Origin of the sequence: Paenarthrobacter sp. NPDC089307 (assembly GCF_040685055.1) — a bacterium.
Lineage (GTDB): Bacteria > Actinomycetota > Actinomycetes > Actinomycetales > Micrococcaceae > Arthrobacter.
Genome location: NZ_JBFBHE010000005.1, coordinates 170309 through 227979, shown reverse-complemented (window position 1 = coordinate 227979; position 57671 = coordinate 170309). Strand labels below are relative to the sequence as shown.

The 57671-nt window shown below is 63.2% G+C and carries 52 protein-coding genes (2 of these 52 running past the window's edge); 20 read left to right on the top strand and 32 right to left on the bottom strand.

Annotated elements, in window-relative coordinates; all coding sequences use genetic code 11:
* From AB0N72_RS13890 to AB0N72_RS13880, 3 genes are all read left to right on the top strand, one after another.
* Positions 1–1334: the 3' portion of a M23 family metallopeptidase gene (locus tag AB0N72_RS13890; protein WP_363930954.1), read on the top strand. It extends 196 nt beyond the left edge of the window; 1334 of the gene's 1530 nt are visible here — the last part of the coding sequence; the start codon falls outside the window, past its left edge; it ends in the stop codon at positions 1332–1334.
* A 98-nt stretch (positions 1335–1432) separates the two neighbouring features.
* Positions 1433–1915, top strand: coding sequence for a glutathione peroxidase (locus AB0N72_RS13885; RefSeq protein ID WP_363930953.1), 483 nt, complete (start codon positions 1433–1435; stop codon positions 1913–1915).
* Between the two features lie 140 nt (positions 1916–2055).
* Positions 2056–3021, top strand: a complete 966-nt coding sequence (locus AB0N72_RS13880; protein WP_363930952.1) for a phosphodiesterase — start codon at positions 2056–2058, stop codon at positions 3019–3021.
* Here AB0N72_RS13880 and AB0N72_RS13875 read toward each other — a convergent pair.
* Both AB0N72_RS13875 and AB0N72_RS13870 read right to left on the bottom strand, forming a co-directional pair.
* The gene (locus AB0N72_RS13875) at positions 2999–4564 is read right to left on the bottom strand and encodes a stealth family protein (RefSeq protein WP_363931244.1); all 1566 of its coding nucleotides are present in this window, start codon (positions 4562–4564) and stop codon (positions 2999–3001) included. The genes AB0N72_RS13880 and AB0N72_RS13875 overlap by 23 nt on opposite strands.
* Before the next feature lie 78 nt (positions 4565–4642).
* Complete coding sequence (locus AB0N72_RS13870; RefSeq protein WP_363930951.1) at positions 4643–5563, bottom strand: hypothetical protein; 921 nt, start codon at positions 5561–5563, stop codon at positions 4643–4645.
* A gap of 146 nt (positions 5564–5709) precedes the next feature.
* Here AB0N72_RS13870 and AB0N72_RS13865 point away from each other — a divergent pair, with 146 nt between their 5' ends.
* Together AB0N72_RS13865 and AB0N72_RS13860 are read left to right on the top strand one after the other, a co-directional pair.
* Complete coding sequence (locus AB0N72_RS13865) at positions 5710–6009, top strand: type II toxin-antitoxin system VapB family antitoxin (protein WP_018778077.1); 300 nt, start codon at positions 5710–5712, stop codon at positions 6007–6009.
* Positions 6010–6067: 58 nt separating this feature from the next.
* A complete protein-coding gene (locus AB0N72_RS13860; protein WP_363930950.1) occupies positions 6068–6715 on the top strand; it encodes a LytR C-terminal domain-containing protein in 648 nt (215 codons plus the stop codon).
* Positions 6716–6748: 33 nt separating this feature from the next.
* Here AB0N72_RS13860 and AB0N72_RS13855 read toward each other — a convergent pair whose 3' ends face one another.
* A complete protein-coding gene (locus AB0N72_RS13855) occupies positions 6749–7444 on the bottom strand; it encodes a TetR/AcrR family transcriptional regulator (protein WP_363930949.1) in 696 nt (231 codons plus the stop codon).
* A 114-nt stretch (positions 7445–7558) separates the two neighbouring features.
* On the opposite strand from AB0N72_RS13855, the gene AB0N72_RS13850 reads away from it, so the two are divergent.
* The 5 genes from AB0N72_RS13850 to AB0N72_RS13830 all read left to right on the top strand — a co-directional run bounded on the left by AB0N72_RS13850 (position 7559) and on the right by AB0N72_RS13830 (position 13548).
* Entirely contained in the window at positions 7559–8557 is a 999-nt protein-coding gene (locus tag AB0N72_RS13850; RefSeq protein WP_363930948.1) for a LacI family DNA-binding transcriptional regulator, read from the top strand.
* Positions 8558–8740: 183 nt separating this feature from the next.
* Positions 8741–10075, top strand: a complete 1335-nt coding sequence (locus tag AB0N72_RS13845; protein WP_363930947.1) for an extracellular solute-binding protein — start codon at positions 8741–8743, stop codon at positions 10073–10075.
* Positions 10076–10110: 35 nt separating this feature from the next.
* Positions 10111–11058 carry a sugar ABC transporter permease gene (locus AB0N72_RS13840; RefSeq protein WP_363930946.1) on the top strand — a complete coding sequence of 316 codons (948 nt, stop codon included), beginning with the start codon at positions 10111–10113 and terminating at the stop codon, positions 11056–11058.
* Positions 11059–11060: 2 nt separating this feature from the next.
* A complete protein-coding gene (locus tag AB0N72_RS13835) occupies positions 11061–11960 on the top strand; it encodes a carbohydrate ABC transporter permease (protein ID WP_363930945.1) in 900 nt (299 codons plus the stop codon).
* Between the two features lie 49 nt (positions 11961–12009).
* Complete coding sequence (locus AB0N72_RS13830; RefSeq protein ID WP_363930944.1) at positions 12010–13548, top strand: alpha-N-arabinofuranosidase; 1539 nt, start codon at positions 12010–12012, stop codon at positions 13546–13548.
* Between the two features lie 83 nt (positions 13549–13631).
* Here AB0N72_RS13830 and AB0N72_RS13825 read toward each other — a convergent pair whose 3' ends face one another.
* Positions 13632–14330: a DsbA family oxidoreductase gene (locus tag AB0N72_RS13825; RefSeq protein WP_363931243.1), complete on the bottom strand. Its 699-nt coding sequence runs from the start codon at positions 14328–14330 to the stop codon at positions 13632–13634.
* A gap of 129 nt (positions 14331–14459) precedes the next feature.
* On the opposite strand from AB0N72_RS13825, the gene AB0N72_RS13820 reads away from it, so the two are divergent.
* Together AB0N72_RS13820 and AB0N72_RS13815 are read left to right on the top strand one after the other, a co-directional pair.
* Complete coding sequence (locus tag AB0N72_RS13820) at positions 14460–15533, top strand: glycosyltransferase family 4 protein (RefSeq protein WP_363930943.1); 1074 nt, start codon at positions 14460–14462, stop codon at positions 15531–15533.
* Between the two features lie 52 nt (positions 15534–15585).
* Positions 15586–17721 (top strand): glycogen debranching N-terminal domain-containing protein, encoded by a 2136-nt coding sequence (locus tag AB0N72_RS13815; RefSeq protein ID WP_363930942.1) that lies wholly within the window; start codon positions 15586–15588, stop codon positions 17719–17721.
* Here AB0N72_RS13815 and AB0N72_RS13810 read toward each other — a convergent pair.
* From AB0N72_RS13810 to AB0N72_RS13775, 8 genes are all read right to left on the bottom strand, one after another.
* Positions 17718–18248 carry a GNAT family N-acetyltransferase gene (locus AB0N72_RS13810; protein ID WP_363930941.1) on the bottom strand — a complete coding sequence of 177 codons (531 nt, stop codon included), beginning with the start codon at positions 18246–18248 and terminating at the stop codon, positions 17718–17720. The two genes, AB0N72_RS13815 and AB0N72_RS13810, sit on opposite strands and share 4 nt — an antisense overlap.
* A gap of 81 nt (positions 18249–18329) precedes the next feature.
* Entirely contained in the window at positions 18330–19664 is a 1335-nt protein-coding gene (locus AB0N72_RS13805) for a NosD domain-containing protein (RefSeq protein ID WP_363930940.1), read from the bottom strand.
* A gap of 29 nt (positions 19665–19693) precedes the next feature.
* Entirely contained in the window at positions 19694–20650 is a 957-nt protein-coding gene (locus AB0N72_RS13800) for a carbohydrate kinase (protein ID WP_363930939.1), read from the bottom strand.
* 10 nt (positions 20651–20660) lie between these two features.
* Entirely contained in the window at positions 20661–22217 is a 1557-nt protein-coding gene (locus tag AB0N72_RS13795) for a glycoside hydrolase family 32 protein (protein WP_363930938.1), read from the bottom strand.
* A gap of 39 nt (positions 22218–22256) precedes the next feature.
* Positions 22257–23297 (bottom strand): LacI family DNA-binding transcriptional regulator, encoded by a 1041-nt coding sequence (locus AB0N72_RS13790; protein ID WP_363930937.1) that lies wholly within the window; start codon positions 23295–23297, stop codon positions 22257–22259.
* Between the two features lie 85 nt (positions 23298–23382).
* Entirely contained in the window at positions 23383–24312 is a 930-nt protein-coding gene (locus AB0N72_RS13785; protein ID WP_363930936.1) for a carbohydrate ABC transporter permease, read from the bottom strand.
* On the bottom strand, positions 24312–25199 hold the full coding sequence (locus AB0N72_RS13780) for a sugar ABC transporter permease (RefSeq protein ID WP_363930935.1): 888 nt from the start codon (positions 25197–25199) through the stop codon (positions 24312–24314). The genes AB0N72_RS13785 and AB0N72_RS13780 overlap by 1 nt, the downstream gene beginning before the upstream one ends.
* A 70-nt stretch (positions 25200–25269) precedes the next feature.
* Complete coding sequence (locus tag AB0N72_RS13775) at positions 25270–26556, bottom strand: sugar ABC transporter substrate-binding protein (RefSeq protein WP_363930934.1); 1287 nt, start codon at positions 26554–26556, stop codon at positions 25270–25272.
* 338 nt (positions 26557–26894) lie between these two features.
* Here AB0N72_RS13775 and AB0N72_RS13770 point away from each other — a divergent pair, with 338 nt between their 5' ends.
* A complete protein-coding gene (locus AB0N72_RS13770; RefSeq protein WP_363930933.1) occupies positions 26895–28223 on the top strand; it encodes a NosD domain-containing protein in 1329 nt (442 codons plus the stop codon).
* A gap of 122 nt (positions 28224–28345) precedes the next feature.
* Here the strand turns inward: AB0N72_RS13770 and AB0N72_RS13765 are convergent, their stop codons facing one another.
* From AB0N72_RS13765 to AB0N72_RS13750, 4 genes are read right to left on the bottom strand one after another with little or no spacing between them, the layout of a single operon-like run.
* Positions 28346–28738 (bottom strand): universal stress protein, encoded by a 393-nt coding sequence (locus tag AB0N72_RS13765; RefSeq protein ID WP_363930932.1) that lies wholly within the window; start codon positions 28736–28738, stop codon positions 28346–28348.
* Positions 28735–30348 carry a tripartite tricarboxylate transporter permease gene (locus AB0N72_RS13760; RefSeq protein WP_363930931.1) on the bottom strand — a complete coding sequence of 538 codons (1614 nt, stop codon included), beginning with the start codon at positions 30346–30348 and terminating at the stop codon, positions 28735–28737. Before AB0N72_RS13760 ends, AB0N72_RS13765 begins: the two co-directional genes overlap by 4 nt.
* Positions 30348–30851: a tripartite tricarboxylate transporter TctB family protein gene (locus tag AB0N72_RS13755; RefSeq protein WP_363930930.1), complete on the bottom strand. Its 504-nt coding sequence runs from the start codon at positions 30849–30851 to the stop codon at positions 30348–30350. Before AB0N72_RS13755 ends, AB0N72_RS13760 begins: the two co-directional genes overlap by 1 nt.
* The gene (locus AB0N72_RS13750; protein ID WP_363930929.1) at positions 30848–31858 is read right to left on the bottom strand and encodes a tripartite tricarboxylate transporter substrate-binding protein; all 1011 of its coding nucleotides are present in this window, start codon (positions 31856–31858) and stop codon (positions 30848–30850) included. The genes AB0N72_RS13755 and AB0N72_RS13750 overlap by 4 nt, the downstream gene beginning before the upstream one ends.
* Positions 31859–32117: 259 nt before the next feature.
* On the opposite strand from AB0N72_RS13750, the gene AB0N72_RS13745 reads away from it, so the two are divergent.
* The 3 genes from AB0N72_RS13745 to AB0N72_RS13735 all read left to right on the top strand — a co-directional run bounded on the left by AB0N72_RS13745 (position 32118) and on the right by AB0N72_RS13735 (position 35003).
* Positions 32118–33713, top strand: a complete 1596-nt coding sequence (locus AB0N72_RS13745) for a sensor histidine kinase (RefSeq protein ID WP_363931242.1) — start codon at positions 32118–32120, stop codon at positions 33711–33713.
* On the top strand, positions 33710–34378 hold the full coding sequence (locus tag AB0N72_RS13740; protein ID WP_363930928.1) for a response regulator: 669 nt from the start codon (positions 33710–33712) through the stop codon (positions 34376–34378). Before AB0N72_RS13745 ends, AB0N72_RS13740 begins: the two co-directional genes overlap by 4 nt.
* 130 nt (positions 34379–34508) lie before the next feature.
* The gene (locus AB0N72_RS13735; protein WP_363930927.1) at positions 34509–35003 is read left to right on the top strand and encodes a hypothetical protein; all 495 of its coding nucleotides are present in this window, start codon (positions 34509–34511) and stop codon (positions 35001–35003) included.
* 271 nt (positions 35004–35274) lie between these two features.
* On the opposite strand, the gene AB0N72_RS13730 is transcribed toward AB0N72_RS13735, so the two are convergent.
* From AB0N72_RS13730 to AB0N72_RS13685, 10 genes are all read right to left on the bottom strand, one after another.
* Positions 35275–35751 (bottom strand): heme-degrading domain-containing protein, encoded by a 477-nt coding sequence (locus AB0N72_RS13730; RefSeq protein WP_363930926.1) that lies wholly within the window; start codon positions 35749–35751, stop codon positions 35275–35277.
* Complete coding sequence (locus tag AB0N72_RS13725) at positions 35744–36775, bottom strand: Gfo/Idh/MocA family oxidoreductase (RefSeq protein ID WP_363930925.1); 1032 nt, start codon at positions 36773–36775, stop codon at positions 35744–35746. The genes AB0N72_RS13730 and AB0N72_RS13725 overlap by 8 nt, the downstream gene beginning before the upstream one ends.
* Before the next feature lie 4 nt (positions 36776–36779).
* Complete coding sequence (locus AB0N72_RS13720) at positions 36780–37664, bottom strand: biopolymer transporter Tol (RefSeq protein ID WP_363930924.1); 885 nt, start codon at positions 37662–37664, stop codon at positions 36780–36782.
* A gap of 107 nt (positions 37665–37771) precedes the next feature.
* The gene (locus AB0N72_RS13715; protein ID WP_363930923.1) at positions 37772–38770 is read right to left on the bottom strand and encodes a sugar phosphate isomerase/epimerase family protein; all 999 of its coding nucleotides are present in this window, start codon (positions 38768–38770) and stop codon (positions 37772–37774) included.
* 1 nt (position 38771) lies between these two features.
* Positions 38772–39980 (bottom strand): Gfo/Idh/MocA family oxidoreductase, encoded by a 1209-nt coding sequence (locus tag AB0N72_RS13710; protein ID WP_363930922.1) that lies wholly within the window; start codon positions 39978–39980, stop codon positions 38772–38774.
* 62 nt (positions 39981–40042) lie between these two features.
* Positions 40043–40882: a carbohydrate ABC transporter permease gene (locus AB0N72_RS13705; protein WP_363930921.1), complete on the bottom strand. Its 840-nt coding sequence runs from the start codon at positions 40880–40882 to the stop codon at positions 40043–40045.
* On the bottom strand, positions 40875–41882 hold the full coding sequence (locus AB0N72_RS13700) for a sugar ABC transporter permease (RefSeq protein ID WP_363930920.1): 1008 nt from the start codon (positions 41880–41882) through the stop codon (positions 40875–40877). The genes AB0N72_RS13705 and AB0N72_RS13700 overlap by 8 nt, the downstream gene beginning before the upstream one ends.
* A 62-nt stretch (positions 41883–41944) precedes the next feature.
* Complete coding sequence (locus AB0N72_RS13695; protein WP_363930919.1) at positions 41945–43270, bottom strand: sugar ABC transporter substrate-binding protein; 1326 nt, start codon at positions 43268–43270, stop codon at positions 41945–41947.
* A 65-nt stretch (positions 43271–43335) separates the two neighbouring features.
* Entirely contained in the window at positions 43336–44478 is a 1143-nt protein-coding gene (locus tag AB0N72_RS13690) for a Gfo/Idh/MocA family oxidoreductase (RefSeq protein ID WP_363930918.1), read from the bottom strand.
* Positions 44475–45215, bottom strand: a complete 741-nt coding sequence (locus AB0N72_RS13685; RefSeq protein WP_363930917.1) for a sugar phosphate isomerase/epimerase — start codon at positions 45213–45215, stop codon at positions 44475–44477. Before AB0N72_RS13685 ends, AB0N72_RS13690 begins: the two co-directional genes overlap by 4 nt.
* Positions 45216–45397: 182 nt before the next feature.
* Between AB0N72_RS13685 and AB0N72_RS13680 the strand changes: the two genes are divergently transcribed.
* A complete protein-coding gene (locus tag AB0N72_RS13680; RefSeq protein ID WP_363930916.1) occupies positions 45398–46615 on the top strand; it encodes an ROK family transcriptional regulator in 1218 nt (405 codons plus the stop codon).
* 85 nt (positions 46616–46700) lie between these two features.
* On the top strand, positions 46701–47894 hold the full coding sequence (locus AB0N72_RS13675; protein WP_363930915.1) for an MFS transporter: 1194 nt from the start codon (positions 46701–46703) through the stop codon (positions 47892–47894).
* Positions 47895–48162: 268 nt separating this feature from the next.
* On the opposite strand, the gene aceB is transcribed toward AB0N72_RS13675, so the two are convergent.
* Together aceB and aceA are read right to left on the bottom strand one after the other, a co-directional pair.
* The gene (aceB, locus tag AB0N72_RS13670; protein ID WP_363930914.1) at positions 48163–49815 is read right to left on the bottom strand and encodes a malate synthase A; all 1653 of its coding nucleotides are present in this window, start codon (positions 49813–49815) and stop codon (positions 48163–48165) included.
* A gap of 244 nt (positions 49816–50059) precedes the next feature.
* Positions 50060–51376 carry an isocitrate lyase gene (gene aceA, locus AB0N72_RS13665; RefSeq protein WP_363930913.1) on the bottom strand — a complete coding sequence of 439 codons (1317 nt, stop codon included), beginning with the start codon at positions 51374–51376 and terminating at the stop codon, positions 50060–50062.
* A 155-nt stretch (positions 51377–51531) separates the two neighbouring features.
* Here aceA and AB0N72_RS13660 point away from each other — a divergent pair, with 155 nt between their 5' ends.
* Positions 51532–53046 (top strand): helix-turn-helix domain-containing protein, encoded by a 1515-nt coding sequence (locus AB0N72_RS13660; protein ID WP_363930912.1) that lies wholly within the window; start codon positions 51532–51534, stop codon positions 53044–53046.
* 383 nt (positions 53047–53429) lie between these two features.
* On the opposite strand, the gene AB0N72_RS13655 is transcribed toward AB0N72_RS13660, so the two are convergent.
* Positions 53430–54044: a TetR/AcrR family transcriptional regulator gene (locus AB0N72_RS13655; RefSeq protein ID WP_363930911.1), complete on the bottom strand. Its 615-nt coding sequence runs from the start codon at positions 54042–54044 to the stop codon at positions 53430–53432.
* Between the two features lie 304 nt (positions 54045–54348).
* On the opposite strand from AB0N72_RS13655, the gene AB0N72_RS13650 reads away from it, so the two are divergent.
* Positions 54349–55278 (top strand): cytochrome b/b6 domain-containing protein, encoded by a 930-nt coding sequence (locus tag AB0N72_RS13650; RefSeq protein ID WP_363930910.1) that lies wholly within the window; start codon positions 54349–54351, stop codon positions 55276–55278.
* Positions 55279–55354: 76 nt separating this feature from the next.
* Here AB0N72_RS13650 and AB0N72_RS13645 read toward each other — a convergent pair whose 3' ends face one another.
* The 3 genes in view from AB0N72_RS13645 to AB0N72_RS13635 are tightly spaced (at most 43 nt apart) and all read right to left on the bottom strand, a layout consistent with a single transcriptional unit that may run on beyond the window.
* Positions 55355–56191, bottom strand: coding sequence for a hydroxymethylpyrimidine/phosphomethylpyrimidine kinase (locus AB0N72_RS13645; protein WP_363930909.1), 837 nt, complete (start codon positions 56189–56191; stop codon positions 55355–55357).
* A 43-nt stretch (positions 56192–56234) separates the two neighbouring features.
* Positions 56235–57212 carry a TAXI family TRAP transporter solute-binding subunit gene (locus tag AB0N72_RS13640; RefSeq protein WP_363930908.1) on the bottom strand — a complete coding sequence of 326 codons (978 nt, stop codon included), beginning with the start codon at positions 57210–57212 and terminating at the stop codon, positions 56235–56237.
* Positions 57205–57671 carry the final stretch of a HAMP domain-containing sensor histidine kinase gene (locus AB0N72_RS13635; RefSeq protein WP_363930907.1) on the bottom strand. The gene runs 949 nt beyond the window's last position, so 467 of the gene's 1416 nt are visible here — the last part of the coding sequence; its start codon lies beyond the right edge, outside the window; it ends in the stop codon at positions 57205–57207. Before AB0N72_RS13635 ends, AB0N72_RS13640 begins: the two co-directional genes overlap by 8 nt.

Below are 57671 nucleotides of genomic sequence, written 5' to 3'. Positions count from 1 at the left end.
TCACGCCTCCCGAGGCTGAAACCATGGTCATCGACCCTACCCAGGCAGCCCCTGAACAAACGCCGGGAACGCCCATGGTCTACTTTGACCGTGCGATGGTCCGGACGGTGGGCAAAGACGGCTCCACAGGCCTGACGGTAGCCTCGGCTGGCATGTCCCGGCCCCCGGCGGGCAGCTTGTATGCGCCCCTTGAGGTGCTCAATCCCAGTTCCCCTTACGGGTACCGCTACAGCCCCCTGACGGGACTGGCCGGAGAGTTCCACTGGGGACAGGACTACGCTGCCGCCTGCGGAACGCGGGTCTACGCAGCCGACGCCGGCGTGGTCCGCGCTGTCGGCTGGCACATCTGGGGCGGCGGAAACCGTGTGGAGATCGAACACGGCAACGGCCTGGTCACCACCTACAACCACCTGCAGGACATCGGCGTGACGCAGGGCCAGTCGGTCCGCGTCGGCGAGGTCATCGCCGAGGTCGGTACCACTGGCTGGTCCACCGGCTGCCACCTCCACTTCGAAACCATCGTGAACGGGCTCCACACCAATCCCAACGGCTGGACGTACCTGCCCATCAAGCAAGTCGACCCACTGCAGCCCATGACGTTCGTGAACTACCAGCCGGGAGTTGGCACCGGAAGTTCCGCGCCGCAGTGGGCAGTCCCCGTGGCCGACGGCACCAACCGCGCCGTCATCGGCGGCGAGCATGAGGAACCCGTGGCTCCACCCGTCGTGGTCCCGCCGGTCACCTCGGTGAACACGCCGGGCCCCGTTGTCCCCGCGCCGTCGCAAACCACGACGCCGGTTCCGTCACCGTCCGTAACGTCGACACCGACGGTCACGCCGACGCCGACAGTCACGCCGACGCCGACGGTCACGCCGACGCCGACGGTCACCCCGACGCCGACGGTCACCCCGACGCCGACGACAACGACCACGGCTCCAGTCGCCCCGACTGAGCAGGCGCCAACTGTCCAGACACCAACAGAACAGACGCCAACTGTCCAGACACCAACGGTGCAGTCGGCCGTCGCGCCGCCACCCGCCGTCGTCGAGCCTCTCGCACCTGTACCGCCCGCACCGGCACCTCCCGCTCCCGCGCCGGTAGTCGTGGAGCCTGCTCCGGTGGTGGCCCCCGTAGTTCCAGCGGTGACGCAGACCGTGGCGCCCGCTCCGACGCCCGTGGCTCCGGCACCCGCACCAACACCGGTGGCCGTCCTCCCGTCGGCACTGCCGGTTGTCACGCTTCCGCCCGGCTACGTCCTGATCGCACCGGACCTGGTCCAGAGGCCGGACGGCGTGATCGTGCCGTTGTCCACGCTCATCCTTCCTGCGCCCTAAAACGCCACAAAGCCCGGGAATTTTCGCGGCCTCAGGCCAGCTCCCGTAAGCTCGATGGCGGCGATCCCGCCAGCCGACGACGTCAGGAAGCGAATCCCATGACCAGCCTCTACAGCATTCCCCTCACCTTCAACGATGGCACCGAAGCGGACTTCGGCCGGTTCGAGGGGAAGGCGGTGCTGGTGGTCAACGTCGCTTCGGAATGTGGCTACACCCGCCAGTACGCCGGCCTGGAAGAGCTGTACGGCAAATACCGCGGTCAAGGACTCGAGATCCTCGGCGTGCCCTGCAACCAGTTCGGTGGACAGGAGCCAGGCGCCGATGCGGAAATCGCAGAGTTCTGCGAGCGGAATTTCGGCGTAACCTTCCCGTTGACCAGCAAGGCGAACGTCCTGGGCAAGGAGCAGCACCCGCTCTTCGCTGAGCTCACCCGGGACGACGACGGGCAGCCGGTCAAGGTGAAGTGGAACTTCGAAAAGTTCGTCATCAACCGCGAGGGCGAACTTGTAGGACGGTTCCCATCCGCAGTGGAGCCTGACTCCGAAGACCTTTTGAAAGCAGTGGAAGAAGCATTGGCCTAAGCCGGAAAACCTGAAGGGAGGAAAGTAATTTTCCAACATTCCGCCGGAAATTAGCCAGTTGTTGGCTTGTTGTCTGGTTGGATTGGCCCTACTGGATTGACACGGGAGACGCCGTCTCCCACCAAACGCTAAGGCAAGCTATGGAGCTCATCGAGGCAGAGTACCCCAAACCAGGTCATGTGCTGTTGCACTTGAGCGATCTTCACCTGGTGGGTGGTCCAGGCACGCTCCACGGCTCTGTTGACAGCGCAGCCAGGCTCCAGGAGATCTGCCGGCAGATCGTTGGCTCCCGGATCAAGCCCGAGGCCATCATCTTCACCGGTGACCTCGCGGACAAGGGCGAGCTCGAAGCCTACCAACGCCTCCGCGCCATGATCGAGCCGGTTTGCGACGCACTCGGTGCCAAAGCCATCTGGGCCATGGGCAACCACGACAACCGGGCCAACTTCCGCACCGCCTTCCTGGACGCATCGGAGGCCAGCCGGCCCCAGGACCCCGTTGACCGCAGCTACTTCGTCAACGGGCTCCGCATCATCACCCTGGACACCACGGTCCCCGGGTACCACTACGGGGAATTGTCGGACTCCCAGCTTGAGTGGCTGGCCTCGGAACTGGCTACGCCGGCACCGGACGGCACCATCCTCGCGCTGCACCACCCGCCTGTTCCCTGCGTGCAGGACCTCGCGGTCCTGGTGGAGCTCCGCGGCCAAGCTGCCCTGGCCGCCGTCGTCCGTAATACGGACGTCCGCACCATCCTGGGTGGCCACCTGCATTACTCGACGACGGCGAGCTTCGCCGGCATCCCGGTGTCGGTCGCCTCAGCAACGTGTTACACCCAGGACCTCGGGGTGCGTGCGGGAGGTCAAAGGGGACGCGACGGCGCTCAGTCCTACAACATGATCCACGTCTACGAACACACCATTGTCCATTCGGTGGTTCCCATGTCCGGCGGGGTCACTGTCGGCGAACCCGTGGACGCGGACGAGGTCCAGCGGCGACTGGCCGCGGCCGGCATCCGCATTCCGCACGAATCGCGGGTGGGCGCGCACACCTCACCCGGAATTTTGACGTCGTCCCTGCCGGTTACTTCTCCCAGGGTGCCTTGACGGGGAAGTACTTCTCCAGGAAGTCGGTCACCAGCTCGGCGCGTTCGTTCGCCTCCACTTCCGGGAAGCTGCCGTCGTTGAGGCAGAAGAAGTCCATGTGGCGCTTGGCCAGCAGCTTGGGCAGGTAGTGCAGTCCGGCCCACATCGTTGAATCCACGTAACGGACCTTGGCAGCGGTTTGCGTGACTGCGCGGCCGGTGAGCAAGGCGTAGTAGTGGTACAGCGAGTTGGTGACCGAGATGTTGTCCGCGGCGCGGAAACGGCTGGCCGCGGTCTTGGCGAACTCTGCGGGGAATTCCTTCTCCATCTGGGCCACCACGCTGCGCCGCAGGGGAGCGGCGGTGTGCTCCAGGTGCCTGGTGGTGATCCTGCCGAAACGTTCCCAGAGAAGTTTGCGGTTGACGCGGGCCGCGTTCTCAAAGCCGCTGCGCTCGGCGTCGTTTTCGCCCAGTCCGATCCGGGTGTCGGCCTCGATGAACTTGGTGATCCCACCGGGCGTGAAGAACATGTCCGGTCCCACCGGACGGCCAAAGAACATGTCGTCGTTGGAGTACAGGAAGTGCTCGGACAGGCCTTCGATGTGGTGGAGCTGGCACTCCACTGCCTGGGAATTGTGGGTGGGCAGGACCGAAGGATCGGCGAAGAACTCCTCGCTCCGGACGATCGTCACAGCGGGGTGGTCCGCCAGCCATTCCGGGGCCGGAGAATCGGTGGCGATGAAGATCCTGCGGATCCATGGCGCGAACATGTGGACCGAACGCAGCGCATACTTCAGCTCGTTGATCTGCCGGAAGCGGGCCTCGTGGTCATCGCCTTCGCCCAACACGGCGTTGGCCTGCTGGGCGCGCCTCCGGGCGATGTATTCGGGGTCGCTGCCATCCACCCAGGAGAAAACGATGTCAATGTCGAAGTCGATGTCGCTGGCGTGGTCAGCGAACATGTTCTCGATGGTTGGCCAGGAAAGCCCGTGCCGCTGGACTGTGCCGCGGACGGCGTCCTGCCGGAGCATGGTGCGGCGGGTCAGGGAATTCTCCACGGGCAGTTCCAGGTGGTCGCCCTCGAACCTCCAAAGCTCAAGCTGCACGCCCAGTGCGGGGCCGTACCAAAGTCCGCCGCCGATCTCGACGCGGGGCCGGTACAAGCGGAAGATCCGGGCCTTGCGGTTGGCGGTGAGGTCGCCATCGGCCACCAGCATGGAGGTCTTCTTCTTGGCGTCCACTGTCATCGAGTAGAAGGGCTCATTCCGGAACGCCGTGACCAGTGCCTTGCGGACGTCCTTGCGTGATTCCCAGTCGACGGCGATGACAGGCCGCTCGTCGTTGCCGCGCACCAGGATGAAATCGATGCCGGCAGCATCCAGGGCCGCCCGTACGGCCAGGAGATCGGAGACCATGGCCTGTTGCGGGGTCAGGTCGCTGTTGATCAGGGCGTACCGCCCACGGTGACGAACGACGTCGGACCTGTGCCTGAGATGCGCGACGACGGACGGCGAGACCGCCTCCGCAATCGTGTCCTCTTCGACGGAAGGGCTGCCGTGGTAAATCGGATCGACCTGTGCTTGTGTGATGGCTGTTTCTCCGGGATCGTCGGTGTTACTGGGGTTGGTGGTGCAGTGCCGCTGCTAGATGGCCAAGGCCTCGCGCCAGCTGCGGAGGAATGCTCCGCCGGCGTCGTCGTGGATCACGTCCTCCGCCAGTTCCAGGTCGGCGGCGGTAAGAATGCTGTAGGGCTTCACCGGTACGCCGTCTGCGGGCCGGACATCCACGTGCTTCACGTCGTGGTCGTTGTGGTGCAGCCAGTCTGCCATGGCGTAGTCGGTTCGGGAATCACCCACTGTCCGCCAGGAGAGCGGCGTGATGCCCTGGGCGGCCAGGAGTTCAACGGCCCGGCTCGCTCCCAGGTCCTTGCCCAGGCGGACCGACTCGATGTCCGTGGAGATGATGGTGGGGTCAAGGCGGTAGTCCGCAGTGTCGTCGGACTCAGGTGCGTGATGGTCCAGGATGGCGGCGCGGAGGCCATGCCGTCCCATGATGCCCAAAGCGTCGGCGTCGAAGAGCTTCTGCTCCGCCAGGTAGTCCGCGCTGGACACGTCCAGGTGCTGCTCCACGGAGACCATGGCACGCTTTGTCTCGTCGAAGAACATGTGTGTGGAGTAATCCTCGGCCACCAGCCTGCGGATGTCGTCGCCGTAGGCTTTGGGTACCGCGAGTTCGTGGTCCACGTGGATGGGACCCGGGCCTTCAGCGGTGTAGCTGAACCACACGGCGCCCTTCTCGCAAATGGCGTGGATCACCGTGTCCGCGGGCATCCCCGCAGCGATCATGGGTTCCATGACCTGCTGGGCGATGAACGCGTCTGAGCGGCCGGTATTGAAGATGACAGGGATCCCCGCTGACGCCAGCGCCACCATGTCGGCGATGATGTCCGGTTTGACGTCGCGTGTCACGGGGCTGGCGATGGGCCCATCCACATCCAGCAGCAAAGCCAGTGGGGGCTCGGTGCGGGCAGCGGTCCGGTCGGTACCTTGGATCGGTTGGGTCATGCCCCTATTCTGTCAGTCCCGCAGACTCCCCACACAGCTGTGACGTCTGTGACGCCACGACGGCGGTTAGTCACCTTTTGGCTACAACCTTCCTGTGCTGCGGGTCACAAGTTCCGTTACGGCGGCATCTTCCATAGGCTTGCAGGGTGATCTTCAAAGCTGTGGGCGAGGGACGCCCGTACCCTGACCATGGATACTCCGCGCCGAGGGACTGGGCGGCCCTGCCCCCGCGCCCTGTCCGGCTGGATGACCTGGTCACTACCAAACGGACCTTGGACCTGGAGGCGTTGCTGGCTGAAGACTCCACGTTCTTTGGAGATCTGTTCCCGCACGTCGTCCAGTACCAGGGCGTGATGTACCTCGAAGACGGCCTTCACCGGGCGGTCCGCACGGCACTGCACCAACGCACGGCCATCCACGCACGCGTATTGGTGATCGATGGCTAGGCTGTCCGGCCCGGACCAGGGTAGTTCCCGGCCAAAAAAACGTAAGCGTCCCAAGGATGTGACGCAGCTTCACGGCCACCACGTGGTGACAGGGCCCGAGCTCCGGGCAACGTTTGCCGACGACGCTCCGGTGCGCCGCGGCAGTTTCGGTCGTCGCTTGTTCCATGGAATCGTCCTTGTCCTGCTGCTCGGCGTGATAGCAGCAGGCGCAGTCGGCGCCTGGGCGGTCATGAACGGCGTCATCAAGGTCCCGACGGCGATTGCCAGCAAAGCCCCAACGAGCCTTTGCCCTTCCACCACGTTCGACTACGTGCCCAATGACACCGTCCAGCTCAATGTCCTCAATGCCACGTCCCGCGGCGGGCTGGCTGCGACGGTGGCCGATCAGTTCACTGCGCGTGGTTACAAGGTGGCATCCGTGGGCAACAGCGAAACCGCCTACTCAGGCATCGGCGTGGTGGTCTCCGGGGTCAAGGGCCAGGCGGCTGCCTTTAACGTCCAGCGCAACATAGCCGGCACGGACTATTTCCAGGACAACCGGGAAGACGAGTCCGTGGATGTCATCATCACCCCTGGCTATGAGGGCCTGGTGGAACCGCAACTGGTGGACCAAACCCCCGGCAAGCTCCTGTGCCCCCGCGAGGAACTGCGGATCGCCGACAACTCCAAGTGGCCCATCATCCCGACGCGACCCGCGGGGCAGTAGGCAAAACCCCGTGCAGTAAGCCAGGCCCCGGAGTCAGGCTGTTGGCGTGGCATCGGCCAGCAGGACTGGCCTGCCGGCCTCGTCGAAACGCGCGCCGGCGCCCAACTGGATAAAGTGCACAGTCTGCGCTGTCTGGGCTTCTTGCGCGGCAAGAAGCCCGACGTCGGAGGCCGGGGCCGGTGGGGGCGTCCCGCCGTCGGGCGTCCGGTTGCGTCGCGCCGCGCTGGCGGACAGCGTGCCGTGGATGAGCCGCGCGAGCTGGGCGACGTCGATGTCCGGAAGGTAGCCCTGCCGGACGCCATCCTGGAGGATGTCCTGGAGCAGTGTGTTGAGCTCCCCAACATGGTCGGCGAGCTTGGCGAAGGATCCGGGGGAGAGTACGGCGGCCATGGCCGGGCCCGGGGGCAGGTGGCGGCGGCTAAGGTCCTCCACCTGGGCGCGGACGTAGAGTGCCAGGCGATCCACCGGGTTCTCCAGCGCAGCCAGTGAGTCCCGGAGGTCCACGATGAAGCGTTCCGTCTCGTCCAGGGCGTACGCGATGAGAAGCTGCTCCATGTCCGCGTAATAGTTGTAGACGGCCGTGCGGCCAACGCCGGCGTGGCGGGCAACATCGGTCATTGTCAGTCCGGGCAGGCCATGGGTAAAGAGGAGCTCGCCAAAGGCCGTGAGAATCCGACGTTGGGTCGCGGCGCGTTGGGCAGCGTTCGTGGCGGCCGTGATCCTGGGCATATAGACACTTTACAGTGATCTGTCAGCAAACCGGCTCCCGGCGCGGTAGCGGCTACACCGGACGGTAACATCGTGCACAAGGGAAAACCGGGAACATCGCAGCAAGGGGGCGTCTTGCGCGCAACGGTCAAGGATGTAGCGCGCCGCGCGGGGGTCTCACCCAAAACGGTCTCGAATGTCATGAACGGAATCGTGCCCGTCAGTGAGCCTACGCGGCTCAGGGTAGAGCAGGCCATGCAGGACCTGGACTACGTCCCGAATCTTTCCGCACGTGGACTGCGCAACGGACGCTCGGGTGTTATCGGCTTGGCGCTGCCGAACCTCGGCACGCCTTTCTCCGCGGAACTTGCCCAGTGCGTTGTTGAAGTTGCCCACGCCCAGGGATGGAGCGTGCAGATCGAGGAAACGGGCTCCGATCACCAGCGTGAACAGGAATTGATGACGCGGGCCCGCGCCAACCTGATCGATGGGCTGATCCTCAATCCCGTGGTGCTGGATGAGAGTGCGGTAAGGGTTGGCGTCGCATTGCCTCCCGTGGTCCTGCTGGGTGAAGTGTCCCAGGAGCTGGCAGATCGCGTGTACGTGGACAGCTTTGCCGCAGCACGCGATATGACCTTGGCCTTGGCCCGGCCCGGGCGGCGGCGTATTGCGGTGCTCGGCATCAACCGGGGAAGGAAATCGGCCACGGCCATCCAGCGGACCCAGGGGTACGAAGCGGCCCTGCTCTCCCTGGGTATTCCCAAGGACGAATCCCTGATGATCGCCTGCGAGGAGTGGACCCCGGTGTCTGCGGCCCGGGCCCTCACGCGCTATCTCGAAACCAACCCGCTGCCGGAGGCGCTCTTCTGCTTCACCGACTCCATGGCCTTGGGTGCCCTGAATGCCCTGTGGAAACGGGGAGTGCGCGTTCCGGAAGATATTGCCGTTGCGGGCTTCGATGACATTGCCGATGGCCGGTTGGCCATACCGCCGCTCAGCACGGTGTCCTTTGACAAGCGGACCATCGCCAGCGAGGCCCTGCGCCTGCTTACCGAGCGCATGGCGGACAGGGGCCATGCCCAACGCATTGTGTCCGTCCCGTACACGATTGAAGAGCGGGACAGCAGCCGCTGAAAGTGCCGCATAAGTAAAATTGTTCGCGCTAACAATTTTCCTTGCCCTGCACATTACAACGATGTAATGTGAGAGCTGCGTCACCCCTGGGCCACCTTTTACCCGTGCGAGGAGACGCGACGGATCCGGACTTTAGTGCAGCAGTGTGTGTCCTTTCAGCGGACCCTTCCAAAGGAGTGACGGGTGAAGCAGTTTGAATCTTTGACCGGGAGAAGTTTGTCCCGGAGACAGTTATTGACAGGCTCGGCGCTGCTTGGCGGCGGGCTTCTTGCTACTGGCCTTACCGGGTGCGGCGGAGCAGCCGGAGCCGCGTCCACGCAGACCATCAACTTCTGGCATCTCCTCTCCGGGGGAGACGGCGTCAAGATGCAGGCCATGATCGCCAATGCCAACCAGGCCAATCCGGACTTCAAAGTACATCCCACGGTTTTGGCCTGGGGCGCGCCGTACTACACCAAGCTGGCCATGGCGTCGGCAGGAGGACGTCCACCCGAAGTCGCCATCATGCATGCCAGCCGGGTACCCGGCTATGCCCCCGGTGGCCTCATTGAGCCTTGGGACCTGGCCCTGTTGGCCGAAAACGGCATCACGCCGGAGAACTTTGCTCCGCGCATCTGGGAAAAGAGCCAGCAAGACGGAAAAGTGTTCTCCCTCGCGCTGGATTCACACCCCTTCATCATGTTCTACAACACAGACATAGCCGGGAAAGCCGGGCTGTTGGAAAGCAACGGCCAGTTGGGGGAGGTCAGCACCCCTGAGGAGTTCAAGGCCATGGCGCTGGAGATGCAAAAGGTCACCAAAGCCCACGGCCTCTCCTTTGGCTACCTGAACCTAGGCTCGCAAATGTGGCGGTTGTTCTACACGCTCTACAAACAGCACGGCGCGGAGATTGTGCTGACTCCCGGCCAACCCATGCAGGCTGAGCGGGACGCGGCCATTGAATCTCTGGAGTTCATGGCCTCGCTCTTTGATGACACCATCGCGGCCAAGGGCAACGACATCAATACGGGCATCGCCGAGTTTGTCCGGGGCGACTCGGGGATGCTGTTCAGCGGTGGCTGGGAGCTGCCAACGATGAAGAAGGCAAAGCTGCCGGTGGATGCCCTCACCATTCCCACTCTCTACGGAACGCCCGCTTCCTACGCCGACTCGCATTCCTTCGTCCTTCCCCGCCAGCTCGTGGCCGATGAAGAGAAGCGGAAGGACACGTACAAGTTCGTCAGTGACATCCTGAAGGGCTCTTTGTCGTGGGCTGAGGCGGGCCATATCCCGGCGTACCAGCCGGTGGTGCAATCGCAGGCCTACAAGGAGCTCTCACCACAAGTCCACTACGCCAACGCGGCGGACATCATCGCCTACGACCCCGAGGCCTGGTTCAGCGGATCGGGTTCGGACTGGCAGAACTATTTTGCCGAGTACATCCAGAACGTACTTCTGGGGCGCACCAAAGCAGCTGAGGGGTGGGACGGCTTCGTGGGCCGCACCAACGACCTTCTATCCCGGCCCAACCCGGTCTGACCGGCACAGCACACCGAGCGACAAAGGAGTCCTTCATGAGTTCCTCTACAGTGTCCCGGCAGGCCCGCCAGCTACGGACAACACCCGCCCCCGGCATCAAGACCGGGCCCTCCCTGCGAAGCAGCAGGAACAACGTCAGTGGCTGGGCGTTCGCCGCCCCGTTCCTCGTGTTCTTCCTGGTCTTCCTCGTCTGGCCGATCCTGTACGGCTTCTACATGAGCCTGACAGGCAAGTCCCTCACGGGCGCCAACGACGCCCTCATCGGTTTTTCCAACTACTCCGAAGCTTTTGCCGACGCCGGGATGTGGCGTTCCCTGGGCAACACGCTCTACTTCACGGTGATCAGCACGGTTCCACTGGTGCTGGTGGCGTTGGTGATGGCGGCGTTGCTGAACATCGGCCTTCCCGCCCAGTGGCTCTGGCGGCTTTCCTACTTTGCCCCTTTCCTCCTCGCGTCCACGGTTGTCTCCCTGTTCTTCGTCTGGATGTACAACCCGCAGCTTGGCCTGATCAACGATTTCCTGTCCAAGTTCGGCATCCCGAAGGTCGGCTGGCTGAACGATCCCAATGTGGCCATGTGGTCCATCGTGATCGCAACGCTCTGGTGGACAGTGGGATTCAACTTCCTTCTGTACCTGGCAGCCATGCAGAACATCCCCGCCCAGCACTACGAAGCGGCATCGCTGGACGGCGCCGGGGCCTGGCGGCAATTCTTCTCCATCACGCTGCCGCAGCTGACCCCCACCACGGTGATGATCGTGTTGCTCCAGATCCTGGCATCGCTGAAGGTCTTTGACCAGATCTACCAGATGACATCCGGTGGTCCGGGCGGATCAACCCGTCCGGTGGTCCAGTACATCTTCGAAACCGGGTTTACCGGATACCGGCTGGGATATTCCGCAGCCATCTCCTATATCTTCTTCGGACTGATCGTGCTGGTCTCCGCCCTGCAGTTCGTCATCACCCGCCGCAGGAGCGCATAGCCATGGCAAATACAACACTCACCCGTTCCGTCCAGCGGCGTGCCGGCTCCGGCCAGGTCATCCGCCAGCCACGCAAGAAGCTGACAGTAGGAAAAGTCGCCGCCATCGTGGTGGCCGCTGTCCTCGCGGTGCTCTGGTTGGTTCCCTTCGCCTGGGCAACCGTCACCGCTTTCAAGTCCGAAACGGATGCGTCAGCGTCCAAAGTCAGTTGGGTACCGCCGTCGGGCTTTACGTTCGATGCCTTCGTCAACGTCTTCCAGGCCGGCAACATCCCGCTCTGGACGTGGAACTCGCTGTACACCTCCGCCGCCATCACCCTTGTGACCCTGGTGATCTCCGCCTTCATCGCCTACGCCCTGTCCAGGATTGAGTTCAAGGGCAAGAAAGTGCTGATGACGGCGATCATCGCCAGCATCATCGTGCCACCACCGGTGCTGATGATTCCGCTCTTCTACCAAATGCTCGCGTTCAAGATGATCGATACCCCGTGGGCCATCATCCTCCCGCAGGTGATCCACCCCGCCATGGTGTTTGTCCTTAAGAGGTTCTTCGACCAGATTCCGCATGAACTCGAGGAAGCAGCAGTGATGGACGGAGCCAGCCGGCTCAGGATCTTCCTGCAGATCATCCTCCCGTTGTCCCGGCCGATCCTGGCCGCCGTCGCGATCTTTGTGTTCATCGGCGCGTGGAACAACTTCCTGTGGCCGTTCATCGCCACCAACGACGACTCCTTGCTGACCCTCCCTGTAGGCCTGCAAACCATCAAGAGTGCCTACGGCGTGCAGTACGCGCAGAACATGGCCTCTGCGTTGCTGGCGGCACTGCCGCTGATCGTCGTCTTCCTGTTCTTCCAGCGCCAGATCATCAAGGGCATTTCCACCACCGGCCTCGCCGGCACGTGACCGGCACCCACGGCAGAACAACAGTTTCAGAAAACAACCAAGGAGATTCATGTCCCGCGCACGCATCACCCTCGACCGCGACTTCACGGTTGGAGAAGTACCCCGCCGCCTCTTCGGCTCCTTCGTGGAGCACATGGGCCGCTGCGTCTACACCGGCATCTACGAGCCCGGACACCCCGAGGCAGACGAGCAAGGCTTCCGCCAGGACGTCCTGAAGCTCGTCAAGGAACTCGGCGCCACCGTCATCAGGTATCCCGGCGGCAACTTCGTCTCGGGCTACAACTGGGAGGACGGGATCGGCCCGCGCGAAAACAGGCCCCGCCGCCTCGACGGCGCCTGGCACACCGTGGAGACCAACGCGTTCGGCCTGCACGAGTTCGTGGACTGGTCCAAGCAGGCCGGCACGGAAATCATGGAAGCCATCAACCTGGGCACCAAGGGAGTCGAAGAAGCCCGCGCCATCGTTGAGTACTCCAACCACCCCGGCGGCACCTACTGGTCGGACCTCCGCGTCAAGAACGGCCACAAGGACCCGTTCGACATCAAACTCTGGTGCCTGGGCAACGAGATGGACGGGCCGTGGCAGATCGGGCACAAGACGGCCGACGAATACGGCCGCCTGGCCCAGGAAGCCGCCAAGGCCATGCGTTACGTGGATCCGTCCATTGAACTCGTGGCGTGCGGCAGCTCCAATTCCCGTATGCCCACGTTCGGGGACTGGGAGCAGACTGTCCTCACGCACACCTATGACGAGGTGGACTACGTTTCCCTCCACGCCTACTACTTCGAAGAAGAAGGCGACGTCGGCAGCTTCCTGGCGTCCGCCGTCGACACCGACTATTTCATTGAGTCAGTGATCGCTACGGCCGATTCCGTGCGGGCCAAGGGCAAGCACAAGAAGCACATCAACTTGTCCTTCGACGAGTGGAACGTCTGGTACCAGCGCGGCCGGGATACCGAGGACCAGCTGCGCAACATCGTCAAGGGCCCGTGGCGCGAACACCCGCGGGTCATCGAGGACAAGTACAACGTCACTGATGCCGTGGTGGTGGGTACGCTGCTCAACTCGCTGCTGCGCCATGGCGACCGCGTGAAGATCGCCAACCAGGCACAGCTGGTCAACGTGATCGCGCCGATCCTGTCCGAGGAGAACGGGCCGGCCTGGAAGCAGACCATTTTCCACCCGTTCGCCCGGATGGCAGAGCTCGCCAAGGGCCAGATCCTGCGGCTCTCCGTTGATTCGGACAAGTACTCGAATGACCGTTTCGGGGACACGGACCTCGTGGACGTCAGCGCCACGTGGAACGAGGAAACGGGCCGGGTTGCCTTGTTCTTCGCGAACCGCGGCCTGGAAGAAGCGGCCGACGTCGAGACTGCCCTGCGCGGCTTCGACGCCCGGCAGGTGGTTCGCGCCGAGGTCCTGGAAATTCCCGACGGCGGCGACCGCTTCACCATCAACAGCCAGGACCAGCCGGACCGGGTGGGGCTCAAACCGCTGGACGGCGTGAAGGCGACTGGTTCGGAACTGCGCCTGACGCTGCCCGCACTGTCCTGGGCCGTCGTCGAGCTTGAAGTGGCGAAAGCCTAGCGCTCGCCGTTGAAGAAGCAACGCGGGGTCACTTATGGCCTATCCCGAGGGGGATTATGGGCCATAAGTGACCCCGCGTTGCGTTAAATGCTGCAGCCGTCCGGGCCGCAGGCCTCGGCGTCGGAAGCGCCCACCGGGATCAGGGGGTTGGCTTCCTGCCAGGCCTGGTTCAGTGCCTGGCTGAAAAGGTCGGCGGGCTGGGCACCGGAGATGCCGTACTTGCGGTCGATGACGAAAAACGGGACGCCGGTGACGCCGATGGCGCGGGCCTCGTTGATGTCCTCATTGACTTCGTCCGTGAATTTGTCAGTGCTGAAGAGCTCTGCCACCTCGTCGGCCGGCAGCTCCAGCGCTGCGCCAAGTTCCGTGAGGTATTCCCGGTTGCCGATGTCCTTGCCGTGCTCAAAGTGGTCGCTGAGCAGCTGTTCCTTCGCGGCATCCTGGCGGCCATGGGCTGCGGCGAGGTGGATGAGGCGGTGGGCCGTGAAGCTGTTGGCAACTACTACCTTGTCGAAGTGATAGTCCAGGCCCTCGCCCTTGGCGGTCTCCGTGACGTGGGCGAACATCTGCTTGACCTGCTCCGGAGCCATGCCCTTGCGCTTGCTCAAGTAGTCCAATTCCGTGCCGTCATAGTGCCCGGGGATTGAGGGATCCAGCTGGTAGCTCTTCCACTCAATGTCCACGGAATCCCGGTGGGGGAACTTTGCCAGCGCGGTCTCGAAACGGCGCTTGCCGATGTAGCACCACGGGCACGCGACGTCTGACCAGATCTCAATCTTCATGCTTTCGTCAACCCCGGCCACCGTGGAGGCATTCCGGCTGCAGCCTGTTATTTTCCTCACTGGACGAATAGCCTTGGAAAAGGGTTAGGAAGCCAGCCCACGGTTGGGGGATTTTGCGCGGAGGCCCGGATGCGCATTGGACTCATCGTTGGACCATGGTTTACCGTCCCGCCGGAACGCTACGGCGGAACCGAAAGGGTAGTGGATGCCCTTGCCCGTGCGCTGGTGGGTGCCGGGCATGAAGTCCTCCTTGCCGCGGCTTCGGACAGCACGTGTCCCGTTCCCCAGATGCCCGGCTTCGGTCCCAGCCAGCCGGAAGACATAGGGCTCACTCTCAGCGAGTTGAACCATGTCATCAAGGCTTACCGCGGGATGGGCGGCGTGGACATCATCCATGACCACACGCTGGCCGGCCCCCTTTATGCCCACCGGCCCGCGGACATTCCCGTTGTCACCACTATCCACGGACAATTGACGGCCCAATCGGCGGGGCTTTACCGCGCGATGCAAAGGGACACGTCCATCATCGCGATCTCCAACGACCAGCGATCCATGCTCCCTGACCTCAACGTCGCAGCCGTCATCCACCACGGGCTGGACCTGTCCACCGTCTCTGTGGGAGACGGCCGGGGCGGCTATGCATGCTTCGTGGGACGGATGTGTCCGGACAAGGGGCTCATGGAAGCGGTGGCCGTTGCCAGGGAAGCCGGTATCCCCCTGAAAATAGCAGCGAAGATGCATGCCAAGGACGAACGGGAGTTCTATAGGGATGTGGTGAAACCGGCGTTGGGACCGCAGGAGGAATTCCTGGGTGAACTCTCCGACCCCGAAAAATATGAGCTCATGGGCAGCGCAGTCGCCTTGATCAACCCCATTCAATGGCCCGAACCTTTTGGACTGGTCATGATCGAGTCACTCGCCACCGGCACGCCTGTGGTGGCCACCCCGATGGGTGCGGCCCCGGAAATCGTCAAGCACGGAACAACCGGCTTCCTGGGCGAAGTCCGCGCCCTTGCGGGCTTCGTCGATGCTGCCGCCCGGTTGAGCCGGGAGGACTGCCGGCGCTCCGTGGATGAGTACTTCAGCGCGGAACGCATGGCAGCTGACCATCTGGATCTCTACGCGCAAATCCTTCAACAATTCAGGGGCAAGGGCCTTCACGGCGGCGCCTTCGTAGAAGAGAATCAGAGTCAGGCCTTGTAGCAGAGGTTGCTTGCCCGCGAAACCGACCCCGCCCTGAGGAGCCCTGCCGCGCATGACCGCTTGGAACGCAGACACGGAAGCCGGAGCGTCCGAGCTGGGGGCGGTGACCGTCGTCGAAGGTTCGTCCTTCTGCATTTCCGCCCACGCAGGTGACATCCATGGCGGGGGATCGCAGGGTGCGTATTACCAGGACACGCGCATCGTGTCCCGCTGGGTACTGCGCATCAACGGCGAACCCCGGGAGCCGCTGGTAGCCCGCAATCCAGCATCGTTCCAAGCCGAGTACGTGGGGCGCGCCTGTACCGAGGACGGGCGCTTCGAAAGCCCGCTGCTGGTCCGCCACCAGCGCAGTGTGGGAGCGGGCCTGCGCGATGACCTCACCATCACCAACTACTCCGGCACGCCGTCGACGTGCACCGTTGAACTGCTTCTCGACGCCGACCTGGCCGACCTTTTCGACGTCAAAGGCGGGCGGGTGGGAACCGCGGATGGGACCATCAGGGCAGCGCGCGATGACGGGCTGCACATCGATGCGCTGCACTCCAGCGGACAGCGGCGCGGGGTGCTGTTCCAAGCGGAGGGGGCAAAAGTCACCGGGGAAGGATTGACCTTCAACGTCACCATTCCCGCCAGGGAAGACTGGTCCACCACCGTCATTGCCTTGCCGCTGGTCAACGGCGAAGCACCTGAAGACCACTTCACTGTGGGAACGCCGCTCCAGCACACCACAGGAGCACGCCGGCAAACCCAATGGGAGGAACACGTTCCGCGCATCACTGTCACGGACCAGAATGTCACCGACGTGCTGGACCAAAGCCAGCGGGACCTTGGATCCTTGAGGATTTTCGACGACGAACACCCCGGCCGTGCGGCCATCGCCGCAGGGGCGCCGTGGTTCATGGCCCTGTTCGGACGCGACTCGCTCCTTTCCTCCTACATGTCCCTCATGGTTGATCCGAGCCTGGCCGCCGGGACCCTCCAGACCCTCGCCGGACTGCAAGGGAGCAAAGTGGACCTGGACTCCGAGGAAGAACCCGGGCGCATGCCGCACGAGGTCCGGCTGGGAATCACCGCGGGCCTGTCGCTTGGCGGAACCGCCTACTACGGAACCGCTGATGCAACACCGCTGTTTGTCTCCACCCTGGGCGAGCTGAGCCGGTGGGGGCTGGGGGAGGACATCATCGAATCCCTGCTCCCACACGCGGACCGGGCCATCGAATGGATGGAGAAGTACGGCGACCGGGACGGTGATGGGTTCATCGAATACCAGCGTCCCAACTCCCACGGGCTGGTGAACCAAGGATGGAAGGACTCGTGGGACGGCATCAACTTCGCTGATGGCCGGATGGCTGAGGCGCCGATTGCGCTCTGCGAAGTCCAGGCCTACTCCTATGCGGCGTACGTTGCCCGGTCGCTGCTGGCACGCGCGGCGGGCGACACCGCCGTCGAACGCCGTTGCGCGGACCGCGCCGAAGAACTGAAGGAGGCCTTCAACAAAACCTTCTGGCTGCCGGACAAGGGCTACTTCGCCCTCGCGCTGGACAAGGACAAGAAGCCAGTGGACTCCTGCACGTCCAACATGGGCCATTGCCTGTGGGTGGGCATCGTGGATGAGGACAAGGCTCCGCGGGTGGCCGAGCGGCTCATGTCCAAGGAGATGTTCACTGGCTGGGGCATCCGCACCCTCGGCTCGGACATGGGCGCCTACAACCCCGTCAGCTACCACAACGGCTCGGTGTGGCCGCACGATACCGCGCTCGCCGCGACAGGACTCATGCGGTACGGCTTCGTGGACGAGGCCAGCCGCGTCGCGCAGGGATTGTTCGACGCCGCCGAACACTTTGGCGGGCAGCTTCCGGAGCTTTTTTGCGGCTTTGACCGTTCAGACTTCCCGGAGCCGGTACCGTATCCGACGGCGTGTTCCCCCCAGGCGTGGGCGGCCGCTGCTCCGGTTCAACTCGCCAGGATCCTGCTGCGTTTCGACCCCGACTTCACCCGCGATGTGCTCCATCTGGCGCCGATCCTCCCCGAGTCATTTGGGGAGTTCACGGCCGAAAAGGTACTGCTGGGGAGTTCACGCCTCTCCGTGCGGGCGTCCGGTTCCTCGGGTACAGTCAGCGGGTTGCCTGCCGGCCTGCAGTTGCGCAACGATCCGCGGCCTCCGCTGGCCGGGGATCTGTTTGGCTAGAGCCTGTTCTCCATGACGAAGTCGTGCTCCACGGTATTGCCGAGCTTGAACGACTTGGTGCCTACCCGCTGGAAACCGCTCTTTTCGTAGAAGCGGATGGCCTTGGCGTTCTCGCTGTTCACGCCGAGCCACACACCTGCCGCGCCCTTGTCCGTTGCCAGCGCCAGCGAAGCCTGGATCAGCCGTGAGGCTGCGCCCTTTCCGTGGTGGTCCGGGTGGACGTAGCACTTGCTCAGCTCGGTGGACGGCAGCGCCGAAAGCACGGAGGCGACGTCCGGATCCGCGGTCGGCTTGGCAATGAGCATGGTGTACCCGGTGAGCTGGCCGTCGTCGTCGAGCACCATGATGGTGATGTTCGCATCGGTGAGGTACTCCGAAAAGTTGGCTTCGCTGAGCGTCTTTTCAAGGTGCGCCTGGATGTCCGCCGGCGAGGAGCCCGGTGGGCAGGCCAGCGGGAAGGTGATGGCGGCAAGCTCAGCCAGCTTCCCGGCGTCGTGTGCTGTTGCGGTACGGATGGTCTCGGCCACGTGGTCCCCCTCGCGAGTTTTTGTACAGGTAATGCCCCTAAGAACGCATCTTAAGGGCATTAGCTGTACAAAAACTCCACGTTAGGGGGTGGGGGTGGGCCTGACGGCGTTGGTTGCCCGGTCTGCGAGGACCTGGGGCTCGCTGCCGGAATCGAGGATGGTGTTGCGCGTTGATTCCGGATCAACCAGGACAGACGTCACCGCAAGGGCGTCAGCGGCGTCAGTAGCCAGCAGGGCGTCCACCTGGGCCTCGAAGCAATCGTCGCTGGCGGCGGCGTGAACATTCATGGCAACTACGTGGTTGTTGGACACGAAATTGCCTGCCCCCTCGCGCAGCCTGATGATGACCGGCGTGGCGCCTTCCGGACGGATTTGCTCCGAATCGATGATCTGGGAGAAGTGGTTGCCGATCACCGAGTTGTTGCTGCCACTGACACTCAGGACTCCGTGCAGGTCATCGAGTCCGTTGTCGATTCCCAGGAACGGCGTCCAAGGTTCGTGGTCACGGAGGAAGTGGTTGGTGGCCACGAGGTTTTCCGAGCTGTTTCCTTCAAGGACAACCATGCCGGGGTAGAAGGAATGGAGGCGGTTGTTGGTGATACTGGAGCGCGTCACGCCGCGGAAATGGACGCTGCTCGCCCCGCGGGGGAACACGTTGTTGGCGGTAACCAGGAGTCCGCCGTGGTTTTCCGCGTAGATGGAGTGGCCTTTGAATCCTGCGCCGATCAGGTTGTCGGTGATCTTTGACGCCTGGCCCCATCCGCGCAGCTCGATGCAGCTTCCGCATTCGGCAATGAAGTTGTTGTGGATGGAGAGGGCATCGGCGTTGTGGATAGTCAGGGCGTGTTCGAGGTAGATGAACCCCATCTCGTTGACGCGGAAGGAATCGTTGGCGCTGGCAACGTGGATGCCGGTCTTGCCGTTGACGTAGGTATTCTCCGCCGGCAGCTCCGAGCCGTCCGGGGCGAAGTGCAGCCCATCGATGCAGAAGTTGGCGAACTCCACCGAACTGATCCGGGGACTCCCCGCACGCTCAACACGGAACGCTGCTCCACTGGCGGGGTCCGCGCTGTCAGCAGCGGGAAGATCCACCAGCACACGGCTGCCACCGGGCCACAATTCATGGAGATCGGGCCATTCATCCTGGGGAACGTTGAACCTGATGCTCGAGGACGTGAAGCCGTGGCCCGAGCCCTGGATACGGAGGAAGCTGATGTCGATCAGGACCTGCGTGCGCAGGCGGTAGTCGCCCGGCGGCAAGTAGATCACGGCACCGGGCTTGCCGCCGTCGTTCACGTCCGTGGCATTTTGGCGTTGCTTGACATCGGCGATGATGCTGTTGATGACCTCGCCGACGTCCTTGCTCGGGTCGCCGACGGGCCAGGTGGTCACGTCGTAGTAGTTGCTGCTGGACATGCTGTGGATCCTCTTGAAGTTGGGGGTGGTCAGGTGGCGGGCTGGTGTTCGGGCAGTTCGGCCAGCAGCTCGTCCGACGTCGGCGGGTTGGCGCCCGCACGACGTACAGTGATGGCCGCCGCCTTGGTGGCCCTGCGGCCCAGGGACTCCAACGCTTCCGGTGTGAGCCCGTTGGCTCCGGTCATCAGGAGCCCGTGGATCAGCGCGGACATGTATGAGTCGCCGGCGCCGATGGTGTCAGCCACGGTGGAGGTTACCGAGGAAACCAAGACCTGGGCGCCAGTGGTCGAGAGCATGGATCCTTCCGAGCCCTTGGTCACCACCACAAGGCCGGCCCCAAGGTCCAGGATGCGCCGGGATATGTCCTCCAGCGAGTCCTTCGGGTAGAGCCAGTGCGCGTCCTCATCACTGAGTTTGACTACGTCAGTGAAAGGAACGAGGTCCTCGAAGATCCCTTTTGCCTGGGCCTGGCTCCCCACAAGGGCGGGGCGGATGTTGGGATCGTAGGTGACCACGCAGCGCTGGTGTACCTCTTCCAGCAGCTCCCGCACCGTTGCCGCCCCTGGCTCCAGGAAGGTGGCAATCGACCCCGTGTGCAGGATTTTGGGCAGGGTGGTTGGGGTGATCCGGGGAAGCTCCCACTGAATGTCGAAGTCATAGCGGGCCGAACCGTCCGACGCCAGGGTGGCGGTTGCCGTAGCGGTTCGGCCGCCTGCGCGGGCACCGGCAAGGAGTTCGACGCCGGCACTTGCCAGGTGCCGTTCAATGGCGCCCCCGTGGTGGTCGTCGCCGATCGAGGTCAACAAAGCGGTAGGCACACCGAGCCGTCCGAGGCCATAGGCCACGTTCGCGGGCGAGCCCCCGGGGTGCTCCACGGTGCCGCGGGACGAGACGACGATATCCACCAGGGCTTCACCGACAACCAGGACTTCCGGGTCCGGCTTCCTGGCAGGCTCCGGGATCTGCGGTTCTGGGATGATCTGCATGACGTACTCCTTAGGCGGTTTGAGTGACTGCGAGCTTGAGAACCGTGGCGGTGCCGCCTTCAGCGGTCAGCCAGTTCTCCTGGCTGTTGGTTTCAGGGAACACCAGATCAGTCAGGACCACTTTGCCGTCCTGGGCGAAGACTTCCACGGAACACTGGTCCACCACAATGAGCAGTTTCAGGGCACCGTTTTCCAGGGGAACCGGAGCGGATTCGACGGAGGCGAACTTTTCGTCGAACGCGGTGTCCCCTGAACGGGTGCGGTCGAGGGTGAGCCGTCCGCTGCCAGCGGTATAGCTCAGGACGGTGCCGTGGATTCCGTCGGAGCTGGCCAGCAGCCGCAACTCAACACGCTCTGTTGTTCCCGGAAGGATCTCCGCTTCGATCACCTGGGCTACCCCCGGAGCGGTGTCCGGCAAGCGGAGGGCTGATGCTCCCACTTCGATGCTGCCCGCGTGAAACAGCTCCTCTTCGGGGTTCCCCAGGACCGGGTACTGGACCAGCCGGGCGTCACCGTTCACCGTTTCAAGGCGCAGCTCCCGGGCAAGGGTCATGGAGGACCGCCAAGGCGCAGTGGGCAGTTGGTTGGCGTAATCCCAGTTATTCATCCAGCCAATGATGATGCGGCGGTCATCCGGGGCGTTGCTGAAGGACACGGAGGCGTAGCAGTCGCGTCCCCAGTCCAGCCACAGGCACTGCTGCAGTGCTTCCGCCCGGGCAGCATCCGGCAGGGAGGTGACTCCGGCAGGAGCGGCCAGCGAGCCTGCGTCAGGGAGGAAACGGTCGCCGTCGAACTGTCCCACAAAGTACTGTCCGCCCGAGCCTCCCGCCACCGCGCCGGGGTTGACGTTGACGATCAGCACCCATTTGATGTTCGCCGGATCCCCGTCCACCGCAAGGGGAAAGAGATCGGGGCATTCCCACTCGCCGTCATCGGCGTTGGCCGGGCCAAACTCGCTCAGGAAGTCCCAGTTTTTCAGGTCGTCCGAGCGGTAGAGGACCACCTTCTGCTGTTGGGCTTCGACGGCGACCATCACCCAGAAGGCACCTTCGCCGCCTTCGTAGCGGAACACTTTGGGGTCGCGGAAATGCTCGGAGTTCCTGGCCAGAACGGGGTTTTGCTCGTATTTGCGCCACGTCATTCCGGAGTCGGTGCTGTAGGCGAGGGACTGAGCCTGCGTTCCGCTGTGAACGGATCCGGCCTTGAACGCACTGGTGTAAACAGCTACCAACGCCGGTGACCCGGCAGTGCCGAAACCGGAGGTATTGCCGTGGTCCACCACCACGCTTCCCGAGAAAATGTCCTCTGCCTCATCGCCGGCAATGGCCACCGGATGCTCCGTCCAATGCAGGAGGTCCGTGGAGGTGGCGTGGCCCCAGGACATGTTGCCCCAGACGTTGCCGTACGGGTTGTTCTGGAAGAAGAGGTGGTACAAACCGTCGTGGAAAACCAGGCCGTTGGGGTCGTTCAGCCAGGTGTCCTTTGCCGTGAAATGGATGGCAGGCCGGAACCTGGGGGTGAGGACCGGCGCCGTTTCCGGGCGTGCGGCATCGAGGCTACTGGACATGTGCTGCGTTCCTTTTGGGACGTTGGGGCTGGCTGGGCGCTACCGGGGAGCTGCGACGGAATCGCGGCGGACCAGGGGGCAACCCAGGATGGTTGGGTGGAGCGCCATCAAGGAAAGGTCTTCCTTGCCCTCAATGGCGTCAATAAGGTGTTCAGTGGCCCAGGCCCCCATCTCATAGTGGGGGAGGGCCACCGTGGTGAGGCCGGGGTAGAGGTTGGCAGCGATCAGTTCCTGGTCGTCAAAGCCCACAACGGACAGGTCCTCCGGAATGCTGAGTCCCAATTCCGCAGCGGCCCGATAGGCACCCATCGCCATGCGGTCGTTGTAGCAGAACAAGGCCGTCGGCCGGTCCTTGCGCGACAGGATCCGTTTTGCCGCCTCATAGCCGCCTTGCACCTCGGAAACCTCCGACTCGACAGGTGCGGCACCGCCGTCGAGCCCTGCTTCGGTCAGCATGGCCCGGAAGGCCTGCAACCGCTGGCGGGTCGCGGGAACGTCGTCAGTGTTGTTGATGAAGCCAACGCGGGTGTGGCCGGCTTCGAGAAGCGCCCCGACGGCGGCGCGGGCGCCGCCGTCCTCGTCCGGGACCACGGCTGTGATGTTCCCGCTGGTGGCAACGGAGTCCACTAGTACGGAGGGGACGCTGCCCAGGTTTTCCGGGAGTTCGACGTTGCGGTGGTACATGGTGGCGTAGAGGATCCCGTCCACCCGCCGCTCCAGCAGGGCCTGGACGTCCGCTTGCCGGGATTCAAGGCTGGCTGAGCCCGGGGTGTTGATGATCATCAGGTTGTAACCCCGGGCCTTCGCGGCCTCGTCTGCGCCCAAAATAATCCGGCCGGCGTGGGGAGTGGTGGCAATTTCCTCGCTCACCAACCCCAGCATCCCGGTCCTTTGCGTGCGCAGGGCTTGGGCAAGGCGGTTAGGGCCGTAACCCAACTGCTCGGCGGCCGAGCGGACCTTATCCCTGGTTTCACTGCTGATCCGAGCATAAGAGACCTCGTTGAGGACGTGGGACACCGTGGTGACGGAGACGCCGGCGGCGACGGCTACGTCCTTGATACCGATGTTCTTGTTGCTCATCCGACTCCCACGTCCTTATGGTTGGTGATGCCCTTGGGGGCTATCAGTAGGCTACTCGCTGATGGTGGCACTGGACTTGACCGGATCAGCCCTTCACCGCGCCCAGTGTCATGCCTGCGACGATCTTGCGCTGCAGCAGGAGCGTGAGCAGGATGACCGGGATCGAGTACACCGCGGCCAGAGCTGTCATGGATCCCCAGTCGAGCCCGAACTGCGTTTGGAAGTTCGCGATCACCACGGGAGTGGTCTGGGAACGGATCGCGGTCATCAGGAGGGCGAACAGGAACTCGTTCCAGGAAGCCAGGAAAGCGAAGATCGCCGTCACCGCAATACCGCCGGACACTACAGGAATCACCACCCGCCACAGGGCGCCAAGCCGGCTGCAGCCGTCCACGGTTGCGGCTTCCTCCAGGTCCCGGGGCACCGACTCGAAGAAGCTGGACATCAGCCAGATGGAGAGCGGGAGCGAGATGGTGGTGTGCGCAATGGAGAGCGCTATGGGGGTGTCCGCCAAGCCGACGGACGCCATCATGGACGCCAGCGGGATGCCGATTGCCACCGGCGGGACCATCCGGGTGACCAGTGCGGCCATGATGAAGACGCGGCCGCTTGGCGTTTTGTAGCGCGTGATGCCGTAGGCGGCCGGAACGGCCAGGACCAACGACAACAAGGTGCTGATGACGGCGGTCTGGATGCTGTTGATGAAGGATGCCACCACGCCACTGCGACCCAAGGCACTGGTGTAATTTTCCAGCGTCCACTCACGGGGCAGGATGGTGGGCGGCACGGCGATGGTGTCGATCGGCGTCTTGAACGACGTGAACAGCAAGTACAGGAACGGGAAGCCGTACAGCACCATGGCAACCGCCAGCAGGATCCACAGGATGGTCCGGGTGCTGCGCCGTCCGGCCTCAAGGCCTTCCCTGTTGACGCCCCGCCGCCGCAGTGGGGGCTGGGTGGTGGAAACGTTCGACGACGGTCGTCCGGGTTTGGTGGCTACGCTCGCGTTGCTCATCAGTTGTCCTTTCCTGGCCGCCAGATGGTGGCCACTGCAACGAAGGCAATGGCGAGCATTGCGAGGAGGTAGATGGTGCCCATGGCGCTGGCGAGGCCGGGGTCACCGAAGCGGATCATGGTCCGGTAGATCAGCAGGCTCATGGTTTCCGATGCCGACTGCGGTCCGCCGTTGGTTTGGATGAGGATGGTGTCGAACGCCCTTGCAGCGTCAATGCCGCGGACCACCAGTGCAACGGCGATCACGGGACGGAGCAGGGGAAGGATGATCCGGAACAGGAGTGCCGGAGCCCGTGCACCATCAAGGCGGGCGGCCTCGAGGAGGTCGCCGGGAATGTTCTGCAGTCCGGCGAAGAGCACCAGGCACATGAATGAGGTGGTGAGCCAGATGTCCGGGATGGCCACGGAGAACAACACGATGTTGGGATCGGAGAGCCAACCGATTTGGTTGGGGTCGGACAGAATGCCGGCCTGGTGGAGGAGCGTTCCGATCAGGCCGAAGTTGTCGATCATCAGGAACTTCCACAGCAGGCCTGCCACGATCGGGGCGATCATCAGTGGGTAGAGGAAGACGGTCCGCCAGATCTGGGACTTCCTCCCCAGGGTGGTGAACAGCAGGGCCATGCCCAGGCCGAGCGCGAACTCGAGCGTCACCACCACCAGGGTGTAGGCCAGGGTGCGCCACCCTGCGCTGGTGAAGGCTTCGGAGGTAAACGCAGTGACGTAGTTCTGGAAACCCACAAAGTCGCGGGGGCCGCCGGCGATGGGCGAGATCTTGAAGAAGCTGTCAGCCACCAGGCGGAAGAGGGGATAGGCCACGAATACGGCCAGGAACAGTGCCGCGGGCGTCATCAGATAGAGGGCGAAGCGGCGATCGGAGATACGCACGTTTTTCTTTTCTGCTGGTTGGGACCGCGGCCGGCACCGTCACTTAGGGGCTGGTGCCGGCCACGGAGTTCTACTTCAGGAGGTCCTGGATCTGCTTCTTGGCATCGGCCAGGAGGGCGGAGGTGTCGCCACCGGCTACAGCCTTCTGCAGCAACGGGATCAGGACGGTGTCAACGATCTGCTGCCACTTGGCCGTTGCAGGCCGGGTGGCCGTTGCCTGAGCGTTGAGGGTTTCAATCAGGGGCTTGAAGCTCTCGTAACCGGGCTGGTCCTGGTACTTCTGGAAGGCGCTGATACGCGAAGCCAGGCCGAGCTTGGATTCAATTCCCTTGTCGTTGTAGTCGTAGGCGCACTTGACGAACTTCTTGGCGGCGTCGGTGTTCTTGGTTGCCTTGGGAACGGACAGGTACCACGGTCCCGGGACACCTGCGACGCCGGCGCTGCCGCCGATCATTGCTGCGGCACCCACCTTCCCTGCCACGGGAGCGTCGGCAGGGATCTGGCGGTAGGCGTGGGCCCAGAAGCGGGTCATGGCGGTCTTGCCCTGGTTGAACAGGTTCTGTGCTGCTGCCCAGTCAACCTGTGCTGCACCACTTGGGGCGTCCTTGGCCAGGCTCACGTAGAAGTCCAGGGCCTGCTTGTGGGCGGCGTTGTCGATGACCACATTGTTGTCCTTGTCCAGGACCATGGGGGAGCCGGCCTGGAGTACGTGGGCCAGCCATTCGGTTTCCACGGCGCCCTTGACGTCCGTGCCGTACATTCCGTCCTTGGTGAAGAACTCGGAAATATCCTGGTACTGCTTCCACGTCTTGGGGGCGGCGAGCTCGTAACCGTACTTGGCCTGGAAGTCAGCCTTGTTCTTGGCGTCCTCGAACAGGTCCTTGCGGTACAGGATGATCTCGGCATTGGTCCAGGCCGGCATGCCGACGAAGTGGCCATCGACGTTGGCTTCTTTGACGAGGGCCGGGAAGATGTCCTTCTTTGCGTCGTCGGTGAAGAGTTCGTCGATGGGCTGCACGGCGTCCTTGAAGCTGGGGAGCCACACGGAGTCCAGCGCCGCGACGTCGAAGGAGACGTTGCCGGAGGAGAATTCGCTGGAGAGTCGGTTGAACATGCCATCGTAGGGGAGTTCTACGAAGTTCACGTCCACGCCGGCGTCCTTCTTGCACTGTTCGGCTACGCCGGTCAGTTCGGCGTGGCCGCCTGCTTCGACCAGGACGTTGATGGAGCTGGAGCCGCCTGAACCGCCCGAGGATGGTGCGGGACCGCCGGCGCCACAACCGGTGGCAACGAGAGCGACGGCGGTGCACAGCCCGCCGAGGGTGACGAGCTTGGAGATGGTGTTTCGAGTGGACATCTCTGTCGACTCACTTTCTCTTGAACGGAAATTGCAGAGAGATGGGGATAACACGTCTTTGGCCTGAAAAATCGTTTTGCCAAAACGACTTGGCAAAAGTGTAGGCCGCGGATATTTTCCGTGTCAAGGGTCACTTCCACATCGGCGAGGGCCCGGAGGTTGCCAAATTTATTGCTGGAATTTTGTCGTTGACAGTCCCTCCGGGGGGCTCCTAGTGTTTCTCCCAACTCCCTTGGATAAACGATTTGGCGTCGTTGTGTCTGATTGCCATGCCGAGGAGCCGGACCAATGAACACCCAGCGACAGGAGATCCAGTGGGAACTGGCAACAACCTTGAAATGACTGACACGAGTCGCCGAATGCTCGTCGGGGCGGGAGCTGTGGGCACCCTGGCCGCTGCCCTAAGTCTCGGGATTTCCCCGAAGGCAGAGGCCGCCGAAGAGGCCAAAGGGGGTCCATTCAACTCACCCAACAGCTACGACGTCACGGCGTGGCGGATCCCAGGGCAGCCCAAAACAACGGCGCAGTCGGATATCGGCGCTGTCATCAACGACATCATTGCCGACGTCAAAAAGCGCCAAACGACGCCCGACACCAGGCCAGGGGCCGTCATCATCATTCCCCCGGGGGACTACGATCTTCGCACCCAAGTGGTGGTGGACGTGGATTACCTCACCATTGCAGGGTTTGGGCACGGCTTCTTCTCACGCAGCATCAAGGACAACGTCGACACCACTGGCTGGCTGAACCTCCAGCCAGGTGGCAGCCACATCCGGGTCCTGACGCCCCCGTCGTCACCGCAGGCATTCCTTGTGAGGCGCGACGGAAGTCCGCGCTTGTCCGGGATCGTGTTCAGGGACTTTTGCCTGGACGGTGTCAATTTCACCCCGGACGGTAACAGCTACAAGAACGGGAAGACCGGCATTGAGGTGGCAACGGACAATGACTCCCTCCACATCACCGGGATGGGGTTCGTTTACCTTGAGCACGCTCTGGTGGTTCGGGGCGCGGACGCCCTGCGGATCCACGACAACATGATCGCCGAATGCGGGAACTGCGTTGAACTGACCGGCGCGGGCCAGGCGACGATTGTCAGCGACAACCTCATGGGTGCCGGCCCTGAAGGGGTAACACTCCTGGCCGAAAACCACGAGGGACTGCTGGTCACCGGGAACAATCTCTTCCCTCGAGGACGCAGCCTCATTGAATTCAGCGGCTGCAACCGCTGTTCGATTTCGTCAAACAGGCTCCAGGGCTTTTATCCCGGCATGATGCGCCTGCTCAATGGATGCAAGGAGAACCTGGTCACGGCCAACCACTTCCGCCGGGGCACGGAAGGCTTCCCTCCGTTCACCAACCGCACCAACGGCCTTGATGACCTCTACGGCGTCCTCCATGTGCTGGGAGACAACAACCTCATTTCCAACAACCTCTTTGCCTACGATGTCGCACCGGCCAAGGTGGTTCCAGCCGGAGCCGAACCGACCATCATCCTGGTAGCGGGAGGGGACAGCAACGTCATAGCCACCAACCACGTAGTCAGCAATGTAGCTTCGCAACATGTGGTTCTCGACGGATCGACAACCCACTCGAAGGTGCTCGACAGCGGAGCCGCGTCCACCATCACGTCATACAGCCCGGATACCGCTGTGCGCCCCACCCCCTGACGGGCAGGCAGGCAGACGCACGACGACGGCTGGCCACCTAGGTGACCAGCCGTCGTCGTGAGTTTTTGTACAGCTAATGCCCTTAAGAACGCGTCTTAGGGGCATTAGCTGTACGAAAACTCCTAGTCCGCCTTCACCGCGAGGACCGGGCAGTCGGCTTCAAGCAGGATCCGTTGGGACACGCTGCCCATGATGAGCTTGCCCACCGGGCTGCGGCGGCGCAGGCCGATCACGATGAGTTCCGCGTTGTGTTCATCTGCGGCGTCCAGCACTTCAGCCGCGGCGTCATGTCCACGGATGGGCTGCTTGATGATGTGCTGGACGCCGTGCTCGGCCAGGCGGTCCTCGATGCTCTGGATATCCGGCTCCTGCGCGAAACGGTTATCCACCAGGGCATCGCCCTTGGACGAATTGATGACCAACAGGGTGTCGTTGCTCTTCTTGGCCTCGGCAATGGCCTGAGTCAGCGCCGCTTCGCCTTCTGGTGTGGGGACGTATCCCACCACGATGGTCATGAGTTCTCCTGCTTCCGGTGGGTTGGGATGGTGGCTTCCGTAGTGGTTGCCGGCGGCACGTCCTGTACGGGCTGGTCCGACTCGATGTGGTCAGGGTGTCCTGCAGGTGCTGCATGCACTGCCACCGGACGGTTCCGCCGGATGAGCTTGAGGGCCAGAGGCCACGCCAGGATGATGCCGATGATGATGTAAATCCCGACGGCGATCGGCTCGCTGAAGAGCCCTGCCGGGTCGCCGGCGCTGAGCTGCAGCGTCTTGCGGAGCTGGCCCTCCAAACGCGGACCCAGGATGACGCCCAGGATGAGCGGCAGCACGGGAAGCCCGAAGCGGCGCATCATGAAGCCCAGCGCACCCAGGACCAACAGGATCACCAGGTCGAATGCCTGGAGGTTCACCGAGTAGGCACCCAACGTGGCGAAGAACAGGATCCCCGCGTACAGGTACGGACGCGGCAACTGAAGCAGCTTGGCCCACAACGGTGCAAGGGGCAGGTTGATCAGCAGGAGCAAGAGGTTCCCGATGAAAAGGCTGGCGATCAGTGCCCACACCAACGGTCCCTGGCTCGAGAAGAGCTGCGGGCCCGGCTGGATGCCGTAGGACGTGAAGGCCGCCAGCATCACCGCGGCCGTCGCGTTGGTGGGAAGGCCCAGTGCCAGCATGGGAGTGAGGGTTCCGGCAGCGGCGGCATTGTTGGCAGCCTCCGGACCGGCGACGCCCTCGATGGCTCCGTGACCGAATTCCTCGGGGTGCTTGCTGAGGCGCTTCTCGGTGACATAGCTCAGGAACGTGGGGATCTCGGCACCACCGGCGGGTAGGGCCCCGAACGGGAAACCGAAAACCGTACCGCGAAGCCAGGGCTTCCAGGAACGCTGCCAGTCCTTCTTGCCCATCCAAGGACGGCCTACGGGAATGATATGCAGCGGTGTGCGGCGCAGGTGCGCAGCAACCCAGAGAGCCTCGCCCACCGCGAAAATGGCCACTGCCACCACCACGATGTCCAGCCCGTCAGACAACAACGGAATGCCGAAGGTGAGGCGGCTTTGACCGGTCACTGAATCCAGGCCCACCAAGCCGATGGCCAAACCAAGGCCCAAGGAAGCAAAACCACGCAGTCGTGACTTGCCCAGGACCGCGGTGACGGCCAGGAGTGCCAGCATCATGATGGCGAAGTAGCTGGGGGAGCCCAGGCTGACAGCGAACTTCACGACGATTGGCGCGCAAACGGCAAGGAGGGTGGTGCCGATGGTGCCGGCCACAAACGAGCCGATGGCCGCCGTCGCAAGTGCTTGGGCGGCGCGCCCCGCCTTGGCCATCTTGTTGCCTTCGATGGCTGTCACCACCGACGACGATTCGCCGGGGGTGTTGAGCAGGATGGACGTGGTAGAGCCGCCGTACATGCCGCCGTAGTAAATACCGGCGAACATAATGAACGCGCTGGTGGGCTCAAGGGCATAAGTGACGGGGAGGAGCAGTGCCACGGTCATGGCCGGGCCCAGCCCGGGAAGGACACCAACGGCGGTGCCCAGAATGACGCCGATCATGGCGTACATGAGGTTCAAAGGCGTTAGGGCGGTGGAGAAACCGTCCATCAGGGAGGACCAGACGTCCATCAGAGGATTCCTTCCAGGAGTCCGGCGGGCAACGCAATGCCAAGGCCGAGGTAGAAACCGTAGAAGGTGAGCAGGGAAAGCGCCACGGAGATGATTCCGTCGCGGATGTAGCGGCGGCTGCCCAGGGCAAGGACGCTGCCCCAGAAAAGTACCGTGCCGGAGATGACCCAGCCGGCCCAGTCGATGAGCAGGATGTTCAGCAGAAATGCACCCGCGAGCGGAAGGATGGTCTTCCAGTCCGCAGGGTGGGTCAGGTCCACATCTTCGCCTTCTTCGGCTTCGCCCTTACCGCCGCGGAGGACGTTGATGGCAAGCATAACGGCGCAGATCAGGAGAATTCCGGCGACAATGAAGGGGACCGTTTTGGGACCTACTGGGTCGGACTTGGAGTACGGGGTTACCAGGCCGTTGGCATCCAGGAAGACAAGGACCCCGACCACGCCGAGCAGGAGGGCGACCCCCAGCTCGGCGCGGCCTTTCAAGCCTGTTGCTGGAGAGCTCACGCCAAACCAAGCTTGGTGAGGACGTCCGCCACCCGCTTGTCCTGGTCGGTCAGGAACGTCTTGAACTCATCGCCCGTGACGAAAGCGTCCGTCCAGCTGTGGGTCTTGAGTGCTTCTTTCCAGCCAGTTGACTCGTGCATCTTCTCGAGCGCGGCGATCAGGGACTTCTTGTCGGCGTCGCTGATGCCGGGAGGGGCCACGATGCCACGCCAGTTGCTGAACACCAGGTCAATGTTGGATTCCTTGAGGGTGGGGGCGTCCACGCCTTCAAGCCGCTTCTCACCACTGGTGGCGAGGACGCGTACCTCTCCGGACTTGATCTGTTCCAGGTACTCACCGGCACCGGAAGCCGCAAAACCCAGCTTGTTGCCGAGGATGGCGGGCAGGAGATCGCCGCCGCCGTCGTAGGAGACAAAGTTGACCTTGGTGGCATCGATACCAACGGCGCCGGCCAACTGCATCGGCAGGAGGTGGTCCGGGCCGCCGGGGGAGGAGCCGCCGCCTACGGAGATGGACCCGGGGTCGGCCTTCCAGGCCTTCACGAGATCGTCAATGGTCTTGTAGGGCGAGTCCTTGCTGACCATGATGGCGCCGGGCTCTTCAATCAGCTTGGCCAAGGGAGTGGTGTCCGTCAGCTTGGACTGGGACTTGTTGGTGTAGCTGGCACCCACGACGCCCAATCCCATGAGCATGGTCAGATCGCCATTGCCCTTCTCGTTCACCACGCGCGCCAGTCCAACAGTTCCGCCCGCGCCTGCAAGGTTGAACACTTCGGTGTTGTTGGCGATCTTTTCGTCGTCCAGGACCTTGGCCGCCGCCCGTGCGGTGGTGTCATAGCCGCCACCAGGAGTGTTCGGAACCATGATCTGAAGACCAGTAATGGGTCCGGCGGCAGCGCCGGAGCTTTCAGAACCGGTGGAGCTCTTGCCGGTGGCACCGCAACCGGTGGCCATCAGGGCGAGGCCGGCGGCGACGGCGGCGACTCGCAATGCGCGGATCTGGCGCATGGTGTTCCTCTTCTCAGTTTTGAATTCTCTGCAGGGCGATCAGCGTTGTGCCCCGTGAATCGATGCTAGGGGTGGGCGTGACGACCATCACTCTTGTGTTCGCAGTGATCTTTAAGTTCATTGCGTTCACGGTCCCGAATGGTCCACTGCTGCTCTGGGGTATAGTTCCGGTACGCCACGCGGATCGCCTCCAGACAGCTCCGCAACCTGGCACCACTTAAGGAATTCATCAGTGACTCGACTGGCTCGAAGAAGAGGCATGTCCCTGGCCGGGCAATACCTTGTGCTGCAGTTGCTGATTGTCCTGGCCGTCCTGGTGGCGGTGGTGGCCATCTCCCTGGCGCAGTCAGCCGCCGCCTTTGAACGGACCGAGGGCCGCAGGGCACTCTCCGCTGCCGAGGCCCTGGGGAACAACCCCACCGTGCGTGCTTTGCTCCCCACCGCCGAACCCCGCGGCGGCTCGGCGCTTCCGGCCGTGGCCGAATCCGTCAGGACAGTTTCCGGGTCCGCGCACGTTGCGCTCGCCAAACTGGACGGAACCGTCATCACGGCCTCGGACCCTGGACTGATCGGCCGGCCCCTGCCGCTGGGCGGAAGCAGGGTCATGGAGGGGCGGGCCTGGACAGGTGTCCTCAACGCCAGCACAGGAGAGGTCCTTTCCGCGCATGTGCCGGTGATTGACGATTCCGGGCAAATGATCGGCATCGCATCCATCAGCCGGAACTACCCCTCCACCCTGGAAAGGCTGGGCGATGCCGTACCCAACCTGCTCACCTACCTTGGGGTGGCCAGCGTCCTCGGAGTAGCCGGTTCGCTCCTTCTGTCCAGGCGGGTCAAACGGCAGACCCTCGGCATGGAACCACGGGAAATCACCGGATTGGTGGAGAACCGCGAAGCCATGTTGCAGGGCCTGAAGGAAGGCGTCGTGGCATTGGATCCGCACGAACGGATCACCGTGGCCAACCAGAGCGCGCGCCAGTTGCTCGGTTTGCCTGCCGACTGCGTGGGCAAAAAAATCTGGTCCCTGCACGTGGATCCTGCCCTGAAAACAGTCCTCACCCGTGAGCAGTCGGACCCGGACCAACTGGTGCTGGTGGGGGAGCGGTTGGTGGTGATGAACCGGGTTGCCCTCCACTCGCATGGCCGCGACATTGGATCGGTGACCACCTTGAGGGACCGCACCGAGCTTTCGTCCCTTGAGAGCGAACTCGGTGCCACCCGCACGGTCACGGACACCCTCCGGGCACAGGCCCACGAGTTCGCCAACCAGCTCCACGTCATCTCCGGCCTGATCCAAATTGGCGAGTACGACTCCGTGGTGCAGTTCGTCAATGGCGCCACCGTGGAACGGACCCGGCTCAATGACGATGTGACGCGGCGGATCGAGGACCCCGCGCTCGCGGCGCTGCTGATCGCCAAGGCCAGCCTCGCCACCGAGCGCGGCGTCGAGCTGAAACTGGACCCGCAGTCCGCGCTGCCGCGCGTCAAGGATGAGCTGTCGCGGGACATCACCACTGTGGTGGGGAACCTGGTGGATAACGCGTTCGACGCCGTTTCGGGGCTCGCCGGAGCATCGGTCCGTGTTCTGGTGGTGGACTCGCCGGACGGAGTCACGGTGACTGTCCAGGACAACGGTCCCGGCGTGCCGTCCGGTTCAACCGAGGAGATCTTCCAGCAGGGCTACTCCACCAAGGACCCTGGGCCTGGGGACGCGCGGGGTTTCGGATTGGCCCTTTCACGCGTAATTTGTCGCCGGTCCGGCGGCGACCTGACCGTTGCAAACGATGACGGGGCAGTATTTACTGCCCAATTCAGCAAGCACCACTCAGATTCAAAAGGGGAGAAACAACGGTGATCAAGGTCCTGATTGTCGATGACGACTTCATGGTGGCCAAAGTGCACGCGGGCTTCATCCAGCGAAGCCCTGGGTTTGGGGTAGTGGGGGTTGCCCACACCGGAGCCCAGGCCTTGGCTGAAACCCAACGGCTGCAACCGGACCTGGTGCTTTTGGACATTCATCTTCCGGACATCAACGGCCTGGACCTCATGCACCAGCTGAGGGAGGTAGCGCCCGACCTTGACGTGCTGGTGATCAGCGCTGCCCGGGAAGTGGAAACGGTCCGCAAGGCACTACGCGGCGGCATAGTGCACTACCTGATCAAGCCGTTCTCCCAGTCCGATCTGCAAGAGCGGCTGGAGCACTACCTCAGTGCCTACCAAGGGCTGGATGCCTCCAAGCACGAGGCCGAACAATCCGACGTCAACCGGGTTTTCGGGCTCAGCGTCTCCGAGCGTTCGCTGCCCAAAGGCTGCAGCGTGGAGACTCTGGAGCTGGTCGAGTCGGCACTCAGGTCAGCACAGGGTGACGTTTCAGCCGCGGAAGTTGCCGAGCAGTTGGGGACCTCCCGGGTCAGTGCCCGCCGCTACCTTGAGTACCTCCATGATGAAGGTGCGCTGGACGTCAGGCTCAAGTACGGCGTCGGACGTCCTGAGAGGCGGTACGTGCTGAAGGGGCGGTGACCCGCCGCGGGCTGGACAAGCTCTGCTGACGGGACCGAGGTGCCGACGTGATGGTAGACGGGCTACCTGCACGAGTGTCATGACACCCCTGTAGAATGGGAATTAACCACTCTTTGGAAGGGAGGTCACCATGTCGGCTGGCACGCCCAGACGTTCGGTCCGTATTGAGGACGATCTCTGGAACCAGGCACACGCCAAGGCTGCCAGGGAAGGCACCACCGTCGCTGAACGCGTACGCGCCGGGCTCCGCGAGTACGTACACGGATCAGAAACCAGGCACACCATAGCCGATTCCCTTGTCTACCTCGTCCCGGACTCCCTTGAAGACCTTAAAGGCCCAGCATCAGGCACTGTGCAACTGCCAATTCATCTGGACTGGGGACCTGAGCGTCGCTACGATGTCGCCGATGACGCGAGCTGCAGGTCGCTGTACCAGCTGACGTTGCAGAACTCAGGATCCACGGAGGAGATGTCCGGGATCATTAATGCCGGCAGGCTGACCACTTTGTGGCCTTCCATGCGGCTCCCTGACCGTTGCCGGCAGCTATGGAATGACGCCTTTGCCCAGCTGCCCAGGCACCGCGAAAGCAAGGAACATCCCGCATGGACGACGCTCAACGCGTAGCAACAGAGCTAGCCCTGTCCGTTCTCGACGCCGACGGGTTCATCCTGGCCGGTGGAGTGCCAGCGCCGAGACCCACACTTGGACCTTGATATGCTCGCGGCGGCCATGACCGGCCATCGCGCACTCGCCCCCACAGAGTTCATAAAATACGGGCTTCCCGAAACTGAGCTGCCACAGCTGGACCAAACCCTCACAGGCTTCGCAGGAAACATAAGCCAACAGGCCTCCAGAGCGGAAGTCGATTGAGCGAAATGCTCGCCGGAAGACCGTCCTAAGCCCCCACCGTTTTCAGGTAGTTCCGGATCCCGTCCACTACCAGCTGATGATCGTCATCGGAGCTCAGGCCGGACACCGTGACGGCCCCGATAACGCCGGCGCCGCGGACACGGATGGGGAAGGAACCGCCTGCCAGGGTGTAATCCTCGTGGGCCAACCAACCATTGCCCAGCGGGCTGTGGGTTCGGGCAGCAAACTGTTCGGTCAGCAGGGCAGTGCTGTGCTCGAACCGCAGAACGGACGCCGACTTCCGGCGGATCCACTCTTCCTGGTCCGACGTCGCTCCGGGCAGGACACAGCGGAACAGCACGATGTTGTGGCGTCGGATATCGATCGCCACGCCGAACTCCGATGCGATGGCGTGGTTGGCGATCAACGAACCGAGCCGCCAGGCATCGTGGTTGTCGAAGCTTGCGAAGACCAGCTCTTCTTCCTGCTGGCGGAGCTCGATGATCCGCGGTGAATCAGTCATGGTGCTCTCCTTCCAGGACATTGTCCGCCGCGTAGCCCAGTCCGATCTGGCGGCGTATCTCGTCCATCGCCGCCATGATGGCCACGGATTCGGCGGAAGGCAGGATGGTTCCGGCCGTCTCACCCGCTTTGACCAGGCGCTCCAACTCGGCGGCCTGGTACTGCATGCCGCGGCTGTTCACGGGCTGGTCGTATCGTTCCAGCACTTCTCCGTCGGCATTGAAAACCGTGAACGGCACGGGGTTGTACCAAGTGTGTTCGATGTCGATCCAGCCCTCCGAGCCAATCACCATGGCACGGTTGGCGCTGGCGGCGTCGAGTTCGCAATCAACCAGCGCCTGCGCGCCGCCGTCGTAATCGAAAATTGCCGCCGTTTGGCGGTCCACGCCGGTGGCTGTCATGGACGCGCTGGCCTTGATGGACGCCGGAGTGCCCAGGATGTCGAACGCGAAAGAGATGGGGTAGATGCCAAGGTCCAGCAGCGCGCCACCACCCAGCGCAGGATCGTTAAGCCGGTGCGCCGGGTCCTTGGGCAGGCTTTGGTTGTGGCTGGCCACCACTTTGCGGACCTCGCCCACGGCTCCGGCGGCGATGAGCTCACGGATCCGAACCATGTGCGGCAGGAACCGAGTCCACATGGCTTCCAACGCCACCAGCCCCTTCGATGCCGCAAGGTCCACTATGTCCTGGGCTTCGCGGGCGTTCATGGTGAACGACTTTTCCACGAGCACGTGTTTGCCGGCATTCAGCGCCAGCAGGGCGTTCGCATGGTGGAACGGGTGCGGTGTGGCGATGTAAACCACGTCAACCAAGGGGTCTGCCGCCAAATCCTCGTAACTTCCGTGTGCGGTGGCGATCCCGAACTTTTCAGCAAAAGCCTGGCTGGACTCCGAAGACCGCGAGCCGACGGCCTGCACCGCGAAGCCATTGTCCATCAAGTCCTGCGTCTGCAGCCCGGCGATGAATCCGGTCCCGAGGACGCCCCACCGAATGGTTCCGTCGGAGGTGCCGTTGCTTAGGGTCACGTAGTTAGTCCTTTGCTGAGTCACTGAGCGGGTACGCCACAAACGCAAAACGCCGCGAGTCCGGCGACCAGCTGTTGACGTTGAGGGTACCTTGGCCACCCAAAAGTGGCCATGCCTGGAGGGGCGTGGTCCAGTCTTCGGTCGAAACAAGCACGACGGCGACAGGCAAGTCAGCGGGGTGGCCCACGGTTCCGCCGGGGAACCGGATGTACGTCGCGAAGCGGCCGTCAGGGGAAAGATGCGGGAACCAGTCGACGGATTCGGAGGCCCGAAGCTGCTCGAAATCGGTCCCGTCACTGCGGACCCGGGCCAGCTGGGCGTGGCCTTTGGTTGTGCTGAAGGATTCAGTGTTGAGGTAGATCCACTTCCCGTCCGGCGAGTACTCCGGCCCGTCGCAGTGGCCGGGCCCAACGTCCACCCGGGCGGCAGCACCGCCGTCGGACGCCATGGTCATGAGGCGACCCGGCTGCGTAAAGTCTCCGGCCTGGATCGCTACGTAGGCGAGTTCGTTGCCGTCCGGACTCACGCCGTGGAGGAAATGGAACGTGCCGTCGTCGTCGGTTATCCGCTCGGTGGCGCCGCCGGACAGGGGCGCCCGATAGAGGTGGCCATCGTTGGCGGAGAGGAAGATGGTTTCCCCGTCGGGAGCCAGGACGTGATCGTTGTTGAGCTCGGGGACTCCGTAGAGCGGGATGGGCGTGAGTTCACGGGTTCCCGCGTCCAAACGCCACAGCTTCCCGCCGCCATTGAGGATCAGGGCCGAACCGTCCATGGCCCAGTTGGGTGCCTCCAGGAGGAGCTCATCGGTGCTGTATACCAGCTCGGCCCCACCAGCCACCGACGCGATCCACACCTGGCAACGTTGGGTTGGTTGAAGGGTGCGGATCACGGTTGGCTCCTTGCCAAATGTAACGGGAGTTTTTGTACAGATAACGCCCTAAAGAAGGCTCCTAAAGGGCGTTATCTGTACAAAAACTCCGGAGGGGGAGGGGAGGGTTAGTCCTGGCTGAAGGCGGCGTCGAAGCTGGTCTGCGAGGCCGGGAAGTCGAACTTCTTGAGCGCCGCGAGGGCTTCGGGGGCGCCGTGGAGGCGGTCCATTCCGGCGTCTTCCCATTCGACGGAGATGGGTCCGTTGTAGCCGATCGCGGTCAGCGCCCGGAAGGACGATTCCCAGGGCACGTCACCGCGTCCGGCGGAGACGAAGTCCCAGCCGCGGCGGGGGTCGCCCCAGGGCAGGTGTGAGCCCATCACGGTGTTGCGGCCGGTGGGGCGGAGCTTGGTGTCCTTGCAGTCCACGTGGTAGATCCGGTCCTTGAAGTCCCAGATGAAGGACACGGGATCGATGCCTTGCCACATGAAGTGGGAGGGGTCCCAGTTCAGGCCGAACGCTTCGCGGTGCCCGATGGCTTCGAGGGTGCGGACGGTGGTCCAGTAGTCGTAGGCGATCTCACTCGGGTGGACTTCGTGGGCGAAACGTACGCCGCATTCGTCGAAGACATCCAGGATGGGGTTCCAGCGGTCGGCGAAGTCCTGGTATCCGGCCTCGATGACTTTCTCGGGGACGGGCGGGAACATGGCGACGTACTGCCAGATGGAGGAGCCGGTGAACCCGACCACGGTATCGACCCCCAAAGCGCGGGCCAGGCGGGCGGTGTGTTTCATTTCTTCGGCGGCGCGTTGGCGGACGCCTTCGGGCTCGCCGTCGCCCCACACACGGGAACCGACGATGGCTTCGTGGCGGAAATCGATCGGGTCATCGCAGACGGCCTGGCCCTTGAGATGGTTGGAGATGGCCCAGACTTTGAGGTTGTACTTCTCCAGGACCGCGAGTTTGGACTCGACGTAGCCGGGTTCGTCCCAACGCCAGGCGTCCAGGTGGTCTCCGGAGACGGCGATTTCCAGGCCGTCATAGCCCCAGCCCGAGGCAAGCTTGGCGACTTCCTCGAAGGGGAGGTCGGCCCACTGGCCGGTGAAAAGGGTGTACGGGCGGGGCATGTCAGGCTCCTTCAGTAGTGGTGCTGCTTGGCTTGGCGGATAGTTGGATCAGTGAGCTTTTGGCGGCTGCGGACTCTTCCACGGCGGCAAGGATGTGTTGGACGTTCAGGCCCTCCTCGAACGACGGCGACGGCTGGCTTCCGTCGCGAATGGCAAGTAGGAAGTCGCGGATCTGGTGGGTGAAGGTGTGTTCCCAGCCGATGATGTGGCCCTGCGGCCACCATGCTTCAAGGTAGGGGTGTTCGGGCTCGTTGACCAGTATCCGCCGGAATCCTTGCTCCCGGACCGGGGCAGTGGCATCCAGGAAACCGAGTTCGTTCAAGGCCTCAAGGTCGAAGAGGATGGTGCCCTTGTCCCCGTAGATTTCCAGCGTGAGGGAGTTCTTACGTCCCGTAGCCACGCGGCTGACCTCAACTGAGGCGATTGCTCCGGAGGCGAGGGTCAGCGTGGCCCAGGCGGCGTCGTCGACCGTTACATCTTCCAGCGCGTTGTCGGGACCGGGGCGCCGTTCCACGAAAGTCTGAAGACGGCCGGAGACCTCAGTGACGGCGTCGCCCAGAAGGTAGAGGACCTGGTCGATGGCGTGCGAGGCGATATCGCCCAGAGCGCCCGAGCCCGCCGTTTCCTTCCGGAGCCGCCAGGTCATGGGGGATTCGGCGTCGGCGAGCCAGTCCTGCAGGTACGCGGCGCGGACGTGGCGGACGGTGCCAACCCTGCCCTCGGCGATGAGTTCGCGGGCCAGGGCAAGCGCCGGGACGCGGCGGTAGTTGAAGCCGATCATGGACTGGACGCCGCGTTTGCGGGCTTTGGCCGCGGCGGCGGTCATGAGCTCGGCTTCACCCAAGGTGTTGGCGAGGGGCTTTTCCACCAGGACATGCTTCCCGGCCTCGAGGGCAGCGATGGCGATTTCGGCGTGCATCCACCCCGGGGCGCAGATATCGATGATGTCGATGTCCTCGCGCTCGATCACCTCACGCCAGTCGGTGGCGGACTCGGCCCAGCCGTATTTGGCGGCGGCCTCGGCCACTTGGGTGGCGTCCCGGCCAACGAGCACTTTCTGCTCGAAGGCCGGAACGTCGAAGAAACTGGCCACGTTCCGCCACGCATTCGAATGGGCCTTCCCCATAAAGGCGTATCCGATGGCGGCCACGCCCAGGGGGCGGGCTGTGCTGCTGTCCTGGGACAGCACTGGCGTTTGCGCCGTGTTCATTGTGTTGCTCCTAACGAAGGTCCGGTAACCGGGCCAAGTGCCGGCGTCGGGGGTGGTCGGTTCTACTTCACGGCTCCGGCCGAAAGACCTGCTACAAGGTGCCTCTGTACCAGGATGAAGCCAATCAGCACCGGCAAACTGACCACAACTGATGCGGCCATGAGCTGGTTCCAGAACACATCGGACTCGCTGGCATAGGCCTTCAGGCCAAGGGACAGGGTCTTGGTGGACTCGTTGGTCAGGACCGAAGCAAACAGCACTTCGCCCCAGGCCGAGATGAAGGAGTACACCGCGACGGCGATGATGCCCGGCTTGGCAACCGGGAGGATGACGCGGAAGAGGGCGCCCATCCGTCCAGTGCCGTCAATCATTGATGCTTCCTCCAACTCCTTGGGAATTGAAGCGAAGTACCCACTGAGCATCCAGATGGCGAACGGCAAAGTGAATGTCATGTAGGTAATGATCAACCCGAGGTAGGAACCCTGGAGTTGCAGGCCGGTGATGTTCCGGATCTGCGTGAAGATCAGGTAAAGCGGCAGCAGGAAGAGGATGCCGGGGAACATCTGGGTGGAAAGTACCGTGAGGCTGAAGATGCGCTTGCCCTTGAACGGCAGCCTTGCGATCGCGTAGGCGGCCAGGACGGCGACGGTCACGGAGCACGCGGTGGCGGCAACGGTGATGATGAGGCTGTTCTGGAAATACTTGGACAACGGCACGGTGGTCCAGATGTCGAAGTATGGAGCCAGCGTGAGCTCGCGGGGGATCCACTGGAACAACCCGGAGACATCCTTCAGGGGCTTCAGCGACGTTGAAACCACCACGTAGAGCGGTACGGCGACCCAGAGGGACAGGATGGTCAGAACCACGTTCCTCAGAATCCGGAACTTACGGGTCTCAATCATTGTCGGCTCCCTTTGGCAGCACCATGCGGATGTAGAAGACAGAAGCGATAAACAGTGCAATGAGCAGGAGAACGCTCATGGCTCCACCGAGGCCGAAGTTCCAACTGCCGAAGGAGTTTTGGTAGATCAACGGCGAGATGAGCGTGGCTTCCTTGGGGGAAGTGGCGCCGAAAAGGACAAAGGGAATGTTGAACTGGTTGAACGTCCACAGGGACATCACCATCAGCAGGACGCCGTTGGCAGGGCGGACCATGGGCAAGGTGATGGTCCGGAACTGCTGCCACAGGGTGGCGCCGTCGATGGCTGCAGCCTCATACACATCGGTTGGAACGTTTTGCAGTGCGGCCATCAGCATAAGGAAGGCAAACGGCCAGAGCTGCCAAACATTCACCACCACCATGGCTCCGAAGGAGTTTTCGCCAAGGAGCCAGAACGGGCGTTCGTCGCCGAAGAGATGGAAAGTGTCAACCAGGATCTGGTTCACGGCTCCGTCCCTTTGGTTGAACATGAACGCCCAGGCAATGGTTCCCACGTAGGCGGGAAGGGCGTACGGAACCAGGAAGAAGGTGCGCAGAATGGCGCGGCCCTTGAAGTTGGAGGAAAGAAACACGGCTCCCGCCATGCCCAGAACCCACGAGAAACCCACCACGAGGATGGTGTACACCAACGTCCGGCCAACAGTGCTGAAGAATGCCTGGCCAATGGTGCTTTCCGGGTTCAGGCCGTTGACGAAGTTCTGCAGGCCCACGAAGGGTGCGTTGAGCCAGTTGGTCAGGTTGAGCTGGGTCAGGGAGATGAACGCGATCCAAACACCCAGCAGCATGGGGCCGATGTGGATCAGGAGTTCAAGGAGAGCGGCCGGGGCAATCAGGCCGTAGGGGAGGAAAGACCGGCGCCGTTTGCGGACCGGGGTGGAAGGGGTGGGCCCGTCGGGCTCAGGATTGGCGAGCGGTTTGCTGCCCTCAGCGGCTTTTCCGCTGTCCAGCGCTGAATGTGACATGGAAAACTCCTTTGCCGGAGTGGAGGCGCCACATACCGTGGCGCCTCCACCGCAGGGCATGGTTACTGGGCCGCGGCCATCTGGTTATTGGCGTCCTTGAGAGCCGCCTTGATGTCGTCCTCGGAAACAGTTCCGGTTGCTGCCTTGGCAAAGAGGTTCTTGATCGCGGTACCCGTCAGGGTCTCCATCTGTCCTTCCTTCGCGATCAGCGGCATCGGCAGGGAGTGGTTGGACAGGGCGTCATTCTTCGCCTTGACCTCTTCGGTCTGGAAAGCAGCATCCTTGGATGCGGAGCTGACCACCGGCAGGGAGGAGTACGCCTTGTTCAGGGCCACCTGTTCCTCGTCGCTGGTCAGGAAGGCTGCGAGTTTGATGGCGTTTGCCTTGTTCTTGCTGTTCTTGAACACGCTCAGGTTGATACCGGCCACGTGGCTCTGTGTGGCACGATCGCCGGTGGCATCGGCAGTCATCATCGGAATCGCGGCCACGCCCCAATCCTTGAAATCGCGGGCTGCGAAGTTCTTCAGCGGGCTCTGGTCAAACATCATGGCTGCCTTGCCGTTGATGAGGTTGTCCACCTTCTGGCTTCCCTGGCTCAGTTCGGCGTCGGAGGGAGACATCACCTTGTCCACGGCCATCAGGTCAATGAACTGCTTCACGCCGGCAACCTGCGGTTCGCTGTCGAACGTCGGCTTGCCGTCCTTGTCGAACAAAGTGCCGCCGTTCTGCAGGCCCCGGACGAACGCCTGGTGGGAGTTTGCCGAGACGGAAGCTCCGGCTGCGGTGAAGCCCCACTGGTCAGGCTTGCCGTCACCGTTGGTGTCCTTGGTCAGTTTCTTGGCGTCGGCCACGAACTCATCCCAGGTGACCGGGGCCTTTTCGATACCGGCTTCCTTGAACATCTTTGTGTTGTAGTACATGTTGTACGCCAAGCCATAGAGCGGAATGGACGTAGGAGTCTTGCCCTCGGCGCCACCGGTTGACCAGCTGGTCTGCAGGAAGCGGTCCTTGCCGCCAATGGCATTCAGGAGCTCGCCCTCCACAGGTTCAAAGGCACCTGTTTCCTGCAACGTCACGGCCCAGGTGTTGCCGATGTTCAAAACATCGGGACCATCGCCACTTGTCACGGCCGTGAGGATACGGTTGTAAAGGTCGGTCCAGCCGATGACTTCCAGCTTTACCTTGACGCCCGTCTTCTCGGTGAAGCGGTCAAGGGTGGGCTTCAACTTGGCGGCGGTGTCGTCGAGGCTGTTGCCTTGGTCAGAGGCCCAATACGTAATGGTGTCGCTCGAGGCCTGGGGAGTATCGCCTCCACCGCAGGCGCTAAGGCTCAGGGCCATGGCGGCCGTGGCGGCTATTGCCGATAGGACTTTTAGCGGGTTCTTCATTATTGCTCCGGTTTTCTCGTCGTCGAGCTGGGGCTATGTTGAGTGGGGCTGATGCTGGTGAGAATTTACGCCGAAAGAGTCGCGGCGGTGGGGTCCCAGTCCTCGGGGAGGGCGGGAACCTTGGACGCAGAACTCTCCACATCCACGAAGGCACGGTTGTCGATCGACTCTGCGATGGAGGCCATCGTGTCCAGAACGTGGAAGGCCAACTCGCCTTGCGCACGGTGGGGCCGTCCTTCACGGATGGCGCGTGCCATCTCCAGAACGCCGGCGCCGCGGCTCGCGGTTGAGCCGACGGACGGAACAGTAGTCCAATCGTCGGAACCCAACGCACAAATCCGGATGTCGCCGTCGAACATGTTGGGGTCCGGAAGCGCGATGGTGGCGTCCGTACCCGTGATTTCAACGAACCCTGCCCGCTTGAGCGGTGAATCGAAGCTGAAGATGCTTTGTGCGGACTCGCCACCTTCAAATTCGAGGATGGAGCTGACATGCGTGGGGACGGTGACGTCGAAGGTTTCGCCGGCCTTGGGCCCGGACCCGATGACCCGGGTTTCCCGGGACTTCGAACCGAAGGCCGCAACACGTCGGATGCTGCCGAAGGTCTGAACCAAGGTGGTCAGGTAGTAAGGGCCGATGTCGAACAGCGGACCCGCCCCGTCCTGGAAGAGGAACGCCGGGTTGGGGTGCCAGGACTCCGGCCCGGGTGACTGCATGAGCGTCAGTGCCGTCAGCGGGGTTCCGATGTCTCCGCGTTCAATCATGCGGCGGGCAGTTTGGAGGCCCGCGCCGAGGAACGTGTCCGGCGCGCAGCCCAACCGAACGCCTGCAGCATCGGCCACCTTGAGCAGGCCGAGCCCGCTCTCCCGATCCAGCGAGAAAGGCTTTTCGCTCCAGACATGCTTTCCTGCGTTGACGGCCCGGGTTGCAACTTCAACGTGGGCGGCCGGGATGGTCAGGTTCACGACGATTTCGACGGCGGGGTTGCCCAGGACGGCGTCGACCCCTCCGTGGTTTTCGATTCCGTACTCAGCGGCGCGCGCTGCTGCTGCGTCCTCGAACAGGTCCCCGATGGCAACGACCTTTACGTCCGGGAAGCTGGTGAGGTTGTCCAGGTACTGCTTGCTGATGACGCCGGCGCCGATGATTCCGACTCCGACGGGTCCGGAACCCTGCGGGCCGAACTCTGCTCCCGTTGCGTGGCTCATGCGGTGACCTTTCCAGCGCTCAGGTAGTTGTAGCTGTCGCGGACGGCTTCGAACATGTCTCCTTGGAAGTCATCGAGCTCAACGACGCCGGCCTCAAGCGAACCAGCTGCGGAGAGCACCTCCCAGATGGGCATCTTGCCGTCGCCAACAGCCAACTGCTGGGCCGGATCAGATGTGACGGGGCCGTCCTTGATGTGGATGAATTTCACGCGGTCTCCAAGGCGTGCAAGGAGTTCCGCCGGGTCCTGGCCGCCTACTGCGGCCCAGTAGGTGTCGAGTTCCAGGACAACCTCGGGCGACAGATGGGCCGCGAGGTGCTCAATGGCTGTCTTGCCATCGATAACGGACTCAACCTCCCACCAGTGGTTGTGGTAGCCCACGCGCACTCCATACTCGGCGCCTTTGACGGCGGCGGAGTTGAGCTGACGGGCGGTTTCCTTGATGTCTTCGATGGAGTTCCACCGTTCGATCGGAACGTGGGGATCGATGACCGTTCCAATGCCCAACTGCTGTGCGGCGGCGAAGATGGCATCCTGATCGTCGCTGAGCAACGGTGCGTGGCCGGAAGGGGCGGTGAGGTTGTTCTCTGCCAATGCCTGCTTCAGTTCAGCGGCCTTGGCGACGAACCGGTAGGGCTCCACCATGGTGAAGCCGATTTCTGCCAGGCGCTGGATTGTTCCAGCAAGATCCTCTTCCAGGGCCTTTCGGACCGTGTAGAGCTGGATCGAGTATGACACTGTCTCTCCTCGTCTTTGTGGGTGAGTGTGGATCGGCCGGAGTGATAACCACCATCGGCGGCCTTGATGTGCTGCTCATCACAACCTAGGGGGACTTTTGTCGATCGTCAAGCAAAAGTTGGAAAACGTCCGACAAACTTCGACCGCATGACATGCATAAGCAATCGTGCTTCACTAAATGCATGACTCCAGTACCGGGAAACGACGCCGGAAATACCTCGTTGATAGAGGCTGGCAATTTGTCGCGTGCTGGCGATCTCTTCCAACTTCTTCGGGACGGCCAAGCGAGGACGCGGGCCGAACTTGCCATCACCACAGGGCTGGCCCGCTCCACGGTGGCTTCCCGCATCGACGCCCTCATCAGTTCCGGACTGGTTGGTCCCGCAGGCGAGGCAAGTTCAAGTGGCGGCAGGCCGCCGTCGCGCTTTGCTTTCAACCCTGCCGCGCGGGTGGTGCTGGCCGTCGACGTCGGAGCGACCCACGTGATTGTTGCGGTCACCGACCTCGGTGGCAGCATCCTTGCGGAGCGCCGGCTGAAGCAGGAAGTAGCCGAAGGGCCGGAAACCGTCCTGGGCCGCGTGGTGTCCGCGGGCCTTGAGCTGCTCGCCGACGCGGGCCGGGAACCCGGAGACCTCGCTGGCATGGGCATCGGGCTTCCCGGCCCAGTGGAACACGACACGGGACGGCCGGTAAAGCCGCCGATCATGCCGGGTTGGGACGGATTCGACGTCGTCACTTACGTCCAGCGGTCCCTGCCCGTTCCCGTACTCGTGGACAACGACGTCAACATCATGGCCTTGGGAGAGCGGACAGCCTACTGGCCGGACCACGACAATTTCCTGTTCATCAAAGTGGCCACCGGCATTGGGGCCGGCATCATCAGCAGCGGCGAACTGCAGCGGGGCGCGAACGGCACCGCCGGCGACCTCGGGCACGTCCGCGTTCCGCGCGGCGACGACGTCCTCTGCCGTTGCGGCAACTACGGGTGCCTCGAAGCGCTTGCCTCCGGGCCCGCCGTCGCGCGCCAACTCCAGGCGCAGGGGTTGGAAGCCACCAATGGTGCGGACGTCCTGCGGCTGGTGGGCGAGGGAAACCTGCAGGCAATACAAGCTCTGCGGCAGGCCGGTCGCGACGTCGGCGACGTCCTGGCCACCGTGGTCAACCTCCTCAACCCGTCCATGATCATCATCGGCGGCAGCGTGGGGGAGGCCGGCGAGCACCTGGTGGCAGGCATCCGTGAAGTGGTGTATCGGCGTTCGCTGCCGCTGGCCACCACGCACCTCCGAATTGGCATCTCCATGGCCGGCGACCGGTCCGCCATCCTGGGCGCCAGCCAGATGGTGACACAGCACGTCCTCTCGCCCGCTGTGATTGAAGCCACGCTCCAGGCGACGGGGTAATTGCCGTTGGGTGCAGGCAGGCGGGCCGCAGCGTGATAGCAATGAAACTGATGAAAACGCTTCCTGCCACTCTCCGGCCCGCACCGTGACACAGTTTCTCGCCAAAGTCCCCCGAGGCTGGCTGATCCTCGCATGCATTGGGTTGATCGCCTTGAACATGCGCGGCCCGTTCGTGGCTGTGGCGCCAGTGGTGGATCTGCTGCGGCAAGACCTTGGGTTCTCCCCGGTGGAACTCGGGCTGCTGACAGGCATCCCTGTGCTTTGCTTTTCCCTCGCCTCGCCGCTGGCTTCCCTGGCCGGACGACGGCTGGGTGCCGAATTCGCCGTGATGCTCACGCTGCTGGGCGTGCTGGCAGGCGTGGTGCTCCGGTCCAGCGGTGGCAGCGCGCTGGTGATGGCAGGCACAGTGATCATCGGTGTGGCCATCACCATCGGCAACATCGCAGTGCCGCTGATCATCCGGCGCGACTTCGCACCCCGGCGTCAGGCGACCGCGATGGGCGTGTACACGGCGGCCTTGAATATCGGCTCGTTCCTGACCTCCGTGGCTACTGCACCGTTGGCTCAGCTGGTGGGGTGGCGGCTTTCGCTGGCGGCGAGCGCGCTGCTGGCGTTGGCAGCGATCCTGTTCTGGGTGCCCACTGTTGGTGCGCGGCGGGCTTTTGTGCCGGCTCCCGTTGTGGCTTCCGTTCCATCAGGTTCGGGAGGCGTTGCCGGCGTGGGCTGGTTGACCGTGGGATTGACGCTCGGTTTCGCCGGCCAGGCGTTCTCTTACTACGGCGTCACCGCCTGGCTCCCCAGCTTCCTGTCCGACGAACTCGCCATGGGTACGGCTGAGGCCGGGGCCGGTTCCTCGCTGTTCCAGATCTTTGCGATTGTGGGCGGCTTGGGCGTGCCTCTCCTGGCGCGTTTCACCAGTACGACGGCGGTGGCGGCCACTTTGAGCGCGTTGTGGCTGACCGTTCCGGTTGGTTTGTTGCTGGCGCCTGGCTTCTGGTGGGTGTGGTCCTCCATGGGCGGAGTTGCCCAGGGAGGCGGGATCACGGTGATCTTCATTGCCATCATCAAGTTCGCCCGTTCACAGGCAGCGGCGGGGAAGATGTCCGCCGTCGTGCAGGGTGTGGGGTACTGCTTCGCTGCTCTGGCGCCTACGGTCATTGGCTACGTGCACAGCGTTTCCGATGGCTGGACCGTCCCCCTGTTCGTGATCCTCGGCTCGGTGCTGGCGTTCTGTGTGTGCACCACGTTGTCCGTGCGCTGGGTGGCCCGGCAGGGCTAGGGCGGGTGCCGGTGAGCTAGGCGCCTGGTGAGCTTGCAGCGGGTGGCGGGTGCCGCCGTCGTGCGCTTCTTGTTTCGCCGATTCGTGGCTTTGCTGCGCAGTGTGCCGTGCGCAAGGCGCGGCGCGCAGCGGAGCATCGAAACGGGCGAGTGGTTCAGCGCATGGAAAAGCCCCGTTGCTGGGCTGCCTCCCCGACCATCGGGGTCACTTGTTGCGAAGAGTGCAGGCAGCCCAGCGTCGGGGCTTGATGTGTCGCTGACCAGAGGTACTAGGCGGCGACGAGTTCCTCCTCCGTGGCCTCTTCACGGGCCTCGGTGAGGAAGCGGGCGTAGGCGGGGATGGTCAGGAACGTCGGGAATTCTTCTGCCAGGGTGACCTCTTCGAAGATGGCGCGGGCGTCAGCGAAGCGGTCCCCGTCGAAGCGTTCCAGGCGGGCGAACTCCTCGTCCAGCATGTCCTCCACCCATTCGCGGGTGATGATGTCGCCGTGGTCGGTGATGGCGTGGGAGTGGATCCACTGCCACAGCTGCGAGCGGGAGATCTCCGCAGTGGCGGCGTCCTCCATCAGGTTGTGGATTGCCACCGCGCCGTTGCCCCGCAGCCAGGACTCGATGTAGCGGATGCCTACCTCGATGTTCAACCGGACCCCGGCCTCGGTGATGCTGCCCTCGGTACTGGCGATGTCGATCAGCGCGCGGTCGTCGGGGGTGACGTCCTCACGGCTGCGGTCCAGCTGGTTCGGCTTCTCCCCAAGCACCGAATCGAAAACTTCGCGGCACACGGGCACCAGGTCCGGGTGGGCAACCCAGGAGCCATCGAAGCCGTCGTTGGCTTCGCGGGTCTTGTCAGCGCGGACTTTCTCGAACGATGCCTGGTTGGCTGCTTCGTCCTTGCGATTGGGAACAGCGGCAGCCATGCCGCCGATCGCCATGGCACCACGGCGGTGGCAGGCCCGGACCAGTTGCTCGGTGTAGGCCCGCATGAACGGTTGGGTCATGGTCACCTGGCCGCGGTCCGGGAGCACGAAACGCGGGCCCCGGGTGCGGAAGTTCTTGATCAGCGAGAAGATGTAGTCCCAGCGGCCGGCGTTCAAACCACTGGCATGGTCCCGCAGTTCGTACAGGATTTCTTCCATTTCGAACGCGGCCGTGATGGTTTCGATCAGCACGGTGGCGCGGATGGTGCCTTGCGGGATGCCGAGCAGGTCCTGGGCCAGGACAAAGATGTCGTTCCATAGCCGGGCTTCGAGGTGGTTCTCGATCTTGGGCAGATAGAAGTACGGGCCCTTGCCCTGGGCCAGGAGGCGGCGGGCGTTGTGGAAGAAGTGCAACCCGAAGTCCACGATCCCGCCCGCGATGGGCTTGCCATCAATGAGCAGGTGCTTCTCGGGCAGGTGCCAACCACGGGGGCGGACCACGATGGTGGGCAGGTCCTCGGCGGCCTTGAGCTTGTATTCCTTGCCCTCCGGAGAGGTGAAGTCGATCCGGCGTTCCAGTGCGTCGGTCAGGTTCAGCTGGCCCTGGATCACGTTGCGCCACGTCGGCGTGGACGAGTCTTCCATGTCAGCCAGCCAGACCTTCGCACCCGAATTCAGGGCGTTGATGGTCATCTTCTTATCCACCGGACCCGTGATCTCCACGCGCCGGTCCTCCAGACCCGGGGCCGGGGGAGCGACGCGCCAGCTTGGATCGTTGCGGATGCCCTCGGTTTCCGGGAGGAAGCGCGGATCCTGGCCGGAGGAGATCTGGTTACGGCGGGCGTGCCGTGCCTGCATCAGCTCCTGACGGCGATCAGCAGTCGCCCGGTGCAGCTTGCCGACGAACTCAAGCGCATCCGGAGTGAGGACCTCGTTCTGCCGGCAAATGGGCTGAGCGGTGATGGTGATGCCGTTGATAGTGAAGTTGTCAGTGAAGCTGTTCATTTCAATCTCTCCTATGAGAAGCAAATGTTCGACGGCGGCACTTGCGTGAGGTGCGCACGAGGCCGGAGGTGCGGTGATGCGGCAGCCTGCGTAAAAGGGGCCCTGCGTCCCGGTCCGTCCTCGCTCAGCGAGGTCGAAACCGGGACGTGGGGAATAGCAGGCAGAGCATTGCCGCAGCAGAGGCCCAAGGCGAGGACCGCCGTCGTGCCTTCCGGTGAGCGGAAACTCACCTTGGGCGTGTTGGTTAGTGGAATTGGCCCTCTTCGGTCGATCCGACCAGTGCGAGGGTGGAAGCGTTCGGGTTGAGCGCTGTCGCGATGTCGTCGAAGTAGCCGGTGCCGACTTCGCGCTGGTGCTTGGTGGCGGTGTAGCCGCGTGACTCGGAGGCGAATTCCTTTTCCTGGAGTTCGACGTACGCGCTCATGCCTTCACGGGCGTAGCTGTGGGCGAGGTCGAACATCGAGTAGTTCAGGGCGTGGAAGCCGGCCAGGGTGATGAACTGGAACGTGAAGCCCATGGCACCGAGTTCGCGCTGGAACTTGGCGATGGTGGAGTCGTCCAGGTGCTTGCGCCAGTTGAAGGACGGGGAGCAGTTGTAGGAGAGCATCTGGTCCGGGAACTCGGCCTTGACCGACTCGGCGAACTTGCGGGCCAGCTCCAGGTCCGGGGTGCCGGTTTCCATCCAGATGAGGTCGGAGTACGGTGCGTAGGCCTTGGCACGGGCGATGCAGGGTTCGATGCCGTTGCGGACCTTGTAGAAGCCCTCGGCAGTGCGTTCGCCGGTGATGAACTCCTGGTCGCGCTCATCAACGTCGGAGGTAATCAGGGTCGCTGCCTCCGCGTCGGTGCGGGCGATGACCACCGTCGGCGTACCGGCGACGTCGGCTGCCAGGCGAGCGGCGTTGAGGGTCCGGATGTGCTGCTGCGTGGGGATCAGGACCTTGCCGCCGAGGTGGCCACACTTCTTCTCCGAGGCCAGCTGGTCTTCCCAGTGAACGCCCGAGGCGCCAGCGGTGATCATGGACTTCATGAGCTCATACGCGTTCAGCGGGCCACCGAATCCGGCCTCGGCATCGGCGACGATCGGGACCAGCCAGTCCTCAACGCTCTTGACGCCCTCGGCGTATTCGATCTGGTCTGCGCGGAGCAGGGCGTTGTTAATGCGGCGGACAACCTGGGGTACGGAGTTTGCCGGGTACAGGGACTGGTCCGGGTAGGTCTGGCCGGAGAGGTTGGCGTCAGCTGCCACCTGCCAGCCCGAGAGGTAGATCGCGCGGAGACCGGCCTTGACCTGCTGCACGGCCTGGTTTCCGGTCAGGGCACCGAGGGCGTTGGTGTATCCGCCGGTGGGAGCTTCCTCGGTGAGCTGCTTCCACAGCTTCTCCGAACCGCGGCGGGCGAGGGTGTGCTCTTCGGAGACGCGACCACGGAGGCGGACGACGTCGGAAGCCGAGTAATCACGGGTGACGCCTTCCCAACGCGGGTTGGCGGACCATTCAAGTTCCAGCGCTGCGGCCTGCTGCTCGGCGGTCAACTCTGCTGGTTCAAACGATGCGGTCATTGCATGTCTCCTAATATCCAAGCGGGGCCTCCCCGGGCCGGCCTCCGCTGCGTCGTTGCTGCATCGGCCGGCTTGTCCGGGTCTGTATTTCTTTTTCGTAAGACCTACTTTTCTGCACTTCCAAGAGGGTTTCTAGAGGAAAAGTATGGAAAGAAATGCAGTTCTTCGCGTATTCTCAAGAAATGTCGCCTGTGAGCTGGAACCGCGAAGTCGCGTCGCCGTCGTCGTCCGCTGCGTCCCCTGAACTGGACGTCATCAGCCTTGGCCGCCGCGTGCGGCATCTGCGCAAGCAGGCCGGGCTGACGCTCGATGACTTAAGTGCCGCCGTCGGGACCGCGCCAAGCCAGCTGAGCCTGATCGAAAACGGCAAGCGCGAACCAAAACTGGGGCTCCTGCAGCAGCTCGCAAGCTCGCTCAACGTGAGCATCGACCAGCTGCTCGGTGCCGAGCCGCCCAGCCGCCGCGCGGCCTTGGAGATCGAGCTGGAACGGTACCAGCGCGGACCCCTTTATGAGTCCCTGAACCTGCCCAAAATCCGCATCAGCTCGCGGCTTCCGCTCGATGTGCTGGAGTCGCAGGTGGGGTTGCTGCAGGAGCTCGAACGCAAACTTAACGAGCAAGTCGCGACGCCGGAAGAGGCCCGCCGCGCGAACGGCGAGTTGCGTGCCATGATGCGCGAGCGCGGTAACTATTTCCCGGAGTATGAGGCGGAGGCGCAGAAGGTCCTCAAGGGGGTTGGCTACACCACCGGGCCGCTGAGCCAGCACGTCATCGCGGACATCGCCGAGAACCTCGGTTTTTCACTGCATCACGTGGGCGATTTGCCTCATTCGACCCGGTCCGTGACAGATTTGAAGAACCGCAGAATTTACCTGACGCAGAACCAGCGGCAGGATCACGACCCCCGTTCGGTGCTCCTGCAAGCCTTGGGACACTACGTCCTGGGACACGAGACTCCGCGGAACTACGGCGATTTTCTGGCACAACGGGTGGCAACCAACTACTTTGCCGCCGCGTTGCTGCTGCCGGAGCAGGCCACGGTGGAGTTCCTCCAAAAGGCCAAGGCCGCCAAGGAGATAGCCGTGGAGGACATCCGGGATGCCTTCGCCGTTTCCTATGAGACGGCGGCGCACCGCTTCACCAACCTGGCCACGCAGCACCTTGGCATCACGACGCATTTCCAGAAGACCCACCAGTCCGGCATCATCTACAAGGCCTACGAGAACGACGGCGTGACCTTCCCGCAGGATCACACAGGCGCCATTGAGGGGCAGCCGTCGTGCAAGGCGTGGACCTCCCGGGCGGTGTTCGACGTGCCCGACAAGTTCAGCGCCTACAGCCAGTACACGGACACCCCTTCCGGGACCTACTGGTGCACGGCGCGCACGGAGCGATCGGCTTCGGGGGAGTTTTCTTTGAGTATTGGCGTGCCGTACCAGCACGTGAAGTGGTTCCGGGGGCGCGAAACCACTGCCCGGGCGACCTCGACCTGCCCGGACCCGAACTGCTGCAAGCGGCCCCCTGCCTCCCTTGCGAATGAGTGGGCCGGCAACGCCTGGCCGTCGGCACGTGCACACTCGCACCTGCTGGCAGCCATGCCCCCGGGTGCGTTCCCCGGCGTGGACGAGACAGAGGTATACAGCTTCCTGGCGGCCCACTCCGCGCGCTGAACCCCGAACCCTCGTTCACGTTCCGGGGTTTGGGGCGCTCGTTCACGTTCCGTGTGATTGGGCCGGGACGCTCGCTCACGTTCCGTGGGTTTGGCCGGGACGCTCGGTCACGTTCCGTGGGTTTGGGCCGGGACGCTCGTTCACGTTCCGTGGGTTTGGGCCGGGACGCTCGCTCACGTTCGTTGGTCTCCGGCGATCTTCATTGTTGGAGGAGTGTCGCCTCAACGGTGGAGTCGGGCGCTGGCGTTTATGTGGTTGTGCGTGAGGGTTGGGTTGAAGCCCGTGGGTGGTGCGTGAGGGTTGGGTTGAAGCGGGTGGGATGTGAGAGAGGGCTGGGGTGAAGCGGGTGGGATGTGAGAGAGGGCCGGGGTGGTGCGTGAGGGTTAGGGAACCAGCCGGGCCACCAGCACCGCGGCAGCATCGACGACGTCGTCCGCTTCCTTTTTGTTGGCACTCAAGGCGACCTCGTGGCCGGCAACGGTGATGATGTCCGTGATCACTGCGACGGTGAGCCGGCCCAACGTGTCCTCGCTGGTGCCGAGCAGCACGGAGTTTTGGCGGACCCACTCGCGTCCGCGCTCCCGCCGGAGTACTTCAAAACCAGGGGGAGTGTCGCCCTCAATGAATACCCGCTCCAGGTCCCGGTGCTTCCAGGTGTAGTCGAAGTAGCTGCGGCTGCCCACGTTGAATAGCGCCAAGGGGTCTGCCTCGCCAGCCTTGCGTGCCTTCGCTACTGCGGCAGCTACGAGTCGCTCGTGTTCGTTCTGGTAGTCGTCCCAGAGGGCAAGGAAGAGTTCGGTCTTGCCGCCGAAGTGGTGGTAGAGGCTGCCTACGCTCGACCCTGCGCGGGCCACGATGTCGGAGATACTGGCGTCGGTGAATCCGTGCTCCACGAAGACTCGAGCGGCCGCGTCCAGCAAATTCCGCTGTGTTGCTGCGGTACGCGTCCACTGCCAGGAGCTTGCGGTGGTTGCCGCTTCGGAGGTTTTTCGGACCACGCCGGAACCTCCTCTCAACAGCAAGGGTGGATGCCGGCGTGTTCGCCGGCCACTTTCTGAAATCCTACCCTTGAAATTTTCCACATAGCCAGCAGCAAGCCTTGACGGACCCACGATTCAAAGGAAATAATTCTGGAAGTCGGTTCTAGAAATATACATTGCGGCATGTATCCGAATACTGCGATTTTTGACGTGGGACGCCTCGAAACACGGGTGCCGTTTTCGCCGTCGGGCTGTAACTGGTTGAATCGCTATATAGCGCCAACTGGTCGCAGCCAACCAAGCCAGAGAGGAACGCGGCCTGATGTCCGTTTCAAGCAAGTCGTCCGGGATCACGTCGAACAGGTGGTTCAAGCCCGTCGCCGTCACCGCAGGAGCTTTGGTGGTGGCACTGATCCTGGTGCTCGTTGCGCAGTGGCTCCGGACCCTGCAACCGGTGCAGCAGTTCCTGACGGACTACCCGGGCCATTCCGCCATCCCCGAACGCACACCCACAGGTTTCCCGGCGTGGCTTGGCTGGCAGCACTTCCTCAATATGTTCTTCATTGTCTTGATCATCCGGTCGGGCTGGCAGGTGCGGACCACCACCCGTCCTCCGGCCTACTGGACCAGGAACAATAAGGGTTTCATCAAGACCAAGAACCCGCCGAGCAAAATCAGCCTGGACCTCTGGTTCCACCTCACGCTGGACGCGCTTTGGGTATTGAATGGCATTATTTTCATCGTTCTGCTCTTCGCTACCGGTCAATGGCTGAGGATCGTTCCCACCAACTGGGACGTCTTCCCGAACGCTGTCTCAGCCGGTCTGCAGTACGCCTCGCTGAACTGGCCGGTTGAAAACGGCTGGAACAACTACAACAGCCTGCAGCTCCTGGCCTACTTCATCACGGTCTTCATTGCCGCCCCGCTGGCCATCATCACGGGAATCCGGATGTCCGGTGCGTGGCCCAAGAAGGCCGCGATCAACAAGTTCTACCCGATCGAGCTGGCCCGCAAGATCCACTTCCCGGTGATGATCTACTTCGTGGCGTTCGTGATCGTCCACGTCACGCTGGTCCTGGCCACCGGTGCGCTGAACAACCTGAACCACATGTACGCAGCCAACAACGACTACAGCTGGTGGGGCTTCGCAATCTTTGCGGCCTCCATCATCTTCACGGCCGCCGCCTGGTTCCTGGCGCGCCCCTTGTTCCTCCGACCGATCGCCTCGCTGATGGGCAAGGTCTCGCGCTAAACCGCGTGAACCCAAAGCACAAAAACAGCCGCTCCGTAAGTGTTCCGGGGCGGCTGTTTTCGTATGTGAGCGGGTGCTAGGACAGAGCCCCACCCTGCCACAGGGCATCAAACGGAGCACCCGAGGACACCCGGTTCTTGATACCGGCCGTGACAAAGGCCTTGGCAGTTCGTGCCGCTTCCAGCGGCGTGGCACCCTTGGCGAGCTCGGCAGTGACGGCAGCAGCAAGCGAGCAACCAGCGCCGGACACAGCGACGTCACCAACCTTCGGGGCACGCAGGACTTCCAGCGTCTGGCCGTCGTAGTAGACGTCGACGGCGTCCGGTCCTTCCAGCCGCACCCCACCTTTGGCGAGGACTGCTGCGCCGCTGACTTCGTGGATGCGGATGGCGGCGGCCTTCAGCGACTCTTCATCGGTGATGGCAAGCTCCGAGAGCGACTCGGCTTCGAAGTGGTTCGGCGTCACGAAGGTAGCCAGCGGGAGGATCTGGGCCTTCAAAGCCTGGTCGGTGTCCAGCGCGTGGCCGGGCTCCTGGCCCTTGCAGATCAACACGGGATCCAGCACCACGTGCTTGAAAGAGCCGTCCGCCAAAGCCTTCTCCACGGTGCTGATGGTTGCCGGGCTTCCGAGCATGCCGATCTTCACGGTGTCCAGAACTGACGGTGCGCCGGAAGCGGCACCGTATGCCGCCGTCGTCGCTTCCAGTTGGTCGGCAATAACCTGCTGGTCCACCGGCACGAAACGGTGGTTCCAGTTGTCCTGCGGGTTGAAGGAAACGATGCACGTGAGGTTCGCGATCCCGAACACACCGAGTTCCTGGAAGGTCTTGAGGTCGGCCTGCGCTCCGGCGCCACCGGTCGCTTCGGAGCCGGCGATGGTCAGAGCAATGGCTGGGGCAACGGCTGAAGTCATGACTCCATTTTGGCAGTTGCTGCGCTTCGACTCCTAAACGGGCCTAGCCGTGCAAGGCCCGGTATGCGGCCTCGGCGGCCGGATGCAGCGGCACTCCGGCGGTGTTGATCAGCGTTTCCGGGCTGAGGAATTGGACGCCGGCGCTGGACTTGGGCACCAGGTCCTGGGCGTGTTCAACCATGAGCTCCACGGTCTGCCGGACAATGTGGTCCGCCAGGTCGCTCCGGCACAGAAGCAGGTTGGCCACGCCCACAGTCCATACCGCAGGAGCGTTCCCATAGCTGTTTGCCGGGATGAGGACGCGGTCGTAGAAGAAACCGGACTGCGCACGCGTTGCCGGAATCAGTTCGGAAAGATCAAGAAGCCGCACGCCGAGGTCCTGGGCAGCAGCGGCGATGGGCGCTGTCGGAACCCCTCCGGACTGGATCATGACATCAATGGAGCCGTCGGCAAGGGCGGCGATCGCCTGGTTCAGTCCCAGGTTGACCTGCTTCATGGCCCGGTCCGGTGGAGCAGACTGCGGCGCCAACCCGGCCGCTGCGATGATCCTTCCGGCAGTGAGGGTGGTTCCGGAGCCTACTTCGCCCACACCCGCGGTCTTGCCGGCGAGGTCCGCGAACGTTCGGATGGAACTGTCCTCCCGCACGATGCAGTGGACGTAGTTCTGGTAGACCTTGCCCAGGGCCACCAGCCGTCCTTCGCTGTGGCTGCTGGCGGCCGGTTGCGCCGCCGCATCGGCGAGGGCGACGGCGAAGGTCGCCTCGCCGGACAGCACCCGCTGGATGTTCTCAAGACTTCCGCCGGTGGTCAGGGCGCGCGCCTTGTCCGCGATGCGTTCCCGCTGCAGCAAATCCGCCAGGAGGGTGGCGAATTCAAGATAAAAGCCGCCCGGTTCTCCGCCGGCCACCGTGACCTCCTGCGGTTTCTCCGACGGGGAGCAGCCGACAGCCGAGGCCAAAACCCCGAACGTCACGGCTGCCTGGATGGCGTTGCGCCTCGACATCATAGGAATTTCAGGCATCGCTTTCGCCCCTCGGATGCCCGAATTCCAAGCGGACCGTCAACCCGTGCGGCTTGCTGTCTTCCAGCACCAGCCGCGCACCGTTCGCCTCGGCCAACCGTTCCACGATGGTCATCCCCAGGCCATTGCCGGGGATGCTGCTGTGCTGCGGTGCCCGCCAAAAACGGCTGGTAGACACGGCGCGCTGATCGGCAGGGAGGCCGGGACCGTCGTCGGAAATCACGACGGCGATACCTCCTTGGGACGGCTCGGTCGCCACTTGGATGTGGGCGGCCGGGGCGTACTTGATGGCATTTGCCAGAAGCTCACCCACCATGTGCGCGAGTTCTTCCGGGTTGCAGGCGAGGGTGATCGGCCGCGCAGGCTCAAGAAGCGTGATCGTTGCCCCCGCCTGAGCGGCAGCCGGGGTGGCTCGTTCCGCTTCTCCTTGAAGGACGGGAAAGGGATCGATAACGCTCG

Coding starts and splice junctions, on each gene's coding strand:
- AB0N72_RS13885 (WP_363930953.1), top strand. CDS start 1,433: ATGACCAGCCTCTACAGCATTCCCCTCACCTTCAACGATGGCACCGAA.
- AB0N72_RS13880 (WP_363930952.1), top strand. CDS start 2,056: ATGGAGCTCATCGAGGCAGAGTACCCCAAACCAGGTCATGTGCTGTTG.
- AB0N72_RS13870 (WP_363930951.1), bottom strand. CDS start 5,563: ATGACCCAACCGATCCAAGGTACCGACCGGACCGCTGCCCGCACCGAG.
- AB0N72_RS13855 (WP_363930949.1), bottom strand. CDS start 7,444: ATGCCCAGGATCACGGCCGCCACGAACGCTGCCCAACGCGCCGCGACC.
- AB0N72_RS13840 (WP_363930946.1), top strand. CDS start 10,111: ATGAGTTCCTCTACAGTGTCCCGGCAGGCCCGCCAGCTACGGACAACA.
- AB0N72_RS13835 (WP_363930945.1), top strand. CDS start 11,061: ATGGCAAATACAACACTCACCCGTTCCGTCCAGCGGCGTGCCGGCTCC.
- AB0N72_RS13830 (WP_363930944.1), top strand. CDS start 12,010: ATGTCCCGCGCACGCATCACCCTCGACCGCGACTTCACGGTTGGAGAA.
- AB0N72_RS13825 (WP_363931243.1), bottom strand. CDS start 14,330: ATGAAGATTGAGATCTGGTCAGACGTCGCGTGCCCGTGGTGCTACATC.
- AB0N72_RS13820 (WP_363930943.1), top strand. CDS start 14,460: ATGCGCATTGGACTCATCGTTGGACCATGGTTTACCGTCCCGCCGGAA.
- AB0N72_RS13815 (WP_363930942.1), top strand. CDS start 15,586: ATGACCGCTTGGAACGCAGACACGGAAGCCGGAGCGTCCGAGCTGGGG.
- AB0N72_RS13805 (WP_363930940.1), bottom strand. CDS start 19,664: ATGTCCAGCAGCAACTACTACGACGTGACCACCTGGCCCGTCGGCGAC.
- AB0N72_RS13800 (WP_363930939.1), bottom strand. CDS start 20,650: ATGCAGATCATCCCAGAACCGCAGATCCCGGAGCCTGCCAGGAAGCCG.
- AB0N72_RS13795 (WP_363930938.1), bottom strand. CDS start 22,217: ATGTCCAGTAGCCTCGATGCCGCACGCCCGGAAACGGCGCCGGTCCTC.
- AB0N72_RS13790 (WP_363930937.1), bottom strand. CDS start 23,297: ATGAGCAACAAGAACATCGGTATCAAGGACGTAGCCGTCGCCGCCGGC.
- AB0N72_RS13785 (WP_363930936.1), bottom strand. CDS start 24,312: ATGAGCAACGCGAGCGTAGCCACCAAACCCGGACGACCGTCGTCGAAC.
- AB0N72_RS13775 (WP_363930934.1), bottom strand. CDS start 26,556: ATGTCCACTCGAAACACCATCTCCAAGCTCGTCACCCTCGGCGGGCTG.
- AB0N72_RS13770 (WP_363930933.1), top strand. CDS start 26,895: ATGACTGACACGAGTCGCCGAATGCTCGTCGGGGCGGGAGCTGTGGGC.
- AB0N72_RS13765 (WP_363930932.1), bottom strand. CDS start 28,738: ATGACCATCGTGGTGGGATACGTCCCCACACCAGAAGGCGAAGCGGCG.
- AB0N72_RS13760 (WP_363930931.1), bottom strand. CDS start 30,348: ATGGACGTCTGGTCCTCCCTGATGGACGGTTTCTCCACCGCCCTAACG.
- AB0N72_RS13750 (WP_363930929.1), bottom strand. CDS start 31,858: ATGCGCCAGATCCGCGCATTGCGAGTCGCCGCCGTCGCCGCCGGCCTC.
- AB0N72_RS13745 (WP_363931242.1), top strand. CDS start 32,118: ATGTCCCTGGCCGGGCAATACCTTGTGCTGCAGTTGCTGATTGTCCTG.
- AB0N72_RS13735 (WP_363930927.1), top strand. CDS start 34,509: ATGTCGGCTGGCACGCCCAGACGTTCGGTCCGTATTGAGGACGATCTC.
- AB0N72_RS13730 (WP_363930926.1), bottom strand. CDS start 35,751: ATGACTGATTCACCGCGGATCATCGAGCTCCGCCAGCAGGAAGAAGAG.
- AB0N72_RS13715 (WP_363930923.1), bottom strand. CDS start 38,770: ATGCCCCGCCCGTACACCCTTTTCACCGGCCAGTGGGCCGACCTCCCC.
- AB0N72_RS13710 (WP_363930922.1), bottom strand. CDS start 39,980: ATGAACACGGCGCAAACGCCAGTGCTGTCCCAGGACAGCAGCACAGCC.
- AB0N72_RS13705 (WP_363930921.1), bottom strand. CDS start 40,882: ATGATTGAGACCCGTAAGTTCCGGATTCTGAGGAACGTGGTTCTGACC.
- AB0N72_RS13700 (WP_363930920.1), bottom strand. CDS start 41,882: ATGTCACATTCAGCGCTGGACAGCGGAAAAGCCGCTGAGGGCAGCAAA.
- AB0N72_RS13695 (WP_363930919.1), bottom strand. CDS start 43,270: ATGAAGAACCCGCTAAAAGTCCTATCGGCAATAGCCGCCACGGCCGCC.
- AB0N72_RS13690 (WP_363930918.1), bottom strand. CDS start 44,478: ATGAGCCACGCAACGGGAGCAGAGTTCGGCCCGCAGGGTTCCGGACCC.
- AB0N72_RS13680 (WP_363930916.1), top strand. CDS start 45,398: ATGACTCCAGTACCGGGAAACGACGCCGGAAATACCTCGTTGATAGAG.
- aceB (WP_363930914.1), bottom strand. CDS start 49,815: ATGAACAGCTTCACTGACAACTTCACTATCAACGGCATCACCATCACC.
- aceA (WP_363930913.1), bottom strand. CDS start 51,376: ATGACCGCATCGTTTGAACCAGCAGAGTTGACCGCCGAGCAGCAGGCC.
- AB0N72_RS13660 (WP_363930912.1), top strand. CDS start 51,532: ATGCAGTTCTTCGCGTATTCTCAAGAAATGTCGCCTGTGAGCTGGAAC.
- AB0N72_RS13650 (WP_363930910.1), top strand. CDS start 54,349: ATGTCCGTTTCAAGCAAGTCGTCCGGGATCACGTCGAACAGGTGGTTC.
- AB0N72_RS13645 (WP_363930909.1), bottom strand. CDS start 56,191: ATGACTTCAGCCGTTGCCCCAGCCATTGCTCTGACCATCGCCGGCTCC.
- AB0N72_RS13640 (WP_363930908.1), bottom strand. CDS start 57,212: ATGCCTGAAATTCCTATGATGTCGAGGCGCAACGCCATCCAGGCAGCC.